The organism is Paraburkholderia unamae, assembly GCF_003096875.1.
GTDB classification, from domain to species: domain Bacteria; phylum Pseudomonadota; class Gammaproteobacteria; order Burkholderiales; family Burkholderiaceae; genus Paraburkholderia; species Paraburkholderia unamae.
The window spans coordinates 571,431-626,713 of record NZ_QEOB01000001.1; the positions used below are offsets into that span (position 1 = coordinate 571,431).

The 55,283-nt window shown below is 65.5% G+C and carries 56 protein-coding genes and 1 tRNA gene (1 of these 57 only partly in view); 32 read left to right on the forward strand and 25 right to left on the reverse strand.

Annotation, left to right across the window (positions count from 1 at the left end; genetic code table 11):
* The 3 genes from C7402_RS02560 to gpmA all read right to left on the reverse strand — a co-directional run.
* Window positions 1-246, reverse strand: the start of a protein-coding gene (locus C7402_RS02560) for a HesA/MoeB/ThiF family protein (protein WP_116609516.1). Its footprint begins 516 nt before the window's first position; the window shows 246 of its 762 coding nt (coding positions 1-246); its start codon is at window positions 244-246; its stop codon lies off the left edge, out of view.
* A gap of 171 nt (window positions 247-417) precedes the next feature.
* Window positions 418-1,992 carry a S41 family peptidase gene (locus C7402_RS02565; protein ID WP_116609517.1) on the reverse strand — a complete coding sequence of 525 codons (1,575 nt, stop codon included), beginning with the start codon at window positions 1,990-1,992 and terminating at the stop codon, window positions 418-420.
* Window positions 1,993-2,354: 362 nt separating this feature from the next.
* Window positions 2,355-3,104 (reverse strand): 2,3-diphosphoglycerate-dependent phosphoglycerate mutase, encoded by a 750-nt coding sequence (gene gpmA / locus C7402_RS02570; protein WP_116609518.1) that lies wholly within the window; start codon window positions 3,102-3,104, stop codon window positions 2,355-2,357.
* A gap of 233 nt (window positions 3,105-3,337) precedes the next feature.
* Here gpmA and C7402_RS02575 point away from each other — a divergent pair, with 233 nt between their 5' ends.
* The 5 genes from C7402_RS02575 (at window position 3,338) to C7402_RS02595 (ending at window position 6,373) form a co-directional block, all read left to right on the forward strand.
* Window positions 3,338-3,763 (forward strand): rhodanese-like domain-containing protein, encoded by a 426-nt coding sequence (locus tag C7402_RS02575; protein WP_112172084.1) that lies wholly within the window; start codon window positions 3,338-3,340, stop codon window positions 3,761-3,763.
* Window positions 3,760-4,020 (forward strand): glutaredoxin 3, encoded by a 261-nt coding sequence (gene grxC, locus C7402_RS02580; RefSeq protein WP_112172083.1) that lies wholly within the window; start codon window positions 3,760-3,762, stop codon window positions 4,018-4,020. The genes C7402_RS02575 and grxC overlap by 4 nt, the downstream gene beginning before the upstream one ends.
* A gap of 226 nt (window positions 4,021-4,246) precedes the next feature.
* Entirely contained in the window at window positions 4,247-4,711 is a 465-nt protein-coding gene (gene secB / locus C7402_RS02585) for a protein-export chaperone SecB (RefSeq protein WP_042270084.1), read from the forward strand.
* A gap of 47 nt (window positions 4,712-4,758) precedes the next feature.
* Complete coding sequence (locus C7402_RS02590; protein WP_112172082.1) at window positions 4,759-5,757, forward strand: NAD(P)H-dependent glycerol-3-phosphate dehydrogenase; 999 nt, start codon at window positions 4,759-4,761, stop codon at window positions 5,755-5,757.
* A gap of 82 nt (window positions 5,758-5,839) precedes the next feature.
* Entirely contained in the window at window positions 5,840-6,373 is a 534-nt protein-coding gene (locus C7402_RS02595) for an O-acetyl-ADP-ribose deacetylase (protein ID WP_116609519.1), read from the forward strand.
* A gap of 24 nt (window positions 6,374-6,397) precedes the next feature.
* On the opposite strand, the gene trmL is transcribed toward C7402_RS02595, so the two are convergent.
* The gene (gene trmL, locus C7402_RS02600) at window positions 6,398-6,868 is read right to left on the reverse strand and encodes a tRNA (uridine(34)/cytosine(34)/5-carboxymethylaminomethyluridine(34)-2'-O)-methyltransferase TrmL (RefSeq protein WP_116609520.1); all 471 of its coding nucleotides are present in this window, start codon (window positions 6,866-6,868) and stop codon (window positions 6,398-6,400) included.
* 51 nt (window positions 6,869-6,919) lie between these two features.
* Complete coding sequence (locus C7402_RS02605; RefSeq protein ID WP_116609672.1) at window positions 6,920-7,645, reverse strand: ComF family protein; 726 nt, start codon at window positions 7,643-7,645, stop codon at window positions 6,920-6,922.
* A gap of 212 nt (window positions 7,646-7,857) precedes the next feature.
* Here C7402_RS02605 and C7402_RS02610 point away from each other — a divergent pair, with 212 nt between their 5' ends.
* The 8 genes from C7402_RS02610 (at window position 7,858) to C7402_RS02645 (ending at window position 15,235) form a co-directional block, all read left to right on the forward strand.
* Window positions 7,858-8,841: a methyltransferase domain-containing protein gene (locus C7402_RS02610; RefSeq protein WP_116609521.1), complete on the forward strand. Its 984-nt coding sequence runs from the start codon at window positions 7,858-7,860 to the stop codon at window positions 8,839-8,841.
* 266 nt (window positions 8,842-9,107) lie between these two features.
* On the forward strand, window positions 9,108-9,584 hold the full coding sequence (locus C7402_RS02615) for a DUF2244 domain-containing protein (RefSeq protein WP_112172078.1): 477 nt from the start codon (window positions 9,108-9,110) through the stop codon (window positions 9,582-9,584).
* A gap of 88 nt (window positions 9,585-9,672) precedes the next feature.
* A complete protein-coding gene (gene coxB / locus C7402_RS02620) occupies window positions 9,673-11,334 on the forward strand; it encodes a cytochrome c oxidase subunit II (protein WP_116609522.1) in 1,662 nt (553 codons plus the stop codon).
* Window positions 11,335-11,454: 120 nt separating this feature from the next.
* Window positions 11,455-13,068: a cytochrome c oxidase subunit I gene (gene ctaD / locus C7402_RS02625; RefSeq protein ID WP_112172076.1), complete on the forward strand. Its 1,614-nt coding sequence runs from the start codon at window positions 11,455-11,457 to the stop codon at window positions 13,066-13,068.
* Between the two features lie 170 nt (window positions 13,069-13,238).
* Window positions 13,239-13,379, forward strand: a complete 141-nt coding sequence (locus C7402_RS02630) for a cytochrome oxidase small assembly protein (protein WP_208948884.1) — start codon at window positions 13,239-13,241, stop codon at window positions 13,377-13,379.
* Window positions 13,380-13,418: 39 nt separating this feature from the next.
* Complete coding sequence (locus C7402_RS02635) at window positions 13,419-13,997, forward strand: cytochrome c oxidase assembly protein (RefSeq protein WP_116609523.1); 579 nt, start codon at window positions 13,419-13,421, stop codon at window positions 13,995-13,997.
* Between the two features lie 52 nt (window positions 13,998-14,049).
* A complete protein-coding gene (locus C7402_RS02640; protein WP_116609524.1) occupies window positions 14,050-14,274 on the forward strand; it encodes a DUF2970 domain-containing protein in 225 nt (74 codons plus the stop codon).
* A gap of 103 nt (window positions 14,275-14,377) precedes the next feature.
* Window positions 14,378-15,235, forward strand: a complete 858-nt coding sequence (locus tag C7402_RS02645; RefSeq protein WP_112172072.1) for a cytochrome c oxidase subunit 3 — start codon at window positions 14,378-14,380, stop codon at window positions 15,233-15,235.
* A gap of 154 nt (window positions 15,236-15,389) precedes the next feature.
* Here the strand turns inward: C7402_RS02645 and C7402_RS02650 are convergent, their stop codons facing one another.
* A complete protein-coding gene (locus C7402_RS02650; RefSeq protein ID WP_028201826.1) occupies window positions 15,390-15,599 on the reverse strand; it encodes a twin transmembrane helix small protein in 210 nt (69 codons plus the stop codon).
* A 105-nt stretch (window positions 15,600-15,704) separates the two neighbouring features.
* Here C7402_RS02650 and C7402_RS02655 point away from each other — a divergent pair, with 105 nt between their 5' ends.
* The 11 genes from C7402_RS02655 to nagE all read left to right on the forward strand — a co-directional run bounded on the left by C7402_RS02655 (window position 15,705) and on the right by nagE (window position 28,947).
* Window positions 15,705-16,472 carry an SURF1 family protein gene (locus tag C7402_RS02655; protein WP_116609525.1) on the forward strand — a complete coding sequence of 256 codons (768 nt, stop codon included), beginning with the start codon at window positions 15,705-15,707 and terminating at the stop codon, window positions 16,470-16,472.
* Between the two features lie 104 nt (window positions 16,473-16,576).
* Entirely contained in the window at window positions 16,577-17,218 is a 642-nt protein-coding gene (locus tag C7402_RS02660) for an SCO family protein (protein ID WP_116609526.1), read from the forward strand.
* A gap of 38 nt (window positions 17,219-17,256) precedes the next feature.
* Window positions 17,257-18,366, forward strand: coding sequence for a COX15/CtaA family protein (locus C7402_RS02665; RefSeq protein ID WP_112172069.1), 1,110 nt, complete (start codon window positions 17,257-17,259; stop codon window positions 18,364-18,366).
* 9 nt (window positions 18,367-18,375) lie between these two features.
* Window positions 18,376-19,281, forward strand: coding sequence for a heme o synthase (gene cyoE, locus C7402_RS02670; RefSeq protein ID WP_112172068.1), 906 nt, complete (start codon window positions 18,376-18,378; stop codon window positions 19,279-19,281).
* Between the two features lie 4 nt (window positions 19,282-19,285).
* Window positions 19,286-19,927, forward strand: a complete 642-nt coding sequence (locus tag C7402_RS02675; protein WP_112172067.1) for an SCO family protein — start codon at window positions 19,286-19,288, stop codon at window positions 19,925-19,927.
* A 201-nt stretch (window positions 19,928-20,128) separates the two neighbouring features.
* The gene (locus C7402_RS02680; protein WP_116609527.1) at window positions 20,129-20,941 is read left to right on the forward strand and encodes a MetQ/NlpA family ABC transporter substrate-binding protein; all 813 of its coding nucleotides are present in this window, start codon (window positions 20,129-20,131) and stop codon (window positions 20,939-20,941) included.
* 534 nt (window positions 20,942-21,475) lie between these two features.
* Window positions 21,476-22,210 (forward strand): GntR family transcriptional regulator, encoded by a 735-nt coding sequence (locus tag C7402_RS02685; protein ID WP_112172065.1) that lies wholly within the window; start codon window positions 21,476-21,478, stop codon window positions 22,208-22,210.
* 96 nt (window positions 22,211-22,306) lie between these two features.
* Window positions 22,307-23,410 carry an N-acetylglucosamine-6-phosphate deacetylase gene (nagA, locus tag C7402_RS02690; RefSeq protein ID WP_112172064.1) on the forward strand — a complete coding sequence of 368 codons (1,104 nt, stop codon included), beginning with the start codon at window positions 22,307-22,309 and terminating at the stop codon, window positions 23,408-23,410.
* Window positions 23,403-24,410 carry an SIS domain-containing protein gene (locus tag C7402_RS02695; RefSeq protein WP_116609528.1) on the forward strand — a complete coding sequence of 336 codons (1,008 nt, stop codon included), beginning with the start codon at window positions 23,403-23,405 and terminating at the stop codon, window positions 24,408-24,410. Before nagA ends, C7402_RS02695 begins: the two co-directional genes overlap by 8 nt.
* 12 nt (window positions 24,411-24,422) lie before the next feature.
* Entirely contained in the window at window positions 24,423-27,014 is a 2,592-nt protein-coding gene (gene ptsP / locus C7402_RS02700; protein ID WP_116609529.1) for a phosphoenolpyruvate--protein phosphotransferase, read from the forward strand.
* Between the two features lie 181 nt (window positions 27,015-27,195).
* On the forward strand, window positions 27,196-28,947 hold the full coding sequence (nagE, locus tag C7402_RS02705; protein WP_116609530.1) for an N-acetylglucosamine-specific PTS transporter subunit IIBC: 1,752 nt from the start codon (window positions 27,196-27,198) through the stop codon (window positions 28,945-28,947).
* A gap of 87 nt (window positions 28,948-29,034) precedes the next feature.
* On the opposite strand, the gene cydB is transcribed toward nagE, so the two are convergent.
* The 4 genes from cydB to rpoH form a co-directional block, all read right to left on the reverse strand.
* Window positions 29,035-30,171, reverse strand: a complete 1,137-nt coding sequence (cydB, locus tag C7402_RS02710) for a cytochrome d ubiquinol oxidase subunit II (RefSeq protein WP_116609531.1) — start codon at window positions 30,169-30,171, stop codon at window positions 29,035-29,037.
* Between the two features lie 21 nt (window positions 30,172-30,192).
* Window positions 30,193-31,785: a cytochrome ubiquinol oxidase subunit I gene (locus tag C7402_RS02715; protein ID WP_112172059.1), complete on the reverse strand. Its 1,593-nt coding sequence runs from the start codon at window positions 31,783-31,785 to the stop codon at window positions 30,193-30,195.
* Entirely contained in the window at window positions 31,772-32,083 is a 312-nt protein-coding gene (gene cydP / locus C7402_RS02720; RefSeq protein ID WP_244314721.1) for a cytochrome oxidase putative small subunit CydP, read from the reverse strand. Before cydP ends, C7402_RS02715 begins: the two co-directional genes overlap by 14 nt.
* Window positions 32,084-32,308: 225 nt before the next feature.
* Entirely contained in the window at window positions 32,309-33,244 is a 936-nt protein-coding gene (gene rpoH, locus C7402_RS02725) for an RNA polymerase sigma factor RpoH (RefSeq protein ID WP_112172058.1), read from the reverse strand.
* 560 nt (window positions 33,245-33,804) lie between these two features.
* Between rpoH and C7402_RS02730 the strand changes: the two genes are divergently transcribed.
* A complete protein-coding gene (locus C7402_RS02730) occupies window positions 33,805-34,188 on the forward strand; it encodes a nuclear transport factor 2 family protein (protein WP_112172057.1) in 384 nt (127 codons plus the stop codon).
* Between the two features lie 127 nt (window positions 34,189-34,315).
* On the opposite strand, the gene leuA is transcribed toward C7402_RS02730, so the two are convergent.
* Together leuA and ybiB are read right to left on the reverse strand one after the other, a co-directional pair.
* Window positions 34,316-35,962: a 2-isopropylmalate synthase gene (gene leuA, locus C7402_RS02735; RefSeq protein WP_116609532.1), complete on the reverse strand. Its 1,647-nt coding sequence runs from the start codon at window positions 35,960-35,962 to the stop codon at window positions 34,316-34,318.
* 596 nt (window positions 35,963-36,558) lie between these two features.
* Window positions 36,559-37,521 carry a DNA-binding protein YbiB gene (ybiB, locus tag C7402_RS02745; protein ID WP_112172054.1) on the reverse strand — a complete coding sequence of 321 codons (963 nt, stop codon included), beginning with the start codon at window positions 37,519-37,521 and terminating at the stop codon, window positions 36,559-36,561.
* Between the two features lie 271 nt (window positions 37,522-37,792).
* Here ybiB and C7402_RS02750 point away from each other — a divergent pair, with 271 nt between their 5' ends.
* Entirely contained in the window at window positions 37,793-38,491 is a 699-nt protein-coding gene (locus C7402_RS02750) for a fumarylacetoacetate hydrolase family protein (RefSeq protein WP_116609533.1), read from the forward strand.
* 44 nt (window positions 38,492-38,535) lie between these two features.
* Window positions 38,536-39,183 (forward strand): maleylacetoacetate isomerase, encoded by a 648-nt coding sequence (gene maiA, locus C7402_RS02755; protein ID WP_116609534.1) that lies wholly within the window; start codon window positions 38,536-38,538, stop codon window positions 39,181-39,183.
* Window positions 39,184-39,272: 89 nt separating this feature from the next.
* On the opposite strand, the gene ftsY is transcribed toward maiA, so the two are convergent.
* Window positions 39,273-40,397 (reverse strand): signal recognition particle-docking protein FtsY, encoded by a 1,125-nt coding sequence (ftsY, locus tag C7402_RS02760; RefSeq protein ID WP_116609535.1) that lies wholly within the window; start codon window positions 40,395-40,397, stop codon window positions 39,273-39,275.
* Between the two features lie 256 nt (window positions 40,398-40,653).
* Here ftsY and rsmD point away from each other — a divergent pair, with 256 nt between their 5' ends.
* The 3 genes from rsmD (at window position 40,654) to C7402_RS02775 (ending at window position 42,254) form a co-directional block, all read left to right on the forward strand.
* On the forward strand, window positions 40,654-41,301 hold the full coding sequence (gene rsmD, locus C7402_RS02765; protein WP_116609536.1) for a 16S rRNA (guanine(966)-N(2))-methyltransferase RsmD: 648 nt from the start codon (window positions 40,654-40,656) through the stop codon (window positions 41,299-41,301).
* A gap of 108 nt (window positions 41,302-41,409) precedes the next feature.
* Window positions 41,410-41,913 carry a pantetheine-phosphate adenylyltransferase gene (gene coaD / locus C7402_RS02770; protein WP_112172049.1) on the forward strand — a complete coding sequence of 168 codons (504 nt, stop codon included), beginning with the start codon at window positions 41,410-41,412 and terminating at the stop codon, window positions 41,911-41,913.
* A gap of 80 nt (window positions 41,914-41,993) precedes the next feature.
* A complete protein-coding gene (locus C7402_RS02775) occupies window positions 41,994-42,254 on the forward strand; it encodes a YfhL family 4Fe-4S dicluster ferredoxin (RefSeq protein ID WP_116609537.1) in 261 nt (86 codons plus the stop codon).
* A 69-nt stretch (window positions 42,255-42,323) separates the two neighbouring features.
* On the opposite strand, the gene hisC is transcribed toward C7402_RS02775, so the two are convergent.
* From hisC to C7402_RS02815, 8 genes are all read right to left on the reverse strand, one after another.
* The gene (gene hisC, locus C7402_RS02780; protein WP_116609538.1) at window positions 42,324-43,391 is read right to left on the reverse strand and encodes a histidinol-phosphate transaminase; all 1,068 of its coding nucleotides are present in this window, start codon (window positions 43,389-43,391) and stop codon (window positions 42,324-42,326) included.
* A 15-nt stretch (window positions 43,392-43,406) separates the two neighbouring features.
* Window positions 43,407-44,009, reverse strand: coding sequence for an aminoacyl-tRNA hydrolase (pth, locus tag C7402_RS02785; protein WP_112172046.1), 603 nt, complete (start codon window positions 44,007-44,009; stop codon window positions 43,407-43,409).
* Window positions 44,010-44,168: 159 nt separating this feature from the next.
* A complete protein-coding gene (locus tag C7402_RS02790) occupies window positions 44,169-44,774 on the reverse strand; it encodes a 50S ribosomal protein L25/general stress protein Ctc (protein ID WP_112172045.1) in 606 nt (201 codons plus the stop codon).
* 169 nt (window positions 44,775-44,943) lie between these two features.
* Window positions 44,944-45,900, reverse strand: a complete 957-nt coding sequence (locus C7402_RS02795; protein WP_112172128.1) for a ribose-phosphate pyrophosphokinase — start codon at window positions 45,898-45,900, stop codon at window positions 44,944-44,946.
* A gap of 89 nt (window positions 45,901-45,989) precedes the next feature.
* Window positions 45,990-46,066: transfer RNA gene (locus tag C7402_RS02800), tRNA-Gln, on the reverse strand.
* A gap of 52 nt (window positions 46,067-46,118) precedes the next feature.
* A complete protein-coding gene (gene ispE / locus C7402_RS02805) occupies window positions 46,119-47,021 on the reverse strand; it encodes a 4-(cytidine 5'-diphospho)-2-C-methyl-D-erythritol kinase (protein ID WP_116609539.1) in 903 nt (300 codons plus the stop codon).
* 76 nt (window positions 47,022-47,097) lie between these two features.
* Window positions 47,098-47,760 carry a lipoprotein insertase outer membrane protein LolB gene (lolB, locus tag C7402_RS02810; RefSeq protein ID WP_116609540.1) on the reverse strand — a complete coding sequence of 221 codons (663 nt, stop codon included), beginning with the start codon at window positions 47,758-47,760 and terminating at the stop codon, window positions 47,098-47,100.
* Window positions 47,760-49,595: a tetratricopeptide repeat protein gene (locus tag C7402_RS02815; RefSeq protein WP_112172042.1), complete on the reverse strand. Its 1,836-nt coding sequence runs from the start codon at window positions 49,593-49,595 to the stop codon at window positions 47,760-47,762. The genes lolB and C7402_RS02815 overlap by 1 nt, the downstream gene beginning before the upstream one ends.
* Window positions 49,596-49,717: 122 nt before the next feature.
* Between C7402_RS02815 and mutM the strand changes: the two genes are divergently transcribed.
* Together mutM and mutY are read left to right on the forward strand one after the other, a co-directional pair.
* Window positions 49,718-50,548: a bifunctional DNA-formamidopyrimidine glycosylase/DNA-(apurinic or apyrimidinic site) lyase gene (gene mutM, locus C7402_RS02820; protein WP_112172041.1), complete on the forward strand. Its 831-nt coding sequence runs from the start codon at window positions 49,718-49,720 to the stop codon at window positions 50,546-50,548.
* A gap of 15 nt (window positions 50,549-50,563) precedes the next feature.
* Window positions 50,564-51,697, forward strand: coding sequence for an A/G-specific adenine glycosylase (gene mutY, locus C7402_RS02825; protein WP_116609541.1), 1,134 nt, complete (start codon window positions 50,564-50,566; stop codon window positions 51,695-51,697).
* Window positions 51,698-51,716: 19 nt separating this feature from the next.
* On the opposite strand, the gene C7402_RS02830 is transcribed toward mutY, so the two are convergent.
* The 4 genes from C7402_RS02830 to ptsN all read right to left on the reverse strand — a co-directional run bounded on the left by C7402_RS02830 (window position 51,717) and on the right by ptsN (window position 55,105).
* Entirely contained in the window at window positions 51,717-52,352 is a 636-nt protein-coding gene (locus tag C7402_RS02830; RefSeq protein ID WP_112172037.1) for an LON peptidase substrate-binding domain-containing protein, read from the reverse strand.
* Between the two features lie 42 nt (window positions 52,353-52,394).
* Complete coding sequence (gene rapZ, locus C7402_RS02835; protein ID WP_112172036.1) at window positions 52,395-53,288, reverse strand: RNase adapter RapZ; 894 nt, start codon at window positions 53,286-53,288, stop codon at window positions 52,395-52,397.
* 151 nt (window positions 53,289-53,439) lie between these two features.
* A complete protein-coding gene (gene hprK / locus C7402_RS02840) occupies window positions 53,440-54,408 on the reverse strand; it encodes an HPr(Ser) kinase/phosphatase (RefSeq protein ID WP_028201859.1) in 969 nt (322 codons plus the stop codon).
* A 175-nt stretch (window positions 54,409-54,583) separates the two neighbouring features.
* Window positions 54,584-55,105 (reverse strand): PTS IIA-like nitrogen regulatory protein PtsN, encoded by a 522-nt coding sequence (gene ptsN, locus C7402_RS02845; protein ID WP_181565583.1) that lies wholly within the window; start codon window positions 55,103-55,105, stop codon window positions 54,584-54,586.
* Between the last annotated feature and the right edge of the window lie 178 nt (window positions 55,106-55,283).

Here is a 55,283-nt window from a genome sequence, read left to right on the forward strand (position 1 = left end):
CGCGCGGCCCACCGACGCCGTCTCGTGCATGATCTGCCGCTGGAGATTGGTGAGATCGACCGTGTCGTTGTCGACGAGCGTGATCGTGCCCACGCCCGAGGCCGCGAGGTACATCGCGGCGGGCGAGCCCAGGCCGCCCGCGCCCACGACGATCGCATGCGCGTCGAGAAAGCGCTGCTGCGCCTCGATGCCGATTTCGTCGACGAGGATATGGCGGGAGTAGCGGAGGAGTTGGTCGTCGTTCATCGCGTTGCACTCGTTGCGAGGCGCCGCGACGGGCCGAAGGCCGGGGACGCGCGCCGGAAATACAGAATTCGTATTGTACCGGCGGCGGGAGGTTCGTCTTCGCGGCCCACGTTGGTCGAGGTTGGTCGACCTTGGTCGATCAAGCGCGGGCCGCGAAGCGGGTACTGCCTGTTACTTCGCCGGAGCCGAGGCGGGCGCGGGAGCCGAAGCGCCCGGCGCCATGATGAGCGCGCCCGGCTTCACGGCGATCGGAGCCGAAGCCGAAGTGGGCGGCTTTTGCTGCGCGAGGCGGCGCTCCATCGGCGACTTCGATTCGGCCACCGGCTTGCCCTGGAGCTTGTTCAGGGCTTGCTGGAGCATGAAGTCGTCGGTGGAACCGAACTCGACCGGCTTGCGCTCGCGATCCTTCTGGCGCTGCTCCGGCGTCTTCTTGTCGTTCTGCTCCTCGAGCTGGCGCAGCATGTCCATGCGCTCCTGCTCGCGCACTTCCTGCTCCTTCTTCTCGTCCGGGTCCTGCGTGTTGGCGAGGTGGTTCTGGTAGTCCACTTCACGCGTGACGAGTGCGTCGTCCGGATCGCCGTCGGCGTACTGGTCGACCGCGATGTCAGGACGGATGCCCTTGTTCTGGATCGAGCGGCCGCTCGGCGTGTAGTAGTACGCCGTGGTCAGGCGCAGCGCCGTGTCGGCCGTCATCGGGCGCACGGTCTGCACCGAGCCCTTGCCGAACGTCGTCTTGCCGACGATGAGCGCGCGCTTCTGGTCTTGCAGCGCGCCCGCCACGATTTCCGAGGCCGACGCCGAGTAGGCGTTGGTCAGCACGATCATCGGCACGGTCTTGAACTCGGCCGCCTCGCCCTTGAGCGGGTCGCCGTCGAACGACGGCAGGCGGTAGTTCTCGTAGGTGTCGCGGTAGACCTGCTTCGAGTCCGGGATCTGGCCGTTCGTCGAAACGACGACCGAATCCGGCGGCAGGAACGCGCCCGCCACGCCCACGGCGCTTTGCAGCAGGCCGCCGCCGTTGTTGCGCAGGTCGAGGATGATGCCCTTGAGGTTCGGTTCCTGGCGCGCGATGTCCTGGAGCTTGGCCGCGAGGTCGGGGACCGTGCGCTCCTGGAAGCTCGTGACGCGGATATACGCGTAGCCCGGTTGCAGGATCTTCGACTTCACGCTCTGCACCTTGATGATGGCGCGCGTGATGGTGAGCGGGAAAGTGCGGTCGTCGGTCTTGCGGAAGATCGTGAGCGTGACCTTGGTGCCGGGGTCGCCGCGCATCTGCTTGACGGCCTGGTCGAGCGTCATGCCGCGCACGGGCTTGTCGTTGATGCGCGTGATGAGGTCGCCCGGACGGATGCCGGCGCGGTACGCGGGCGTGTCTTCGATCGGCGAGATCACCTTGATCAGGCCGTCTTCCGACGAGATTTCGATGCCGAGGCCCGCGAAGCGACCCTTGGTCTGCTCCTGGAGCTCCTGGTAATCGGTCTTGTCGAGATACGACGAGTGCGGGTCGAGGCTCGACACCATGCCCTTGATGGCCGCGGTGAGGAGCTTCTTGTCGTCGACCGGCGTGACGTACTCATGCTTGATTTGACCGAACACTTCGGCGAAGAGCCGTAGCTGGTCAAGCGGCAGCGGCTCGATGACCGTCTGCTGGGTTTGCTGCGCCTCGGCGGAAATCTGCAGAGTGGCAAATACGCCGGTCGCGAGGCCAGCGGCAATCAGGCCGATGTTTTTCAGGTTCTTTCGCATAGAGATTGTTGCGTGCGGTCGAAAAGGCGCGTGGCAGCGTCTAATGGAAAAGCGACGGACAAGTATAACTGCACACCTGCCGTGACTGTGTATATGGCGCGTACGATGGGACTAAGACAGTGCAGCCGCCGCCTGGTTCGCAAGACGTGTGCCGCAAACCCAAGCCTGGCGCGGCGCTGGCGGGGAGCTGGCATTTCTGCCAGATAGCGGCGTGAAAATGCGGGAAGCGCTGGAAGCGCGGATAAAGGGGAATGTGCAACGGTCTGTGCGGGGGCGCCAACGTTGCCGCGGTTGGCGGGTCCGGTGCTCGCCCGCGCCGGATCGGGCGGTCCGGGCGAGCACGGATGGGCGGCGGGGAGCGTTTAGCCCGCCTTCTTGCCCTGGTTCGCTACGGCCGCCTGCGCCTTCGCGATAGCTTCGGCGTCGCCCAGGTAGTAGTGCTTGATGGGCTTGAGGTTCTCGTCCAGCTCATAGACGAGCGGCACGCCGTTCGGAATGTTCAGGCCGACAATGTCGCTGTCCGAAATGCCGTCGAGGTACTTCACGAGCGCGCGGATCGAGTTGCCGTGCGCGGCGATCACCACCTTCTTGCCGGTCTTGATGGCCGGAGCGATCGACTCGTTCCAGATCGGCATCACGCGCGCCACGGTGTCTTTCAGGCACTCGGTGAGCGGCAGTTCCTCGCGCGGCACCTTGGCGTAGCGCGGGTCGTTGTAGGCCGTGCGCGAGTCGGTCGGCTCGAGTGCGGGCGGCGGCGTGTCGTAGCTGCGGCGCCACACGAGCACCTGCTCGTCGCCGAACTTTTCAGCCGTTTCGGCCTTGTTCAGGCCCGAAAGCGCGCCGTAGTGACGCTCGTTCAGGCGCCACGAGTGGACCACGGGCAGGTACATGAGGTCCATCTGGTCCTGCACGTGCCAGAGCGTGCGGATCGCGCGCTTGAGCACCGAGGTGTAGGCGATGTCGAACGTGTAGCCGGACGCCTTGAGCAGCTGGCCAGCCTGCTGCGCTTCGCGGTTGCCCTGCTCGGTGAGGTCGACGTCCACCCAGCCGGTGAAGCGGTTTTCCTTGTTCCACGTCGATTCGCCGTGGCGGATGAGTACGAGTTTGTACATGAGGATGCCGGTCGGTAGTGAAGGAAGCGGTAATCGGGGACGGGAGCAGCGACGCGGCGGCGGCGAAAACGCAACGGCGCGGCGGCGGCACGGTCCGGCGGGCGCACGCCCGGGCTGGGGGGCGGTCACCCTGCGACAAACGCTTATTTTATAATGAGCGGATTGCCCGAATCCGTTTTCGCACGATTTCTCCGTTTTTCCACCCGATTTCCACTTTTGCCGGCGGACCCTCCGTGACGTTCTTCACCAATTACATCAACCTTGTACTCATCGCGATCGTCCTCATCTCAGGAGGGTTGCTCCTGTGGCCGACGCTCAAGCGCGGCGGCCGCGGCGGCGTTTCGACCGCCGAGGCGACGCAGCTGATCAACCGCCGCAACGCGGTGGTGATCGACGTGCGTCCCGCAGGTGAATTCGCGAAGGGCCATCTGCCCGCGGCGCGCCAGATCGAATTCGGCGAGCTGACGGCGAAGATCGGTCAGCTCGTGAAGAACAAGAGCAACCCGGTATTGCTGGTCTGCCAGACGGGCCAGCAGTCGCACAAGGCCGTGCGCCTCGTGAAGGAAGCCGGTTTTGCCGAGGTCCACGTGCTGGACGGCGGCGTGAACGCCTGGCAGCAGGCCGGGATGCCGGTCGTGAAACAAGGAGCTTCGAAGTGAGCAAAGTCGTCATGTACAGCACCCAGGTGTGCCCGTATTGCCAGATGGCCGAACGTCTTTTAAAGTCGCGCGGCGTCGAACACATCGAGAAGGTGCTGATCGACCGGGACCCGGCGCGGCGCGAAGAGATGATGACGCGCACCGGCCGGCGCACCGTGCCGCAGGTTTTCATCGGCGAGACGCATGTGGGCGGTTACGATGACCTCTCCGCGCTCGATCGTGCGGGCGGCTTGATGCCGCTGCTCGAAACCGCCTGACGAAAATCTGGTTTGCAGCCCAGCCGTGGTTCGATCCGGCCGTACGGCCTCGGTCAGCGGGCGGGCTGCGCAGCGTGACGTAGCGCCGCAGGGTTTCGGCCCGCGCGAGCCCGCAAGGCTTGCGCGGGCCTGTTGCCGTTCATTGCCGTAATGCGGCTCATTTTCGAGACCTTGAGATGTCGCGATAATGCGGCCGTGATCCATTCAATCAGGGAAGCCATACACCATGTCTGACGAGAACAACCAGCCGTTCTTCAACATCCAGCGCATCTACCTCAAGGACATGTCGCTCGAGCAGCCGAATTCGCCGGCCATCTTCCTTGAGCAGGACATGCCTTCGGTCGAAGTGGAAGTCGATGTCAAGGCCGAGCGCCTCGCCGAATCGGTGTTCGAGATCATCGTCACCGGCACGGTCACGGCCAAGGTCAAGGACAAGGTTGCGTTCCTGATCGAAGCCAAGCAAGCCGGCATTTTCGACATCCGCAACATCCCGGCCGAACAGGTCGATCCGCTCGTCGGCATCGCATGCCCGACCATCCTGTTCCCGTACCTGCGTTCGAACATCGCCGACGCGATCACGCGCGCGGGCTTCCCGCCGATCCACCTGGCCGAGATCAACTTCCAGGCGCTCTACGAGCAACGCCTCCAGCAGCTCGCCCAGCAAGACGGCGCAAGCAGCGCGACGCACTAACCGCGTACGCTGATCGTTTTCACGAACTACCGGTGCGGAGTATCGGAATGAACATCGCCGTTCTCGGCGCCGGAGCGTGGGGCACCGCGCTGGCAGGGCACCTCGCCCAGGCGCATCAGACCCTGTTGTGGGCGCGCGACGGCGCGCTCGTCGACACCCTGCGCAAGACGCACGAAAACGCCCGCTATCTCGCGGGCGTCGCGCTCCCCAAGGCGCTTCAATACGAAACGGATCTTGCCGCCGCGCTCGACCATGCGTCGGGCGAGGCGGATCTCGTCGTGCTCGCCACGCCCGTTGCGGGCCTGCGCGACATGCTGTGCACGCTGCGCGACATGGGCCGCGTGCCCGCGCACTTCGTCTGGCTCTGCAAGGGCTTCGAGGCGCAAACGCAGTTGATGCCGCATCAGGTCGTGGCCGCCGAGCTGCCGGGCCACGCGAGCAATGGCGTGCTCTCGGGCCCGAGCTTCGCGCGCGAAGTGGGCGAGGGCCTGCCGGTCGCGCTGACGGTGGCGAGCGCCTCCGCCGCCTGCCGCGAGCGCACGCTGGCGGCGTTCCATCACCGCGCCATGCGCATCTATACCGGCGACGATGTGGTGGGCGTGGAAGTGGGCGGCGCGGTCAAGAACGTGCTCGCCATCGCCACCGGCATCTCCGACGGCCTCGGTCTCGGCCTGAACGCGCGCGCCGCGCTCATCACGCGCGGACTCGCGGAGATGACGCGCCTTGGCGTCACGCTCGGCGGCCGTGCCGAAACCTTCACGGGCCTGACCGGCCTCGGCGACCTCATTCTCACCGCAACCGGCGACCTCTCGCGCAACCGCACGGTGGGCAAGCAGCTCGCGAGCGGGCGCACGCTCGACGACATTCTCGGCGCGCTCGGTCATGTGGCCGAAGGCGTGCGCTGCGCGCAGGCCGTGCTGGCGCTCGCGCGTGCGCATGGCATTGAAATGCCGATTACCCAGGCGGTATGCGCCGTGCTGTTCGACGGTGTCGCGCCGCGCGACGCCGTGAGCGCACTGCTGCGGCGCGACGCGAAGGCGGAGTAGGGCGTTTGATGATGCGCGCTCGCCCTGCGCGAGACCAGAGTGAGCGCTAAAGCACTAACTCCAGATCGCATTGGAGGACCGTATGCTTAGTATCGGAAATTGCCGCATCGAGGCGCAGGCCGTCGACATCACCACCTTGAAGGTCGATGCGATCGTCGATGCCGCGAACGAGTCGCTGCTCGGCGGCGGCGGCGTGGATGGTGCGATCCATCGCGCCGCCGGGCCCGATCTGCTGCGCGAGTGCGAGACGCTACACGGCTGCCCGACCGGCGACGCCAAAATCACCGGCGGCTACCGCCTTCCCGCGAAACACGTGATCCACACCGTTGGCCCCGTCTGGTACGGCGGCGGCCGCGACGAAGCGCATCTGCTCGCGTCGTGCTACCGGCGCTCGCTCGACTGCGCGCGCGAGGCGGGTGTGACGAGCATCGCGTTTCCGGCAATCAGTTGCGGCGTCTACCGTTTTCCCGCCGACGACGCCGTGCAGATCGCCGTCGCGACCGTCATCGACGCATTGCCGGACTCGCCTGCGCTCGTCCATGTGATCTTCGCGTGCTTCGACAATGCGATGCTCGCGCGCTACGAGCGTGAGCTGGCAGCGCGTGGCAAGGCGTAGCGACGGACTGACTTCGCATTTGCCTTATTCGCCGCCTTCGAACCCCGTCTGCCGCCAGGCCTCGAACACCACGACCGCCACCGTGTTCGAGAGATTCAGGCTGCGATTGCCGGGCCGCATCGGCAGGCGCACGCGCTGCTGCGCCTCGAAGCGGTCGAGCACCGCGTCGGGCAGGCCGCGCGTTTCCGCGCCGAACACGAACCAGTCGCCGGGCTGGAACACATGCGAGTGGAAGCGGCCCGAGCCGCGTGTCGTGAACGCGAACATGCGCGACGGGTCGGGCGCTTCTTTCGCGAGGAACGCATCCCAGTTGGCGTGCACGTGCATTTGCGCGTACTCGTGATAGTCGAGGCCGGCTCGGCGCATCTTCGCGTCGTCCAGCGGGAAGCCGAGCGGCTCGATCAGATGCAGGCGCGCGCCCGTGTTCGCGCACAGGCGGATCACGTTGCCGGTGTTCGGCGGAATTTCGGGCTCGACGAGAACGACGTTGAACATGACGATGAAACTCTCTCGATGTCTTGCGATGTCTTGAATAGATGAGGCCGATCAGTCCTTCGGCGTGCGCAGCGCGACGAAGTTGGTCACGCGCCGCGCGCCGGCGGCCTTGAGCGTGTGCGCGAGCGCGTCGAGCGTGGCGCCCGAGGTCATCACGTCGTCGACCACGCCCACGTGCTGGCCATGCAACGGCCGCGTGAGTGCGAACGCGCGGCCGACGTTGCGGCGGCGCGCTTCGCGGTCGAGCTTCGATTGCGGGGCCGTATGCAGAATGCGTCGCACGAGCGTGGCGTCCGCGCGCGTGCCGAGGCGTCGCGCGAGCGGCCGTGCGATCTGCCATGCCTGGTTGTAGCCGCGCTCGATCAGGCGCTCGCGCGACAGCGGCACAGGCACGACGATGTCGGGCACGCCGCCTATCCCGGACGCATCGGGTGCATCCTGGGCGACCAGCGCGAGGCGCCGGGCGAACTCCTCGCCGAGCGCGAGGCGCGCACGAAACTTCAGACCCCGTGCGAGCAGATCGAGCGGCGCACGATAGTCGGCGAGCGCAAGCGTGGCGTCGAACGCAGGCGGCGCGTCGATGCAGGCCTCGCAGCGGTAGCGCGCGCGTCCCGCCGCGCGCCGCCGGTGCGTGAGCGGCATGGCGCACACGGTGCAGCGCAGGCGCGCCTCGTTCCAGTACGCGGCGTCGCAGCACACACAGAGCGTGGCTCGCGACAAATTGCCGCATAATGGGCAGAGGTTGGGCAGTACGAAGTGGGCGAGCTGCGACGGCAGCCCCCGCGCCTTTCGACAGACGCGCGCAACGCCCGCAAGACGACTGCGGTCCGGGGTGTGACGCGAACTGGGCGGCGTGACACGCGGTGCATGGCGTGGCTCGCGTGAAAAAAGGCGCGGTGGCATCGAAGGACGTCCGGGCAGCGGGCTCGCGTGACTGAAAGGAAAGGAGTGAGCGAGTATACTTCGCAGACTTCGCCAATACGACCGACATGTCCCCGTCTTCCGCAAGAACTGGCCGTCCGGACTATGACACCCGGCACCTGCGGCGCATCTTCGATCGCCGTGCGGCGACTTTCGACGAGGTCGCCTTCCTGCCGCGTGAAATCGCGCAACGCATGCGCGAGCGCCTCGAATACATCAAGGTGAGTCCCGCCGCCGTGCTCGATATCGGGTGCGGGCCCGGCGACGACCTGCCCGCGCTGCGCGAGCGCTTTCCTGAAGCGCCCGTGTTCGGCGCCGATCTTTCCCTCGCAATGCTGCGCCGTGCGCGGGCGCACGATGCCGCCGACACGAGCTGGCGGCGTTTCCTGCCCGCCTCGGTCGGACGTGCGCTCGGCTCGCGCGGTCCGCGCTTCGCGCAGGCCGACTTCGGCGACCTGCCGTTCGCGCATGGCGCGTTCGAGCTGCTGTGGTCCAATCTCGCGTTGCACTGGCATCCGCGTCCGGACCTCGTGTTCGGCGAGTGGCAACGCGTGCTCAAGGTCAACGGCCTGCTGATGTTCAGCACGCTCGGCCCCGACACGCTCAAGGAACTGCGCGGCGCGTTCGCCGAAGTCGAGGCCGCGCACGGCGTGCCCACGCGCGCGCACATCATCGATTTCGTCGACATGCACGATCTCGGCGACATGCTCGTCGAGAACGGCTTCGAGATTCCGGTGATGGACCAGGAAACGCTCACCATCACCTACAAGACGCCGGAGAAGCTGCTCGCCGACGTGCGGCGCTGGGGCGCGTATCCGTTCGAGCGCGAGGGGGATGCCGAAGGCACGCACGGCGCACGGCGCCTCTATCGCGCGCTCGTGGCCGCGCTCGAAGCACGCCGCCGCACGGACGGGCCGCATGCGGGCACGATTGCGCTGACCTTTGAGATCATCTACGGTCACGCGTGGAAGGCGGTGCCGCACACGACGGCCGAAGGCCATGGGATTGTGCGCATCGAGGACATCGGACGCGGTCCGGCAAGGAATCGGTAACGTGGTAAGGGGGCTTTCGTTATGCCTGAAATTAGCGCCTGAAAAGCCCTCGAAAAATTGTTGAAAAATCGCGGCGAAGCCCGTCTGGCATGGGTTTGCGAGAGATTGGGCGTTGCTTGTGGGGGCTGGGGATCACGCCTATAATGCGTCAGTTTGCTGCACGGAAGGGACCCCAAAATCCATTGTGGCAAGTCCAGATCTCCCCGTAGTTGTGCGAGGCGCGACGCGGCGATAGTCTGGGGAGGTTGTTGTGGGGGAAGCGAGCGATGCAGGCTTCTGATCTGCTGGCGAGTCCGGAGCCGGTCCTTCAGGACTGGACCATGAAGCGCAACTGTTCGGTTTCGCCCAGGCAATTTGTGTTCTTCTATGTTTCGCTGGCGCTGGTCTCCATCGCGATCGCCGTTCTGCTGTTGATCCACGGCGCCTGGCTGGTTTTGCCGTTTACGGGCATCGATCTGTTGGTAGTGGGCGGCGCGTTTGTCATCTACGCGCGCCATGCTGTCGATTACGAACGTATCAGGCTTTATCCGAACCGGCTGGTGATCGAGCAGATGAGCGCTGACGCGCTCACACAGTTCGAATTCAATCCCCGCTGGGTCCGGGTCGAGCCGGGCGCGACCCCACGCGACCCGGTGCGTCTCGTGTCCCGCGGCCAGGCGGTCGCTGTCGGGTTGCATCTGCCGCAATATCGGCGTGCGCAGTTCGCGCGGGAACTGCGTAGCTGGCTTGCGCGCGCGGGTTGATGCGCGGCGCGTGAGTCCGGCCGGCGTGGCGTGAGCGTCCCAGGGGGCGCCCTGGTTGCAAAACCTTCCTGCGGGGCCGAGGGTTTGAATGGAAATTATGGGTAAGGAAGCTATGAAAACAATCAAGCGAGCCCTGCAAGGGGTGCTGGCGTGCAGCGGATTCCTCGTCGCCGGCGCGGCACTCGCAGTCGGAGACAGCCCCGGCGGTCCTGCGGTGAACGAGATCAATTTCCAGCCGCCCGTCACGCGCATCGCCGAAGAGCTCTACAGCCTCCACATGATGATGCTGCTCTTGTGCACCGTGATCTTCATCGGTGTGTTCGGCGTCATGTTCTATTCGATCTACGCGCACCGTAAATCGAAGGGCCACAAGGCCGCCCACTTTCACGAGAGCACGACCGTCGAAATCATCTGGACGGTGGTGCCGTTCATCATCGTCGTGCTGATGGCGCTGCCCGCGACCAAGGCCGTCGTCGCGATGAAGGACACGTCCAACGCCGACCTCACCGTGAAGGTGACGGGCTACCAGTGGAAATGGGGCTACGACTACGTGAAGGGGCCCGGTGAAGGCATCGGTTTCTTCTCCACGCTCAGCACGCCGCGCTCCGAGGTGAACAACCGCGTGCCGATTACCGACACCTACTTGCAGGAAGTCGACAACCCGCTCGTCGTGCCGGTCAACAAGAAGATCCGCATCATCACCACGGCCAACGACGTCGTGCACTCGTGGTACGTGCCCGCGTTCGGCGTGAAGCAGGACGCGATTCCGGGCTTCGTGCGCGACACGTGGTTCAAGGCCGACAAGGTCGGCACCTATCGCGGCTTCTGCACCGAGCTGTGCGGTAAGGAGCACGCGTTCATGCCGGTCGTGGTCGAAGTGCTCTCCGACGAAGACTACGCAAAGTGGGTCCAGACGCAAAAGGCCAAGATGGCCGCGGCCAACGACGACCCGAACAAGACCTACACGCTGGCCGAACTCAAGGAGCGCGGCGAGAAGGTCTACGCGTCGAACTGCGCGGTGTGCCACCAGCCCACCGGCAAGGGCGCGGGCGCGTTCCCGGCGCTCGACGGCAGCAAGGTCGCCAACGGCCCGATCGCCGAGCACGTGAGCATCGTCCTGAAGGGCAAGAACGCCATGCCTTCGTGGGCGCCCACGCTCAACGACGTCGAGATCGCTTCTGTCATCACGTTCGAGCGCAACTCGTGGGGGAACCACACCGGCGACATTCTGCAACCGCGCCAGGTGGCCGACGCGCGCAACGGCAAGATGCCCGAAGGCGGCGACCACACCGCAGCGGCCGGCGGCGCTGCGGCGGGTGGTGCGGCGAGCGGCGCGGAACAGGCAGCCGCGGCGAGCGGTGCCACCGAAGCGAGCGGCGCAGCGGCGGCCAGCGGCGCCGACCAGGCATCGGGCGCAGCCGCGCCGAGCGCCGCTGCGTTGCCGGCAAGCGTCTACTTCGAAGTGGGCAAGAGCACGCTGCCCGCCGACGCGAAGGACGCCATCCAGGCCGCCGCCGATTACGCGAAGGCGCACCCCGACGCGAAGTTCACGCTCTCGGGTTTCACCGACGCGAGCGGCAAGGCCGACGTGAACGCCGATCTCGCCAGGCGCCGCGCGCAAGCCGTGCGCGACGCGCTGAAGGCGGCGGGCATTGCCGAAGACCACATCATTCTGAAGAAGCCGGAAACGATTACTGGCAGCGCGAACGCGAAGGAAGCGCGCCGCGTTGAGATCAGCGCGGCGGCCTGAACGAGCAAGCGGGCCGCCCCGCAAGCAGCACAGACGCAGGACAAGCGCTGCGCGAGCACATAACAAGCAAGCAAACGCTGCAGCAAGAGACGCAAAGCAATTCGCTTCAGGAGAATAGTCATGTCTAGCATCGGACACGATGTAGCTGGAGGGCACGGCCACGTGCACGGCGACCACGGGCACGCCACGCCTCACGGCTGGCGCCGCTGGCTGCTGGCGACGAACCACAAGGACATCGGGACGCTGTATCTCATCTTCTCGTTCGTGATGTTCCTTTCGGGCGGCGTCATGGCGCTCGCCATTCGTGCGGAGCTGTTCGAACCGGGCATGCAGATCATGCGCCCCGAGTTCTTCAACCAGCTCACCACGATGCACGGTCTCATCATGGTGTTCGGCGCGATCATGCCGGCGTTCGTGGGCTTCGCGAACTGGATGGTGCCCTTGCAGATCGGCGCCTCGGACATGGCCTTCGCGCGCATGAACAACTTCAGCTTCTGGCTGCTGCCCGCCGCCGCGTGCCTGCTGGTGGGCTCGTTCTTCGCGCCGGGCGGCGCCACCGCCGCGGGCTGGACGCTCTACGCGCCGCTCTCCACACAGATGGGCCCCGGCATGGACTTCGCGATCTTCGCGGTGCACATCATGGGCGCCTCGTCGATCATGGGCGGCATCAACATCGTCGTGACGATCCTGAACATGCGTGCGCCGGGCATGACGCTCATGAAGATGCCGATGTTCGCGTGGACCTGGCTCATCACCGCCTACCTGCTGATCGCCGTGATGCCGGTGCTCGCGGGCGCGATCACGATGCTGCTGTTCGACCGCCACTTCGGCACGAGCTTCTTCAACCCGGCCGGCGGCGGCGACCCGGTCATGTACCAGCACATCTTCTGGTTCTTCGGGCACCCCGAGGTCTACATCATGATCTTGCCGGCGTTCGGGATCGTTTCGCAGGTGATTCCGGCGTTCTCGCGCAAGCCGCTGTTCGGCTATAGCTCGATGGTGTACGCCACGGCGTCGATCGCGATTCTCTCGTTCATGGTCTGGGCGCACCACATGTTCGCCACGGGCATGCCGGTCACGGGCCAGTTGTTCTTCATGTACGCGACCATGCTGATCGCGGTGCCCACGGGCGTGAAGGTGTTCAACTGGGTCGCCACGATGTGGCGCGGCTCGCTCACGTTTGAGACGCCGATGCTGTGGGCCGTGGGCTTCCTGATCGTATTCACGTTCGGCGGTCTCTCGGGCCTCATGCTCGCCATGGCGCCGCTCGACATCCAGTACCACGGCACTTACTTCGTGGTGGCGCACTTCCACTACGTGCTGGTGGCGGGATCATTATTCGCGTTGTTCTCAGGGTGGTACTACTGGTCTCCAAAATGGACCGGCTGGATGTACAACGAGACGCGCGGCAAGATCCACTTCTGGTGCTCGCTCATCTTCTTCAACCTCGCGTTCCTGCCGATGCACTTCGTCGGCCTCGCCGGGATGCCGCGCCGCTATGCCGACTATCCGGCCCAGTTCACCGACTGGAACCAGGTCATCACGATCGGCGCCTTCGGCTTCGGCCTCTCGCAGGTGTACTTCCTGTTCGCGGTGGCGCTGCCCGCGTATCGCGGCGGCGGCGAACTCGAAAAAGCCGGCGACAAGCCGTGGGACGGTGCAACGGGCCTCGAGTGGACCGTGCCGAGCCCGGCGCCGTTCCATACGTTCGAAAATCCGCCGACGGTCGAATAAGCCGTTGGCCCGAAGCGTCCGGCCGCGCGCGCAGTGTCCATGCAACGCACACGCAGCGCAGCGCGCCGGATGCAAACGAACCCCGCGGTTTTCATCGACGCACGCACGAGGAACATTTCACGATGCGCATCACGATCGAAGGAGAGGCCGCGGCCAGCCGCGCTGCAAGCATGACCCGCGATCCACAACAACGACGCACGCCTGCGGAAATTCGCGCGGGCAACCGGCGAATCGGCCTCATTCTGCTCGCCGTGGTCGCCGCGTTTTTTCTGGCCGGCGTCATCAAGCAGGTGTATTTCGCCGGCCACTGACGCGCAGGCGTTTGCCGGAAGACCGTTCGAGGAAGTCCGATGTCCACGCATGCCCGTAGCGATCGCGCGTTCAACCGGTCGATGCTCATCAAGCTCGTCGTCGTGGCGGTATTGATGTTCGGCTTCGGCTTCGCGCTGATCCCGATGTATCGCGCGATCTGCCAGGTCACCGGCATCAACAACCTGGTGCAGCGCGACGCCACCGAGCGCGAGGCGCGCAACACGCAGGTGGACATGACGCGCACGATCTCGGTTGAGCTCGACGCGAACGCGCGCGGACTGCTGGGCTTCAAGCCGGAGCAGTCGAGCATCGACGTGCATCCTGGCGAAGTCATGACGGTGATGTACGACATTTCGAATAACGAAGGACGCACGATCGACGCGCAGGCCATTCCGAGCTACGCGCCGAAGCAGGCAACGGAGTATTTCCGCAAGATCGAGTGCTTCTGCTTCACGCAGCAGACCTTGAAGGCGAACGAGACGAAGCGCATTCCGGTGGTGTTCGTGATCGACCCGAAGCTGCCGAAGGACGTGAAGACGATCACGCTGTCGTACACGTTCTTCGAGCTCAACAAGCCGGGCGTGCCGCCGCCGCCGAAGCAGTCGGCCGGGGCGTGATGTTCGTGCGGCAAGTGCGGGAAGCAGCGAAGGGACACGGAGGCGACGGGGCATGAGTCACGAAGGCGGCGGCACGGGACCGGCGAAGCAGAAGAAGGGCGGCTTCCTTCAGGTGGTGAAGGCCGTGGCGTGGTCGTTCCTTGGTGTGCGCAAGCGCGCCGACCTCGAATCCGACGCCGCGCAGCTGCACCCGGTGCAGTTGATCATCGCGGGCATCATCGGCGCGGTGCTGTTCATCGTCGTGCTGCTGTTGATCGTGCACGCGGTGGTGGGATGAGGGCGCGCGCGCCGCGGCGTGTGCGAAGCAGTGAATAACGAGGACGAACTCGAGCAAAAGCAGCCGGCGGTGTCCGGTGCAACTGGAAATTGGAGAAACAGGCATGAGCGGCCAAAACGATAGCCCGTACTACTTCGTACCGCACCCATCGCGGCATCCGATCAGCGCGGCCATTGGCCTTCTGGTCATGCTCGCCTCGCTGGCGTCGTGGATCAACGGCGATTCGTGGGCGCCGATCGGCGTCGCCATCGGTCTGCTGTGGCTGCTCTTCACGCTCTGGCACTGGTTCGGCGACGCCATCGCCGAGTCCGAGGGCGGCATGTACGGCAAGCGTGTCGACGTGTCGTACCGGTGGAGCATGAGCTGGTTCATCTTCTCCGAGGTGATGTTCTTTGGAGCGTTTTTCGGCGCGCTGTTCTACGCGCGCGCGATCGCCCTGCATCAACTCGGCAGCCTCGACTACAAGCTGATCTGGCCGGACTTCTCCGCTGTGTGGCCGAACACCGGTCCTGCGGCGCTGGTTTCGCACTTCCGTTCCATGACGCCGTGGCCCGTGCCGACCATCAACACGGCGCTGCTGCTCTCCTCGGGCGCGACGCTCACGGTCTCGCACCATGCGCTGCGCGACAATCATCGCTCGAAGGCCATCGCCTGGCTCGCGGCCACGATCGTGCTGGGCGTGTGCTTTCTCTTCCTGCAAGCGTTCGAGTACATCCACGCGTACGGCGAACTGAACCTCACGCTCGCTTCGGGTATCTACGGTTCGACGTTCTTCCTGCTCACGGGCTTTCACGGCTTCCACGTGTTCCTGGGCGGCACGATGCTCACGGTGGTGCTGGTCCGGATGATTCGCGGGCACTTCACCGCCGAACATCACTTCGCCTTCGAAGGCGCCGCCTGGTACTGGCACTTCGTCGACGTGGTGTGGCTCGGTCTTTACATCGTCGTGTACTGGTTGTGACGCGCGCCGCGCCGCGCGCATGCAGCGGCGCAAGAGCGGAAAATGAAACAAGGCGCCGCCCGACGTAGTCGGCGCGGCGCCTTGTGTTTTGCGCGGTGCGGGGTTCGCCTGGGCTTCGTTCCGGCTTCGGTTTGGCTTCGCTTCGGCGCGGCGTTCAGCGACCGTAAGGAATCCCGGTGGACTGGATCCAGCCCATCCAGTGCGCGAACAGGATGAAGAGAAAGAGCGAGATGGAAAGGCCCACGCGCGTGGCGAGCGACCAGACCATTCGCTTGGTGCGGCCCCGGTCGTGCATCATGAAATAGAGCGCGGAGATCATGCTCGCGATGATCAGCGCGAACGCAACGGGGACCAGTATGTGCATGAAGTTCACGGAATTTGGCATGCCTGAAAACGCCTGTCTCATTATGGCACTGGCTCGCGCAGCGCGGGGTTCGATCACCGGTATGTTCCGCATCGGACGTGCCCAATGAAAATCCGGCTCGTTCCCGCTCTGCTCATCCTGATCGTGATGGCCGTGACGATCCGGCTCGGCTTCTGGCAACGCGACCGCGCGCATCAAAAGGAAGCGTTGCAGGCGCAGATCACGCAGTACGCGACGTCGACCCCGCAAGCGGTGGGCGCGGCCCCGCTCGCGTTGAAGGACATCGAATTTCATCGCGTGAGCGCGAAGGGCACGTTCTTGCCCGAGCGTGTGGTGTATCTCGACAATCGTCCCTATAACGACCAGCCGGGCTTTTATGTCGTGATGCCGCTTAAACTCGAAGGCGGCGGTTACGTGCTCGTGAATCGCGGCTGGCTGCCGCGCAACATCGCGGACCGCACGGCGATCGCGCCCTACGAAACGCCGCCGGGGCCGGTCGAAGTCGTGGGCATCGCGCGTGCGACCGCGACGCAGGCATTCGAACTCGGTGCGGGCGGCTCTGCACCGCATCAGAAGATACGGCAGAATCTCGGCGTCGCTTCCTACGCAGCGGAAACCGGATTGCCGCTGCAACCATTCGTGATCCAGCAAACCGGCTTCGTGCCGGGCTTCAAGGACGGGCTCGTGCGCGACTGGCCGGTGCCGGACACCGATGTCGAGCGTAACTACGGCTATATGCTCCAGTGGTGGGGCATGGCGCTCGCGGCGCTCGGTTTCGGGGTTTACGCGGCCCGCAAGGCTGCGGCAAAAGAGCGCACCGAAGGTGCGACCAGACGCCAGGCCGGCAGCAACGGCAGCGCGAAGGATGCCTGATGATCTGTCCGACGAATCAATGTCATCCAGACATCGTCCGGACATCGGCGCGGCGCATGCAGCACATGGACAACTGAAAGCGACAGAAGCGAGGTTCCCCGAGAGTGTCGACGCAATCCCCCCGTTCCGCCCAGGTCGCGCAGCCGGCCGCCCCGCAAGCCCAGGCCGCGCGGCGGCGTGGCCGCTGGACGCTGCTCCTCATCGTGCTGATCTGCGGCGCGCCCATCGCGATCTCCTATTTCACGTACTACGTGATCAAGCCGAAGGGCGGCACGACGAGCTATGGCGCGCTCATCGAACCGCAGCGGCCCATTCCCGGCGCGCTGCTGGTGACGGGCGACGACGGTCATGAAGTGCCGCTGGGCTCGCTCAAGGGCCGCTGGCTGATGATCTCGGTGAATGGCGGCGCCTGCGACGAAGCCTGTGCGAAGAAGCTCTATTTCATGCGCCAGGTGCGCGCGACGCAGGGGCCTGAGCGCGAACGCATCGTCACCGTATGGCTGCGCACCGACGACGCAAGCGTGCCCGAGAAAGTGAAGGGCGCGTATGCCGACACACGCATGCTGCGCGTCGATCCCGCGGCGGTTGCCGCGTGGCTGCCCGCCACCGATACGACGAAAGACACCGACCACATTTACCTCGTCGATCCGAACGGCAACCTGATGATGCGGTTCCCCGCGAACCCCGATCCGTCGAAAATCAAACAAGACGTGACTAAGCTCCTCAAGTGGTCGCGCATCGGTTAAGGTGCGCAGCGCGAATCTGACAGAAAAGAGTAATCGAGATGTTTATCCTGGAGCTGGGCCTGATCGGCCTGTGCGTCGCGTTGCTGCCGCTGTCGTGGGTCTGGGTGAAGGCCGACGACGACAAGTTTCGCAAGCTCGTGTGGCTCACGACCTTCATGACGCTCGACCTCGTGATGTTCGGCGGCTTCACGCGCTTGACCGACTCGGGCCTCGGCTGCCCCGACTGGCCGGGCTGCTACGGCACGTCGTCGCCGTTCATCGCGCACGTGCAGATCGCCGCCGCGCATCTGGCCATGCCGAGCGGACCCGTGAGCATGACGAAAGCATGGATCGAGATGATCCATCGCTATTTCGCCATGGCCATCGGTGTCCTGATCATTGCGCAGATGGCGATTGCCTGGCGCGCGCGCATCAAGCGCCTGCCGCTGCACGTTTCGCCGTGGTGGCCCACCGCGCTGCTCGGCCTGATCGTCGTGCAGGGCGTGTTCGGCGCGTGGACGGTCACGATGAAACTGCAACCCGTCATCGTGACCACGCACTTGCTGCTGGGCCTCACGCTGCTCGGTTCGCTCGCGTGGCTCGGCGCACGCATGACGCCGCTGCCCGCGTTCGAGCCCGACGCCGCGCGTTGGCGCGTGGCCGCGCTCGCGGCGCTCGTGCTGCTCGTCGTGCAGATCGCGCTGGGCGGCTGGGTCAGCACGAACTATGCGGTGCTCGCCTGCACCGACTTTCCGACCTGCAACGGCGCATGGATTCCGCCGATGGATTTCCATCACGGCTTTCACCTCTGGCGCGCGCTCGGCATGGACGCCAACGGCGACGTGATCACGCAGGACGCCCTCGTTGCGATTCACTGGACACACCGCACGTTCGCGTTCATCGTGATCGCTTATCTGGTATGGTTCGCCCTCAAGTTGCGACGCTATGCCTCGCTCCGGCGTCCGGCAAACTGGGTCATCATCGTGATCGCGCTCCAGTTTCTGACAGGACTATCTAACATCGTGTTGCAATGGCCGCTGCCTGTGGCGGTGGCGCACAACGGTGGCGCGGCGATCCTGCTGCTTTTGCTCGTCGTGCTAAACTTTCGAATTGCTTGTAGCCGCCCCGGCCGCGCCGTTCTCCCTGCGCGCGACACCGCTGCGGTGTGATCCCGCCCTATGGAAAGTACAACCCTCCCTCAATCGCCCGGCAGCCGGATTTCGCAATATCTTGCGCTGACCAAGCCGCGCGTGACTCAACTGGCCGTGTTTTGCGCGGTCATCGGCATGTTCCTCGCCGTGCCGGGCATGGTGCCCTGGCAGCAACTGATCGGCGGCACCGTCGGCATCTGGCTCACGGCCGGCGCGGCTTTCGCGATCAACTGTCTGGTCGAGCAAAAAGTCGATGCGCGCATGCGTCGCACTGCCTGGCGTCCTTCGGCGCGTGGCGAGATCACGAGCACGCAAATCCTGATCTTCTCCATGGTGATCGGCGGCATTGGGATGTGGGTGCTGTACACCTTCACCAATCCGCTCACCATGTGGCTCACGGTCGCGACCTTCATCGGCTACGCGATCATCTACACGCTGCTGCTCAAGCCGGCCACGCCACAGAACATCGTGATCGGCGGCGCCTCGGGCGCCATGCCGCCCGCGCTCGGCTGGGCGGCCGTCACGGGTCACGTGCCCGGCGACGCCTGGATTCTCGTGCTGATCATCTTCGTGTGGACGCCGCCGCACTTCTGGGCGCTCGCGCTCTATCGCCGCAAGGACTACGAAAACGCCGGCCTGCCGATGCTGCCCAACACGCACGGCGAGAAGTACACGCGTCTGCATATCCTGCTCTACACCGTGATCCTGTTCGCGGTCACGCTGATGCCCTATATCTCGGGCATGAGCGGCGTGCTGTATCTGGCCTCGGCCGTGTTGCTCGGTGCGGTGTTCCTCGCCTACGCGTGGAAGATCTATGTCGAGTACTCCGACGCACTCGCCCGCAGGACTTTCCGCTATTCGATCATCTACCTCTCGTTGCTGTTCGTAGCGTTGCTCGTCGATCACTACGTGCATGCGCTCATCGCGGCGTAACGCTATGGCCCATCGCACGCTAGCGCGCCTCGTGCGCGCCACGGTTGTCGCGCTTGCCGCTGCCGGTGCGCTGGGCGGCACTCTGGTTCTGGAAGGCTGCGGCCAGCAGCCGCCTTCGTTCTCGAATCTCGATATCACCGGCAACACGCAGTTCGGCAAGGACTTCTCGCTGCCCGACTCGAACGGCAAGACGCGCACGCTCGCCGACTTCAAGGACAAGGTGGTCGTGCTGTTCTTCGGCTACACGCACTGCCCGGACGTTTGCCCGACCACCATGGCCGAGCTTTCGCAGGCGCTCGAACAACTGGGACCCGATGCCGCGAAACGCGTGCAGGTGGTGTTCGTGAGCGTCGATCCCGATCGTGACAGCGCGCAGATCCTGGGCCAGTACGTGGCCGCGTTCAATCCGACCTTCATCGCGCTGCGCCCCGCCAACGAGGAGCAGCTCAAGCAGGTGACCAAGGACTTCCGCGTGTACTACGCGAAGGTGCCCGGCACGACGCCCGACAGCTACACGATGGACCACACCGCCGCGAGCTACGTGTTCGACACGACCGGCAAGCTGCGCCTCTTCGCGCGCGACGGGCAGGGCGTCACGCCCTGGCTGCACGATCTGAAGATCCTCCTCGGCTCCAATCCGGACTGAAGTCCGTCTGAGGCCCGACTGAAGCCCGCCCTGGCGCTCATGCGTCACGGTGCGCGCTTCAGCGTCGCGCCGGCATACCGGTATGCGAATTCTTTATTTCGCGCGGCCTGGCCCATATGAGACCATTTATATTGTCCGACCGGCGGCACACGATGCCGCCGTACCGGAGAGACAACAAAACCACGCAGGAACATCACCTCCATGCAGCGCAGAAATCTGATTAAAGCACTCCTCGCCGGCGTTGCCGCGACCACCCTCGCGGCCAGCTTCGGCGCCCGCGCCGACGACCAGGTCATCAAGGTCGGCACCGTTTCGGGTCCGGACGCGCAAGTCTGGGCCGTCGTCCAGAAGGTCGCCAAGCGCGAAGGCCTGAACGTCAAGGTCATCGAATTCAACGACTACGTGCAGCCGAACGCCGCGCTCGACGCCGGCGACCTCAACGCCAACAGCTTCCAGCACCAGCCGTACCTCGACAGCCAGGTCAAGCAGCGCGGCTACAAGCTCGTGAGCGTGGGCACCACCTACATCTCGCCGATCGGCGTGTACTCGAAGAAGCTCAAGTCGGTGAACGACCTGCCGCAAGGCGCGAAGGTCGCGGTGCCGAACGATCCGTCGAACGAGAACCGCGCGTTCCTGCTGCTGCAATCGAAGGGCGTGATCAAGCTGCGCGCGGGCGCCGGCACGAACGGCAGCAACGCGACGCCGCTCGACGTGGCCGAGAACCCGAAGAAGATCAAGTTCGTCGAGCTGGACGCCGCGCAACTGCCGCGCTCGCTCGCCGACGTCGACGCCGGCGTGATCAACACGAACTACGCGCTCGCCGCCGGTCTCCAGCCGACCAAGGATGCGATCGCGCTGGAAGACATCCACAGCCCGTACGCGAACGTGATCGCCGTGCGCACCCAGGACAAGGACAAGCCGTGGGTGAAGAAGCTGGTTGCCGCATACCAGTCGGAAGACGTGCGCCAGTTCATGAAGAGCGAATTCAAGGGCGCGATGGTCCCGTCGTTCTAAGCGATATTCGAGTTGCGGTCCGCGTCCGATCGACGCGGCAACCCGCTGGCAGCACCCGAACGCCGTGGCGAAAGCCACGGCGTTTTTTGTTGGGTGCACGCCGGGTCGGAATCGATCAGAAATGGGCGGCGCAACGCGTCATTTTGATGGTGATCAATTGAGACGCTAGGGGATCGCCTGGACGCGCGCTATCTTTCCCACGGAAGTCAGACCGTTGGTCCTATGGCGGTACTGCGTTGGGCTATCGGCGGTCCCCTGTGTAATGCCAATCTGGTCCTGATGAGGAGTCCACTGAGGGACTTCCAGGGTAAATCCTGGTACCGGACGGGCTGCGCGCTGAGCCTTATGTGTTCATGTAAGCATTTGATTTTTATCGATAATTTTTGTCTTGGCTCGGTGTGCTGCTGCGTGTTGACTGGTCTTATTGTGGTTATATAATGGGCTCGCTTTCGCACCGGACCTGTCTGCGCCGCCATGCGGCCCGTCCAACCGTCCGGCCATCCCACGATCTGTCCAACCGCTGGCGCCAAGTCCATGGAAACCCGTTGGTCTGCCCTGATGCCCGATGCGCGCAATGTGACGCCGCTCTATTTGCAGCTGGCGCGCAACCTTGCCACGGCCATCCACTGCGGCGTGTGGTCGGCTGGCGAGGCGCTGCCATCGGAGCGCACGCTGTCGGACGCCATCGGCGTGTCGCGCATCACCGCGCGCAAGGCGATCGAGTTGCTTGTCGAGCAGGGCCTGATCCGGCGCGCGCGCGGCGCGGGCAGCTTCATCACGCCGCGTGTGGAAGATCCGCTGTCACGCCTCACCGGTTTCACGAAAAAGATGGAACAGCGCGGCTTCACGGCCGATTCGGTGTGGCTCGAGCGCGAAGTGCGCCCGGCGCACCGCGAAGAGATCGTGCAGCTCGGGCTTTCACCGGTCTCGTCGGTGGCGAGCCTGCGCCGGCTGCGCCGCGCGGACGGCATCGTGATGGCCGTCGAGCATTCGGCGCTGCCGGCCTCGATCGTGCCGGACCCGCAGGCCATCGAAGGCTCGCTCTACGCGTACCTGGAGCAGCGCCGCGTGCCCGTGGTGCGCGCCTTGCAGCACTTTCGCGCGGTCAATGCGACGGGCGAGATCGCCGCGCTGATGGACGTGGAGCCGCGCGCGGCGCTGCTCGTCATCACGCGCGTGGGCTTTTCCGCCGATCAGCGCGCCATCGAGCTGACCGATACCTATTGCCGCGACGGCTATTACGACTTCGTTGCGGAGCTGCGCCAGTGAGCGCCGCCCGCGGGAACGGAACGCCGCCGTTATCTCTCTCATGCACGTCACCGAAACGTCCTACCGCGCATTGAAGCGCCTTATCGGAAGAATCTCATGCTGAGCGGAAACATACTCACCCCTGACGGCTGGATCAACGGCTCCCTGTCGTTCGAGAACGGACGCATCACCGCGATCACGGGCGTGGCCGCCGATCCCGCGAAGAACGACGCGCCCTACATCCTGCCGGGCTTCATCGACCTGCACGTGCACGGCGGCGGCGGCGCCGATGTGATGGAGGCGGGCGACGCGATCGAAACCATTGCGCGCACCCACGCGCGTTACGGCACGACGAGCCTGCTCGCCACCACCATGACCGCGCCGCGCGACGAACTGATGAACGTGGTCGCCGGGCTCGGCGACGTCACGCGCAACCGCACGCCGGGGGGCGCGCGCGTGCTGGGCGTGCACCTCGAAGGGCCGTACATCAACCCCGGCAAGCTCGGCGCGCAACCCGACGCGGCGGTTTCGGCCGTGCTCGACGAAGTGCTCAAGTACCTGTCGATCGCGCCCATTCGCGTGGTGACCGTGGCGCCCGAGATTGCGGGCCATATCGAGATCATCGGCGAGATGGCGGCGCGCGGCGTGCGCGTGCAGCTCGGCCATTCGCTCGCGACCTACGACGACGCCGTGGCAGCGCTCAAGCACGGCGCTTGCGGCTTCACGCACCTTTTCAACGCGATGTCGCCGCTGCATCATCGCAACCCGGGCGTGGTGGGCGCCGCGCTTGCGCATGCCGAGTACGCCGAGATCATTCCCGACCTGCTGCACGTGCATCCGGGCGCGATCCGCGCCGCGCTGCGCGCCATTCCGCGACTTTATGTGGTGACCGACAGCACCTCGGCCACCGGCATGCCCGACGGCGAATACCGCCTCGGCAGCCAGCACGTGACGAAGTGCCTGGGCGGCGTGCGCCTCGCCGACGGCACGCTCGCGGGCAGCACCCTCACCATGGACCAGGCGTTGCGCAACCTCGTCTCGATCGGCCTGCCGATCGCCGATGTGTCCGCACGCCTGTCGCGCTATGCCGCCGATTACCTCGGCATCGAAGACCGTGGCCGCCTCAAGCGCGGCGCATGGGCCGATGTCAACGTGTTCGACCGCGAGCTGGCGCTCACCGCGACCTACGTCGAAGGAGAATCGATTGTCGAATATGCTTAAGGAAGCGCTGGCCTCGGCCGGCGTCGTCGCCGCGCAACTGGCGGACACCTCGCGCGTCGAGGCGCTCGCCCGCGCGCTGGAAGCCGAGCCGCGCCACGTCGCGCTCACCGTCGCGCGCGGCAGTTCGGACCACGCGGCGAGCTATTTCGCTGCGCTCACCATGAGCCGTATCGGCGTGCCGGTGGCCACGCTGCCGATGTCGATCGCCACGCTCCAGCAGGCGCCCTTACGCGTGCGCGGCCAGTTTGCCCTAGCTTTCTCCCAATCGGGTAGGAGTCCTGATCTCGTTGCGACGATCAAGGCGCTGCGCGAAGCGGGCGCGTTGACGGCGGCGATGGTCAACGTGGCGGGCTCGCCGCTCGCCGAGGCCGCTGGCACGGAGCTGCCGCTCCTCGCGGGGCCGGAGTTGAGCGTGGCGGCCACCAAGAGCTATATCGCGATGCTCGCGATGGCCGCGCAACTCGTGGGCTTCTGGCAGCGCGACACCGCGTTTCTCGCCGCCGTGCGCGCGCTGCCCGACGCGCTCGATCGCGCGGGCACGCTCGACTGGTCGAAGGCCGTCGATGAGTTGCGCGACGTCAAGCAAATGATCGTGATCGGACGCGGCCCGGGCCTGGCCATTGCGCAGGAAGCGGCGCTCAAGCTCAAGGAAACGTCGGGTATCCAGGCCGAGGCGTTTTCGAGCGCCGAAGTGCGGCATGGCCCGATGGAGCTGATCGATCGCGATTACCCGCTGCTGGTGTTCGCGCCGCGCGGGCCGGAGCAGGCGGGCCTGATCGAGTTCGCGCGCGACATGGAAAAGCGCGGTGCGCGCGTGCTGCTCGCTGCGCCCGCCGATGTGCCCGGCGCGGCACTGCCGCTGGAGACGGCCGCCGACGCGGCGCTCGACCCCATCGCGGCCATTCTGTCGTTCTACGTGATGGCGGCGGGACTTGCCGCCGCGCGCGGCCGCAACCCCGACGAGCCGCGCTACCTGAACAAAGTCACCGAAACCCACTAGATTGGAAAGCGAATGGAACGCATCGAGGAGTCTCGCCTGATGGATCCGCATACTCGCGTAGAGGGGCAGATCGTACTGGTCTCGCCGCTCACCGGGCCGGTCGTGCCGCTTGTGTCGGTGCCTGATCCGGTGTTCTCGGAAGGCCTGTTCGGCGACGGCATTGGCGTCGATCCGCTCGTCGGCAGTGTGGTCGCACCGTGCGACGGGATCGTTGTCCATCTCGCGCGCACCAGCCACGCGGTCACGCTGCAAACGGCCGAAGGCGCGCAGGTGCTCGTGCATGTCGGCATCGACACCGTCGAGCTGAACGGCAAGGGTTTCACGCCGAAGGTCGCGCAGGGCGCGCAGGTGTGCCGGGGCGACACGCTGATCGATTTCGATCTCGATGTGGTGGCGTGCAATGCGCCGAGCCTCGTCTCGGTCGTTGCGATCGCCAATTCGGACGCCTTCGAAGTGATCGATCGCGCAGGCGCCGGCCACGTCGAAGCGGGCAAGAGCGCACTGCTCGTGCTGCGCCCGCGTGACGGCGCACAGATCGCCCCGGCCCACGAACTGGTTGCGAACGAAGTGCGCCGCAGCATCACGCTCACGCATGCGGGCGGCCTCCATGCGCGTCCGGCGGCGCGAGCGCGCGAAGCCGTGCGCGGCATCGACGCGCGCGTGGAAGTCCGCTTTGGCGAGCGCAAGGCGGCTATCGAAAGCGTCGTGGGCCTGCTGGCCCTTGGCGCGGGCGAGGGCGCGACCATCGAACTCGTCGGAATCGGCAACGAGGCGCTGCGCGCCGTGGACGCCGTGGCGAACGAACTCCTGCGTGAAGCGCCCGGCGAGGGCGGCGAAGCGCCGGCGCGGCAGCACTCGCCCGCGCCCGTGACACAGCAAGCCGCGGCCGCGGCGTCGTCCGCCGAGCCGGGTGTGCTCGCGGGCGTATGCGCGGCGCCGGGCGTCGCGGTCGGCAAGCTGGTGCGCTGGGACGAAGCCGAACTCACGCCGCCCGAACTCGCGAGCGGCAGCTCGGCCGCGGAAAGCCGCCTGCTGGACAAGGCCATCGCCGAGGTGGACGCCGAGCTGAACCAGAGCGTGCGCACCGCTTCGCAGCGCGGCGCGATCGGCGAGGCGGGCATCTTCACGATGCACCGCGTGCTGCTCGAAGACCCGACGCTCGTGGACGCCGCGCGCGACGCGATCAGCCTCGGCAAGAGCGCGGGCTACGCATGGCGCGAAGCGATTCGCGCGCAGATCGCCGTGCTCGGCAAGGTGGACGATCCGCTGCTCGCGGAGCGCGCCGCCGATCTGCGCGACCTCGAAAAGCGCGTGCTGCGCGCGCTCGGACTCTCGAACACGGCCGCGCGCACGCTACCCGAAGAAGCCGTGCTTGCCGCCGAGGAATTCACGCCTTCCGATCTCGCCACGCTCGACCGCAAGCGCGTGACGGCGCTCGTGATGTCGCGCGGCGGCGCGACCTCGCACGCGGCGATCATCGCGCGCCAGGCCGGCATTCCGGCGATCGTCGCGCTTGGCGACGCGCTCCTTGCGGTGGCAGAGGGCACGGAAGTGGTCGTCGATGCCGGCGCAGGCCGCTTCGCCTATACGCCGAGCGCGCTCGATGTCGAGCGTGCGCGCAGCGAGAAGCAGCGCCTTGCGGGCGTGCGTGAAGCGAACCGCCGCACCTCGCACGAAGCGGCGAGCACGCGCGACGGTCACGCGGTCGAAGTCGCGGCGAACATCGCCACGCTGGAAGACGCCGCGACGGCGGTGGAAAACGGCGCGGACGCCGTGGGTCTGCTGCGCACGGAGCTGCTGTTCATCCATCGCCAGGCTGCGCCGACGGTGGAGGAACATCGTCAGAGCTACCAGGCCATTACCGACGCGCTGGCGGGCCGCACCGCCATCATCCGCACGCTCGATGTGGGCGCGGACAAGGAAGTCGACTATCTGACGCTGCCGCCCGAACCGAACCCGGCGCTGGGCCTGCGCGGCATTCGCCTCGCGCAGGTGCGCCCCGACCTGCTCGACGACCAGTTGCGCGGCCTTCTCGCCGTGAAGCCGGCGGGCAAGGTACGCATCCTGCTGCCGATGGTGACCGACGTGGGCGAACTCGTGCGCTTGCGCGAGCGCATCGACGTGTTCGCACGCGAAGCGGGCCGCACCGAGCCGATCGAAGTAGGCGTGATGATCGAGGTGCCCTCGGCCGCATTGCTCGCCGACCAGCTCGCGCGCCACGCCGATTTCCTCTCGATCGGCACGAACGACCTCACGCAGTACACGCTCGCGATGGACCGCTGCCAGCCCGATCTCGCGGCGCAGGCCGATGGCTTGCACCCGGCCGTGCTGCGCCTCGTGGCGGCGACGGTCGAAGGCGCACGCAAACACGGCAAGTGGGTGGGCGTGTGCGGCGCGCTGGCGGGCGATCCGCTCGCGGCACCGCTGCTCGTCGGCCTTGGCGTGAGCGAGCTTTCCGTCGATCCGGTTTCCGTGCCGTCGATCAAGGCGCGCGTGCGCAAGCTCGACTACAGCGAATGTCGCCAGCGTGCGCAGGACGCGCTCGCGCTCGAATCGGCGCAAGCCGTGCGCGCCGCGAGCCGCGAAAGTTGGCCGCTCGATTGATCGTTCGGTTGATCATTCGGTCGATCGTTCGGTCGATTGTTTGATCGAGGGTTCGATCGAGTTTCTCTATTCACCACGCTTTAAGTAATCCTTAAAAAATACGCCGGCGTGCGCAGCGATCGCGCGCCGGCTTCTCTCACCCACGTACGTCACGCAAGAGACAGGGACTGGAGGCAGTTCAATGGATGGCAATCCGTTTCTCAAGATACAAAGCCTCGGCCGCGCGCTGATGCTTCCGATCGCAGTGCTGCCGGTCGCCGGCATCCTGCTTCGTTTCGGCCAGGCCGACATGTTCAACATCAAGATCATCGCCGACGCGGGCGGCGCGATCTTCGATAACCTGCCGTTGCTTTTCGCGATCGGCATCGCGGTGGGCTTCGCGAAGGAAAACAACGGCGTCGCGGCGCTCGCGGGCGCGCTGGGCTATCTGGTCCAGACCGCCGTGATGAAGGACATCAACGACAAGCTCAACATGGGCGTGTTGTCGGGCGTGGTCGCCGGCGTCGTTGCGGGCATGCTGTACAACCGCTTCAAGGACATCAAGCTGCCCGAGTTCCTTGCGTTCTTCGGCGGCAAACGATTCGTGCCCATTGTCACCGGGCTCGCGTGCCTCGTGCTGGGCATCGTGTTCGGCTATGTGTGGGGACCGGTGCAGGGCGTGATCGACACGGCCGGTCACTGGCTCACCACGGCGGGCGCGATCGGCACGTTCGTGTACGGCTTGCTCAACCGCTTGCTGCTCGTCACGGGGCTGCATCACATCCTCAACTCGCTCGTGTGGTTCGTGTTCGGCTCGTTCACGCCGGCGGCCGGCGGCGCGGCGGTGACGGGCGACCTGCACCGCTTCTTCGCGGGCGACCCCACGGCGGGCAGCTTCATGGCGGGCTTTTTCCCGGTGATGATGTTCGGTCTGCCGGCCGCGTGTCTCGCAATGCTGCACGAGGCGCCGAAGGAAAAGCGCGCGATGGTGGCGGGCCTGCTGATGTCGATGGCGCTCACCTCGTTCCTCACGGGCGTGACCGAGCCGATCGAATTCACGTTCATGTTCCTTGCACCCGTGCTCTACGCGATCCACGCGGTGCTCACGGGGTTGTCGCTCGCAATCTGCTCGCTGCTCGGCATCAAGCTCGGCTTCACGTTCTCGGCGGGCGCGATCGACTATGTGCTGAACTATGGGCTCTCCACGCACGGCTGGTATGCGATTCCGCTGGGCGTGGCCTATGCGGTCGTGTACTACGCGCTGTTCCGCTTTTTCATCCGCCGCTTCAACCTGCCCACGCCGGGCCGTGAAGCATCGGCGGGCGACACGGCCATTGCTTCGTCGATGTCGGGTGTCGCCGCTGCGGCCACGTCGCTCACGCGCGCGGCTCGCTATATCGACGCACTTGGCGGCGCGGCCAACCTGAAGGTGGTCGATGCCTGCACGACGCGTTTGCGTCTCTCGGTGGCCGATCCCGCGCATGTCTCGGAACCGGCATTGAAGGCGATCGGCGCGCGCGGCGTGCTCAAGCGCGGCGGTGAAAGCGTGCAGGTCATCATCGGACCGGAAGCGGACATCATCGCCGATGAAATCCGCAGCGAAATCGCGCGGGGTGGTGCGGGCGCGGCGAAGGCACCGGCGGCGCAGCCCGCGGCTCAGGCAACGCAAGCGACTGCGAGTGCGCCTGCAATCACGAGTGCGCCTTCGGCGCAGGGCCCGCTCGATCCGAATCCGTCGCGCTGGCTGGCGGTGTTCGGCGGCGCGGCGAACATCGTCTCGCTCGACGCGGTGGCGGCCACGCGCCTGCGCGTGATCGTGCGCGACCCGGCGGCGGTTGAGCGTGCGAAGCTGGGCGCGCTCGACGTGGCCTGGGTATCGACGGATACGCTGCACATCGTGGTGGGCGAAGCGGCGGCGCGTTACGCGCGCGAACTGGCGCTCCAGACTGCCTGATCGATTCGCGCACGCGAATGAAAAAACGCCGTGGTGTAGCGCCACGGCGTTTTTGCTTTTGGGGCCGCTAAAAACGCGTCGTACGCCTCAATAAAGCGTGTGCTCATTCTCCTTGATCGTGCTGGCGGTGATTTTGCCGCGCATCACGCGATAGACCCAGGCGGTGTAGCCGAGCACGATCGGCAGGAAGATGATGACGGCCACGAGCATGATTTCGAGTGTGGTCTGGCTCGAAGTCGCGTCCCAGACCGTGAGGCTCGAACGCGGGTCGAGCGACGAGGGCATGATGAACGGGAACATTGAGAAGCCCGCCGTGAGGATCACGCCGACGATCTGGAGCGATGTGCACACGAACGTGAGCCGCTCGAAGCGCGAGAGCGCGAGCCCAAATGCGAGCGCGCCGCCAAGCAGGCCCGCGATCGGCGCGAGCGCCGTCAACGGATAGAGCCCGTAGTTCGAAAGCCAGAGGCCCGGTCCCGCTTCGACGGTCTTCAGCAGCGGATTGGCCACGCCGTCGAATGGCGCGGGCGAAGTGATCGTATAGCCGCTGATGAGCGTCGCCACGAGCGCGCCCGCCACGACGAACAGGACAACGGTCAGGCCCGAGAAGATCCGGATCGCCTTCGCGGCGCGCATGGCGACGACGCCGTCGGACTTCATCTTCACGAACGCCGCGCCGTGCGCGGTGAGCATGCAAAGGCTCACGAGTCCGCAGATCAGTGCGAAGGGATTGAGGAGTCCGAAGAAGCTGCCGTGATACGTCACGCGCAGATCCGTGTCGTAGACGAATGGCACGCCTTGCAGCAGGTTGCCGAACGCCACGCCGAACACGAGCGCCGGCACGAAGCCGCCGATGAAGAGGCCGCAGTCCCAGCCCTGGCGCCATCTCACGTCCACGCGCTTGCCCCGGTAGTCGAAGCCCACGGGCCGGAAGAACAGTGAGAAGAGCACGAGCAGCATCGCGAAGTAGAAGCCGGAGAACGAGGCCGCGTAGGCGAGCGGCCAGGCGGCGAACATGGCTCCGCCCGCCGTGATGAACCAGACCTGGTTGCCTTCCCACGTCGCGCCAACCGTGTTGATGACGATTCGGCGTTCCTCATCGGTCTTGCCGATGAAGGGCAGCAGCACCGCCGCGCCCATGTCGAAGCCGTCGGTGAGCGCGAAGCCGATCAGCAGCACGCCGATCAGCGCCCACCAGATCAGCTTGAGAGTTGCATAGTCCATGGCGTGAGTCCTCTATGGCGCTCAAGCGACGCTGCCGCCGCGTGTCACCGCCGCGGCCGGAGCCTGCTCGTGGAAGTAGCGTCCCGTGTGCAGCGACGAAGGGCCGAGGCGCGCGTACTTGAACATCAGCGTGATCTCGATGATGAAGAGCAGCGTGTAGAAGATCACGAAGCCCGCGATGCTCAGGATCACGTCGCCGGGCGCAAGGCTCGACGCCGAAAGGCGCGTGGGCAGCACTTCGGCGATGGTCCACGGCTGGCGGCCCAGTTCCGCGACGACCCAGCCGAACTCGGCGGCGAGCCAGGGCAGCGGAATCGCCACCAGGGCCCAGCGCAGGAACCAGCGGCGGTTGTCCTTGAGCAGCGAGCGCTGCGCGCAGAACCCGAAGGCGAGCACGAAGGTCACGAGAAAGAGAAGGCCGAGGCCCACCATCACGCGAAACGACCAGAACACGGGCGCAACCGGCGGGATCGCCGTTCGCGACGCGGCCCTGACCTGCGCGGAAGTCGCGTCGACCACGTTCGGCGTGAACCGCTTCAAGAGCAGCCCGTAGCCGAGGTCGGCCTTGTGCGCTTCGAACACGTCGCGCGTCTGGGTGTCGTCGGTGCCTTCTTTCATCTTTTGCAGCGCGGCGTAGGCCAGCATGCCGTTGCGGATGCGCACTTCGGCGCGGCCCATCAGGTCCTTCAGGCCGATGACGGGCGTGTCGATCGAGCGCGTGGCGATGATGCCCATGAGCCAGGGAATGCGGATCGCGTAGTCGGTGCGTTCCTCTTTCTGGTTGGGCAGGCCGAACAGCGTGAAGGGCGCGGGCGCGGGCGCGGTGTCCCATTCGGCCTCGATGGCGGCGAGCTTGACCTGCTGCACCTCGCCGTCGGTGTAGCCCGATTCGTCGCCGAGGATCAGCACGCATAGCGTGGAGGCGAGGCCAAAGCCCGCGGCGATGGCGAACGAGCGCAGCGCGAACTCCACGTCGCGGCGGCGCAGCAGGTACCACGACGAGATGCCGAGCACGAACATCGAGGCCGTCACGTAGCCGGCCGAAACCGTGTGCACGAACTTCACCTGTGCGACGGGATTGAAGATCACCTCGAACAGGCTGGTGAGCTCCATGCGCATGGTCTCGTAGTTGAACGCCGCGCCCACGGGGTTCTGCATCCAGCCGTTGGCGATGAGAATCCACAGCGCCGAGAGGTTCGAGCCGAGCGCGACGAGAAACGTGGTGAACAGGTGCGCGCCTTTCGACAGGCGATTCCAGCCGAAGAAGAACAGGCCGACGAAGGTCGATTCGAGGAAGAAGGCCGCGAGCCCCTCCACGGCGAGCGGCACGCCGAAGATATCGCCCACGTAGTGCGAGTAGTAGGACCAGTTGGTGCCGAACTGGAACTCCATGGTGAGGCCGGTGGTGACGCCCATCGCGAAGTTGATGGCGAAGAGCTTGCCCCAGAACAGCGTCATGTCCTTGTAGATCACCTTGCCGGTCATCACGTAGACGGACTCCATGATGACGAGCAGCCACGACAGGCCAAGCGTGAGCGGCACGAACAGGAAGTGGTAAAGCGCGGTGATGGCGAACTGAAGCCGCGAAAGATCCACTGTTTCAATCGTGGGCATGGCGCTCTCCTTGCGGATTTCCTCGTTGCGTTCCTTGTTGCGATGGCGACGCCGGCGGCGCGGCCGTGGGCGGCATGGGCACGGAGAGAATGGCCTGCGCCACGGCGGCAGGCGCCATGCGCATATCTTCGGCCTGCGGGTGATTGAAGAACGCGTATTTGAGCGCGAGCAGCAGCACGAGCTTGATGGCGAGGACGAGGACGATGTCGCGCGCGAACGTGGGGCCGCGGGTCCACTGGACGATCCGCGCGCGCAGCGGGAGCGCCGCGCGGGGGCGTTGACCGGATGCAGAGATCATGACGACGGTTGCCCTTGAGCGCGTTGTCAGGCCAGACCGCCGCGCGGCCTGGGGCTCATCACCTCGAAATCATCTTAGGGTGGAATCAGCGCGGCCGGTGCGAAGGTGTGCAGCGGGCTGACGGGCGCGAGGGCGCGCAGGGGCGTAAGCAGTGTGCAGGAGCGTGCAAAAGAAAAAGCCCCGTTCGCGGGAACGGGGCTTTCGGTACGGCTTCCGGGCTGACGCTTACGCGTAGTCGGCAAGCGCGGTGCGCATCTTCTTCATGGCGCTCGCCTCGATCTGGCGAATGCGCTCGGCCGACACGCCGAACTCGTCGGCCAGCTCGTGCAGGGTCGAACCGCCCGAGCCGTCGTCGGCGACGTTCAGCCAGCGCGCCTCGATGATGCGGCGGCTGCGTGCGTCGAGCGCTTCCAGCGCGCTCGCGATGCCGTCGGACTGAAGGCGGTCGCGCGAACGGGCGGCCAGCACGGCGCTCGGCTCGCTATGCGAGTCGGCGAGCCAGGCGATCGGGGCGTACGACTCCTCGCCGTCTTCCGTCTGGCCTTCGAGCGCGATGTCGGCGCCCGAGAGACGCGTTTCCATCTCCACGACTTCTTCGCGCTTCACGTTCAGTTCCTGCGCGAGGCCGTCGATCTCCTCCGGCGTGAACGATTGCAGGCCCTGCTTGTGGCTGCGCAGGTTGAAGAACAACTTGCGCTGCGCCTTGGTCGTGGCGACCTTCACCATGCGCCAGTTGCGCAGGATGTACTCGTGAATTTCAGCCTTGATCCAGTGCATCGCGTACGACACGAGGCGCACGTTCTGCTCGGGGTCGAAGCGCTTCACAGCCTTCATCAGGCCGATGTTGCCTTCCTGGATCAGATCGGCATGCGGCAAGCCGTAGCCGAGGTAATTGCGCGCGATCGACACCACGAGGCGCAGGTGCGACAGCACCAGACGGCGCGCGCCCTCGAGGTTGTTTTGCTCGCGAAACTCAGTCGCGAACTGGCGCTCTTCTTGCGGCGTCAACATCGGGATCCGGTTCACGGCCTGGATGTAGGCGTCGATGTTGCCCAACTGACCGGGCAGCAGGGAAGCGTTCGCGAGCGCCAGTGAACCCCCGGCCTTGGCCGACGACGGGCTCAGCGTATTCGGAAGGGTCATGGTCATTGCGTTGCTCACGTAGCGAACTCCTTAGGAATCTTGCAAAAGTCAGACTGCGACTCCACGGTGGATGTTAGCACTCTGAATCACCGAGTGCTAATACTTGGAGTCTGTAGGGGCTTCAAGGTTCCTTGATTCCTATCGAAATGGTTGTATCGATAGATTACACCAAAATCGCGGCGGGCAAGTGGGACGGGGCTTGCGGCCCGGCGCGGGTCCGCGCATGGGGCGGGCCGAAGGAACACTCTAGATCGGGACAGCAGTCCGGCGCGAGCGCGCGGAGAAATAAGGGTTGGAATCAACGACCTTGGTGGGCGGCGTTGCGCCCGGACTTTGCCACGGAATCTGACTAATAGACATCGGACAAAGCCGAAAGTGCTGCGCTGCGACAATGGAGCGCGGCCGGCAAGGGTGGGCCGGTTCGGCGGGTGGCGTACGCCTCACATATGGGGATGTCACTTTTGATCGCAAGTATCCACGCGTCAAATCCTGGTATAAATTTCAGCCAGGCGCATGCAGAAAATCTTCGGCGTGGGTCTGCGTGGAGCGCGCGGACCGGCGCGCAAGGGGCTCGAGCGATGGCGGCAAAAGTAATCGATGCGATTCGCGGTCTGGAGCGCGAGCGCTTTCGCGCGATGGTGGACGGCGACGGCACGTCGCTGGACCAGTTGCTCGCCGATAACGCGACGTTCATCCATACGAACGGCAAACGCGAGACCAAGCAACAGTTCATCGACGCGATCACGGCGGGCCGCCGACGCTACCGGCAAATCGAGATCCAGTCGCAGGACGTGCTGCCCGTGGGCAACGAAGCCTGTGTGATCTCCGGGCGCGTGCTGATCGAGATGGAAGCGAACAACGGCGCACTGCTCTTTCCGATTGCCTACACGGCGATCCAGACGCAAGAGGGTGGTCACTGGCGTCTGCTCGCGTGGCAAGCGACACGTTGCGCGATCGAGTGATGACCGGTCAGTCCACTCGCTGAAGCGCCGGTTAGGCGTTTCAGGCGCACGCCGGCGGCCCGTTTTGCCGCCAGCGCTCAACGGCGCTGCATCTGTCCTGCTGAACTGCAAACTTTCTCCGGCTGCCTCAGGCCGCCGCGCGTCGATCTACCTGTGGCCAGGCCGCGCGATTCACCGCGCTCACGATAGCGGCGATGCTTGCATGGGCTGCGTCGTCGGCCACGCCCACGCCGTGGCGCACTGACTGGCCGCCCACGCGCGTCCCGACGAACACGACGGTGCCGCCCTGTGCTGTGCGCGCGGTCTCGAACGACGTGATTTCGATGCTTTCACCGGCCACCTGGGCAATCGCCGCGGCAACGGCCCCGGCGTGGGCTTCGTCCACGCTCGCCGCCGCCGGCACGGCCACGTCGCGGCCTTCCCAGCGCACGCGGCCCGCGCCGATATGCGCCGCCGGTCCTTGTGTTTCGAAGTACTCACGCGCGAAAAGCGCGCAAATCGAATCGCCCGTGATTTCCTCGCCCGACGTATCGGCCACCGTCTGCACGGCGTGGCTGAACTCGATCTGCACGCGGCGCGGCGGCGTGAAGCCCATGCCGCGCTCGAGCAGATATGTCGCGCCGCCCTTGCCCGACTGGCTGTTCACGCGGATCACGGCGTCATAGCTGCGGCCGAGATCGGCGGGATCGATCGGAAGATAGGGCACTTCCCAGATCGCGTCGGGCTGCTGCTGCGCGAGGCCCTTGCGGATCGCGTCCTGGTGCGAGCCCGAGAACGCCGTGAACACGAGGTCGCCCGCGTACGGATGACGCGGATGCACGGGCAACTGGTTGCAGCGCTCGACCACGCGGCGCACGGCGTCGATGTCGGAGAAGTCGAGGCCCGGATCGATGCCCTGGGTGTAGAGGTTCATCGCGAGCGTGACGAGGTCCACGTTGCCGGTGCGCTCGCCATTGCCGAACAGGCAGCCTTCGATACGGTCCGCGCCCGCGAGCAGCGCCATTTCGGCGGCGGCGACCGCCGTGCCGCGGTCATTGTGCGGGTGCACCGAGAGGACGATGCTGTCGCGGTAGGCGAGATTGCGGTCCATCCACTCGATCTGGTCGGCGTAGACGTTCGGCATTGCCGCTTCGACGGTCGCCGGGAGATTCACGATCATCTTGTGATCGCGCGTCGGGCGCCACGTCTGGGCCACCGCATCGCAGACTTCGCGCGCGAAGGTCAGCTCGGTCATGCTGAAGGTTTCGGGGGAATACTGGTAAATCCAGTGCGTTTGCGGATTTTTATCGGCATGTTCACGGATGATGCGCGTGCCTTCGACCGCGAGCGCCTTGACCTCATCCTTCGACTGCCCGAACACGATCTTGCGGAACGACGGGCAGATCGCGTTGTAGAGGTGGACGATCGCGCGCGGCACGCCCTGGAGCGCCTCGAAGGTGCGCGCAATCAACTCTTCGCGCGACTGCACGAGCACTTCGATCGTCACGTCTTCCGGAATGCGCTTTTCGTCGATCAGCTTGCGCACGAAATCGAAGTCGGTCTGCGAAGCGGACGGAAAGCCGACTTCGATTTCCTTGAAGCCGATCGCCACGAGCATCTCGAAGAACTCGGTCTTCTGCTCGATGCTCATGGGTTCGATGAGCGACTGGTTGCCGTCGCGCAGGTCGGTGCTCATCCAGATCGGCGCGCGTCCGACGGTACGCGTTGGCCATTTGCGGCCGTTCAAGCGGATGGCGGGAAAGGGGCGGTACTTCTCGGCGGGATTACGCAACATGACGAGCCTCGTTCTTCATGATGTCGTTTGCGATGGCGGTCGGCAGCGGGCGGCTGGCGGGCTGACGACGGAGCACGATGCGCGAAACTTCACGCGTACGGGCGGCAACCTCGGACGCGAAGAAGACGGCCACGGTGACGGCGGTAGCCGGCGCGGCGAAACTGGACGTGAACGATGCCCATGCAACGTGCATTTTGACCTCGCGACTCGTCCGAACGGTAAGCGGACGAATGCAGACGACAGGTTGTAGAGATACAGCGGATTTGGGGTACTGCGAGAACTGCTTTGGGAGGACCGCGGTGACCGGAGAGGGGGTCGTTGCGGCGCTACACCAGCTTTAGGCTAGGCGTAGCGATAGGGCCGATAGTCGGCCGAAGGTAATTCGGAGGGTGTTCGGGTAGGAACGCATTCGTCCAATGTAAATCAGGGCGAATGCGTGTGTCAACAACGAATTTGCAGATTGGCCGCGTGAAGATGCCCGAGGATGGCTGACGAAGCGCGCCGATGCGTTGGCGGACAAATGTGGGAGCGAACGCGCGGGTCGCCCGCGCCGCAAGGCTTTCAGCGGATCGGACGAGGTCTTTGGGGTTCGCTCTTTAGCGCTTGGCGATGCGCTTGATCGTCTCGATCTGGCGCGTGATCGCCTCCGGCACCGGCGCTTCGCCGCGCAACACGGCCTCGATCCAGGCGGCCGTAGTGGGCGCGTCGCGGCCCTCGGGGAGATCGACTTCGGGTGCGCCGGGCGACGAGCGCTCCGGTTCGACCAGCGTTTCGCAGATGCCGTCGTGCAGCCAGTCGACCTGCACCTGACGCCGCGTGTCCGCGACGGCTTCGCCTTCGGTGCCGCGCGCGAGCAGCGCGCCGCCAATGGCCGCGTCCGGGTGCGCCGCGAAGAGCGCGCTCAGGCTTTCGCGATACGGCGGATGCGTGTAGTTCACGAGACGCAGGCCCGGCTGCGCGAACGGTTGCAGCAGCTTCACGAGCGTATGCGTGGAGTTGCGCACACCCATGCGACGGCGCAGCGAGAGCAGGCGCGCCACCTTCGGCGCGAGCGTTTCGATCGAGGCGAACGCCACGCGGCGCGTAGCCAGTTGCGACTCGACCCCGGCATGATCCCCGGCTTCGGGCTGGTTGAGCGCCGCGAAGATCTCGGCGCTCGTCACGCGGCCCGGATCGGTGGTGACGCCGTGCACGAGCGTCGGCACGCCTTCGCGTGCGAGCAGCAGGGCGAGCAGCGGCACGAGATTGGGCTGCTTGCGCGCACCGTTGTAGCTCGGGATCGACACGGCGCGGTAATCGCCTTGCGGCGCCGCGAGCGGCGCGAACGAGGCGTGCGCGGCGCCGAGCATGGCGGCGAGTTCGTCCGCGGTTTCACCTTTGAGGCGGTAAGCGAGCAGCACCGCGCCCAGTTCGAGTTCGGGCACGCGGCCGTCGAGCATCGCGGCGTAGAGCGCGTGCGTGTCTTCCGACGAGAGCGAGCGCGCGCCGTGAGGGCCGCGGCCGATCTCCTTGATGAAGCGGGCGCACGGGAAGATGTCAGTGGAATCGGCGGTGGTCATGGGCTGGCGCGGTTCGTTCGACGGCGTGCGGCAAAGGCCGCCATCGTATTGAAATGGGGGATGCGGGAAGTATCGCACGAGCGCGCCGCCCCTCGCCGGGCATGCCGGCGCCCACGTCCGGCCGGCGAGGCCGCGCGCGCGAAGTGCAAGCCGCGCACGCCCGCCGCCGCGCGTTACACTCGCGATTGACCAACCGGACGGCGCAAGCCGTGCCCCATCCCGCTACGCCTGCGTGCCTCGCGCACGCGTCCACACAAAGACGGAGAACTCCATGACCTACGTATTCGAACCGGCGCCGCTCGCCTCGGTGCCGGTTGCCGGCAGTGACGCGCGCTTTCCGGTGCGCCGCATCTACTGCGTTGGCCGCAACTACGAAGCCCATGCGCGCGAGATGGGCCACGATCCGAACCGCGAGCCGCCGTTCTTCTTCGCCAAGCCTGCCGACGCCGTGCTCTACGTTGCCCCCGGCTCGACCGGCGAGTTCCCGTATCCGGCGCAGTCGCAGAACGTGCACTTCGAGATGGAACTCGTCGCGGCGATCGGCAAGAGCGGCAAGGACATTCCCGTCGTGAGCGCGCTCGACCATGTGTATGGCTACGCGCTCGGTCTCGACATGACCCGCCGCGACCTGCAAGGCGAAGCGAAGAAGCTCGGCCGTCCGTGGGACACGGCCAAGGGCTTCGACCATTCAGCGCCCATCGGCCCGATTCATCCGGTTTCGCAGATCGGCCAGTTGGCGCAAGGCGAAATCTGGCTCGCCGTCAACGGCGAGGACAAGCAGCGCTCGGATATTTCGCAGATGATTTGGCCCGTTGCCGACACGATCGCATTCCTTTCCACGCTTTTCGAGCTGAAAGCGGGCGACCTCATCTTCACGGGCACGCCCGAGGGCGTGGGCGCGGTGGTGAAGGGCGACCTGATGACGGGCGGCGTGGCCGGGATCGGCGAGTTCGCCGTGCGGGTCGTCTGAGCGGCGCGAACCCAGTCAGGAAACAAGAGGAGCAAGAGAGGAGCATGAAGCTTTACAGCTATTTCCGCAGTTCGGCGTCGTATCGCGTGCGTATTGCGCTGAACGTCAAGAATCTGTCGTACGACTACGTGCCGGTTCACCTCGTGCGCGAAGGCGGCGAGCAGCTCAAGCCCGCCTACCGTCAGGTCAATCCCGACGCGATCGTGCCGACGCTCGTCGACGACGACCAGCACGCCATCCAGCAGTCGCTCGCGATCATCGAGTATCTAGAGGAGACGCATCCCGAGCCGCCGCTGCTGCCGAAGTCGCCGCTCGATCGCGCACACGTGCGTTCGCTCGCGTTGCAGGTGGCGTGCGAGATTCATCCGGTGAACAACCTGCGGGTGCTCAAGTACCTCAAGCACACCGTTGGCGCGGACGACGCGACGAAAGACGCGTGGTACCGCCACTGGATCGAGTCGGGCTTTGCGACGCTGGAAGCGCGCCTCGCCGGCGATCCGCGCACCGGCAAGCTCTGCTACGGCGACACGCCGACCATCGCCGACCTTTGCCTCGTGCCGCAGATCTACAACGCGAACCGCTTCAAGATCGACACGACGCGTTACCCGACCATCCAGCGCATCAACGACTACGCGCTCACGCTCGATGCGTTCGCGCGCGCCGAGCCGGGCGCGCAGCCGGATTCGGAATAAGCGCCTGATTCGCGAGCGCGAATGAAAAAAGGGCGTCGTTCGCGAGAACGACGCCCTTCGTGCATCTATTGTGCGTTTAAAAGCCGGGTTTAGCCGCCAAGCAGCGCGTCGGCGAATTCTTCGGCTACGAACGGCTGCAAGTCTTCGACCTTCTCGCCCACGCCGATGAAGTACACCGGCACCGGGCGCTGGCGCGCGATCGCGGCAAGAATGCCGCCCTTGGCCGTGCCGTCGAGCTTCGTGACGATGAGACCGGTGAGTCCCAGCGCGTCGTCGAAGGCCTTGACCTGGGCAAGCGCGTTCTGGCCCGTGTTGGCGTCGATCACGAGCAGCACTTCGTGCGGTGCGCCGTCGAACGCCTTGCCAATCACGCGCTTGACCTTCTTCAGCTCGTCCATGAGGTGCAACTGCGTGGGCAGGCGGCCGGCGGTGTCGGCCATCACCACGTTGATGCGGCGCGCGCGCGCGGCGCTCACGGCGTCGAAGATCACGGCGGCCGGGTCGCCGCTTTCCTGCTGCACGACGGTCACGTTGTTGCGCTGGCCCCAGATGGCGAGCTGCTCGCGCGCGGCGGCGCGGAACGTGTCGCCGGCGGCGAGCAGCACGCTCTGGTCGAAGCTTTGCAGGTGCTTGGCGAGCTTGCCGATGCTCGTGGTCTTGCCCGCGCCGTTCACGCCCGCGATCATCATCACGAGCGGTTGCGCGCGGCCGAGCATGAGCGACTTCTCGAGCGGCTTGAGCAGGCCGATGAGCAGGTCGCGCAGGGCGTCCTTCACCTGCTGGGCGTCGGTCAGGCGGTCGGCGCGCACCTTCTGGCGCAACTGCTCGAGCAGGAATTCGGTGGCGTCGACGCCCGCATCCGACATCAACAGCGCGGTTTCGAGTTCCTCATACAGATCGTCGTCGATCTTCGCGTTGACGAAGATGCTCTGGATGTTCGAACTCGTCTTCGAGAGCCCCGACTTCAGACGCGTGAGCCACGACTGCTTGGCAGCGGGTTCGGGCGCGGGCGGCGGGACGATCTCGATCGCTTCGGGCTCGTCTTCGGCCTCGCTGGCGACGGTGATGGCGGTGATGGCTTGCGGCGGCGGCGCAAGCGGTTCGCTCGCGGGCGCAGCGGCTGCCTCGTCCTGCGCCTCGGGCGCCGGCGCGGCTTCGGCCTGCTCGCTCTCGGCGTCCTTCGAGCCGCGGAATCGTTTGAAGAAACTGAACATGATATGGCGTGGGTCAGGCGCGTTTCGGGTCGGACCGGAGGGCGGTCGGCGACGGCTTGGAAAGGGGTAACGCGCGGAAAACACGGCATTTTATCAGGCGCGTTACGTCCCGTCGTTGCGGCGCCCGCGCGGCACGCGCGCGCCCGTGTGGTAACGTGCGCGCATTGCAGGGCGCGATGCGCACCGCGCACATCATCCCTAGTCAAAGTGCCGCAGGCAGACTGCCCGCGGCCAAACGCAGCCGCAGACCAAACGCATGACTCGTTCCTCTTCCTCGCGTGGGCCTGGCGCCCGTTCCCATCAGGCCGATTCGCGCGCGCGCGGCGGCAGCGGCGGCGGTGCGCACACGATCCGCATCATCGGCGGCGACTGGAAGCGCACGCCGCTGCCGGTGCTCGATCTCGACGGCCTGCGCCCGACGCCCGACCGCGTGCGCGAGACGGTTTTCAACTGGCTCGGCCAGCGCCTCGACGGCCTGCGTTGCCTCGACCTGTTCGCCGGGAGCGGCGGCCTGGGCTTCGAGGCGGCCTCGCGCGGTGCCGCGCGCGTCGTGATGGTGGAGCGCAGTGCGCGCGCCGCCGCGCAACTGCGTGCGAACCAGACGCGCCTTGGCGCGCGCATGATCGAGATTGCCGAAGCCGACGCGCTGCGCCTCGCGGCCAACCTCGCGCCGGGCTCGTTCGACGTCGTGTTCCTCGACCCGCCGTTTGGCGACACCGCGCTCCTCGAGCGCTCGCTCGAACTGGCCGCCCCGCTCGTCGCGCCGGGCGGCTGGCTTTACGTCGAGGCCGGCGTGGCGATCGATCCGGCCGCGCAGCCCGCGCTGGCGGGCTGGGCCGTGGTGCGCGAGGGCAAGGCGGGTGCGGTTCACTATCATTTGCTGCAACGCGAAAATGAGGAATAATGCGCGTTCGATAAGAAGCGGCGGACGGTCTCACCGTCACGCACGCAAGTGCGCATGCATCGCCACGGCACTGCATTGCGCCCCATTTCTGTTGAGAGGAGAAGTCTCATGGTAGTCGCCGTGTACCCCGGTACCTTCGACCCGCTCACGCGCGGACACGAAGATCTCGTGCGGCGCGCGTCGAGCATTTTCGACACGCTGGTGGTCGGCGTTGCGGACAGCCGCAACAAGAAGCCTTTCTTCTCGCTCGATGAGCGGCTAGAGATTGCCCACGAAGTGCTCGGCCACTATCCGAACGTCCAGGTCATGAGCTTCAAGGGGCTCCTGAAGGACTTCGTGCGCAGCAACAACGCGCGCGTGATCGTGCGCGGCCTGCGCGCGGTGTCGGACTTCGAGTACGAGTTCCAGATGGCGGGCATGAACCGCTACCTGCTGCCCGACGTCGAGACGATGTTCATGACGCCATCGGACCAATACCAGTTCATCTCGGGCACGATCGTGCGCGAAATTGCCCAGTTGGGCGGCGATGTCAGCAAGTTCGTGTTCCCGTCTGTGGAAAAGCGCTTGCAGGACAAGGTGGCGTCGCTCGGTGGTACGGGATCGAAGGCGTGAACGCGCGGCCAAAGCAGCGTAAACTATAGGGCTAAGCAACGTGTACGCCGGCCCCCGCGCTGGCAGGAAGTGAGAAAAGCATGGCCCTGATGATTACCGACGAGTGCATCAATTGCGACGTCTGCGAGCCCGAGTGCCCGAACGACGCCATTTCGATGGGCCCGGAAATCTACGTGATCGACCCGGGCAAGTGCACCGAGTGTGTCGGCCATTTCGATGAGCCGCAGTGCATTCAGGTGTGCCCGGTGGAGTGCATTCCCAAGAATCCGGAGCATGTGGAATCGCCCGAGCAATTGATGCAGAAGTACCACGCGCTGGTGGCGGCGAAAGACAAAGCCTGACGCATCTTCATCCCCGGAAACAAAAAAACGCGCCAACAGGCGCGTTTTTTATTTCATCTTGCTGTCTTCTTACGCGACGATGCGCTTCAACGCCTCGATGAGCGTATCGCATTCGGCATCGGTGCCGATCGAGATCCGCAAATGCTGATTCACGCGCGGCGCGTTGAAATGGCGGACGAAGATTTCCTTTTCGCGCAACTTGGCCGCAATTGCCGCCGCATCGTGCGCGGGATGCTTCGCGAACACGAAGTTCGCCGCCGAGGGCACCACGTCGAAGCCAAGCGCGGCAAGCGCGGCCGTGAGGCGCTCGCGGCTTGCCATCACGCGTGCGCTCGTGGTCTTCAGCCAATCGGCGTCCTCATAGGCGGCCGTCGCGGCGGCCTGGGCGAGTCGGTCGAGCGGGTAGGAGTTGAAGCTGTCCTTCACGCGGTTGAGCGCTTCGATGAGATCGACGTGGCCGAACGCGAAGCCCACGCGCATGCCCGCGAGCGAGCGCGACTTCGAGGTGGTGTGCACGACGAGCAGGTTCGGATAGCGGTCGATCAGCGCGATCGCCGATTCGGCGCCGAAGTCCACGTAGGCCTCGTCGATCACCACCACCGATTCCGTGTTCGCCGCGACGAGCCGCTCGATTTCCGCGAGCGGCAGCGCGTGGCCCGTCGGCGCGTTCGGATTCGGGAAGATCACGCCGCCATTGGGCTGAAGATAATCGTCGATGCGAATCGCGAACGGCTCGGTAAGCGGCACCGTGCGGTACTCGACTTCGTAGAGCCGCGCGTAGGTCGGATAAAAGCTGTAGGTGATGTCGGGAAAGAGAATCGGCTTGTCGTGCTTGAGCAGCGCCTGGAACGCATGGGCGAGCACCTCGTCCGAGCCGTTGCCGACAAACACCTGCTCGGCGCGAATGCCATGATGCGCAGCCACGGCTGTGCGCAGGCGCTTCGCGACCGGGTCCGGGTAGCGGCGCAGCGACTCGCCCGTCTCGCCGAGCTCGTGGCGGATCGCCTCGAGCACGCGCGGGGAGGGTGCATACGGGTTCTCGTTGGTGTTGAGCTTGACCGGTTTCGCGAGCGCGGGCTGTTCGCCCGGCACGTAAGGCACAAGCTGCTTGACGATATCACTCCAGTAACGACTCAAGACGCTCTCCTGGTTTCAGCTGTTTCGATGCAACTGCATGACCGCGCGTTCCGCTTCGCCCTTCACGAACGTCGGCATGACTGCGAGCGCGCGCTCGATCGAGGCGTCGATCACGTCCTGCTCCTCGCGGCGCGGCGGCTTGAGCACGAAGTTCGCGACGTCGGGTTTCGCGCCCGCGCGCGCGCCTTCGGGGATCAGGTCGCGCGGATGGCCAATGCCGATGCGCAGGCGCCAGTATTGCTGCGTCGACAGATGCGCGGAAATGTCCTTCAGTCCGTTGTGGCCGCCGCTGCCGCCGCCGAGCTTGAGCTTGACGGTGCCGGGCGGCAGGTCGAGCTCATCGTGCGCGACGAGGATCTCGTCCGGCAGGATCTTGAAGAAGTTCGCGAGCGCGACGACCGACTGGCCCGAGCGGTTCATATAGGTCTGCGGTTCGAGCAGATGCACTTCCTCGCCGTAGAGGCGCGCCTTCGCATAGTGGCCGTGAAAGCGCCGCTCGTCGCGCAGCGTCGTGCCGGCTTCGCGCGCGAGCTGGTCCACGAACCAGAAGCCCGCGTTGTGGCGCGTCGCCGTGTATTCGGCGCCCGGATTGCCGAGCCCGACGATCAACCTGATCATTGTGGTGTTCCGCCTGCGTAAATCGTTGAGTCGACCCGCAAGTGTACGGAAGAGTAGAAAAGAGTGCGAAAAAAAACCCGCCGGGGCGAACCGCGGCGGGTCACGTCGTCCGTTTCAGGGAAACGGATCGAGAGGATCGGCTCGTTGAGGCCGCTGCGATTACTCCGCAGCCGCTTCTTCGCCTTCAGCAGCCGCCTGGGCGCCAGCCGGCACGGGTGCCGATGCGACGACCGGGTTTTCAGCTTCCACGTGCGAGACGAGCGTCACGCCGGCGGGCAGCGTGATGTCCTTGGCGTGGAGCGACTGGCCGGCTTCGATCTTGGCGAGGTCGACTTCGAGGAATTCAGGCAGTTGGGCCGGCAGGCACTGGACTTCGATTTCAGCCAGAACGTGCGAGATGATCGCACCACCCGTCTTCACAGCCGGGTTGGTTTCCTGGTTCATGAAGTGCAGGGGCACCTTCGTGTGGATCTTCTTGTTCGGATCCACGCGCTGGAAGTCCACGTGCAGCACGAGCTGACGGAACGGGTGATATTGCACGTCGCGCAGCAGAACTTGTTGCGACTTGCCGGCCACTTCGAGGTCGAGGATCGACGAGTGGAAGGCTTCCTTCTTCAGGGCGTGCCACAGCGCATTGTGGTCGAGTTCGACCAGTTGCGGCTCCGAACCGACACCGTAAACGATGCCAGGGGTCTTGCCAGCGATGCGCAGGCGGCGGCTCGCACCCGTACCTTGCAGGTTACGCTCGAAAGCGATGACTTTCATTTGATTCTCCATTGCACTACCCGCGACCAGGCAGTAAAACGGGGCCTTTTCAGCAGAACGCCTGCCTTCGGGCCCCCAGCGATGCAGCGCGAACCTTCGTCCGCTCGCGCCGATTACGTGCAAAAGCGCGGCATTCTCGCGAACACCGCGCTTTGCGCGTCAATTCTTTTTAGCTTTCCGCGAACAGCGACATCACCGAGTCGCCGCGACGGATACGCGAGAACGTTTCGGCCAGCAGACCGGCGCTCGTGAGCGAGCGGATCTTCGGGCACGAACGCGCTTCGGTACCGAGCGGAATCGTGTCGGTGACAACCAGCTCGTCGAGCGCCGAGGCGGCGATACGCTCGCCTGCGCCACCCGAGAGAACCGGGTGCGTGGCGTAAGCGAACACCTGCTTGGCGCCGCGTTCCTTCAGCACTTGCGCTGCCTTGCAGAGCGTGCCGGCGGTGTCGACCATGTCGTCCATGATCACGCAGGTGCGGCCTTCGACTTCACCGATGATGTTCATCACTTCGGCGACGTTCGCCTTCGGACGACGCTTGTCGATGATCGCGAGATCGCAACCAAGCTGCTTGGCGAGCGCACGGGCGCGCACCACGCCGCCGACGTCAGGCGAAACGACCAGCAGGTTCTCGTAGTTCTGCTTGCGCAGATCGCCGAGCAGCACGGGCGTAGCGTAGATGTTGTCGACGGGAATATCGAAGAAGCCCTGAATCTGGTCGGCGTGCAGATCCATCGTGATGATCCGCTCGACACCGGCGATTTCCAGCATGTTCGCCACGACCTTCGCCGAGATGGCGACGCGCGCCGAACGGGGGCGGCGGTCTTGACGGGCATAGCCGAAGTAGGGGATGGCTGCGGTGATCCGGCCTGCGGATGCGCGCTTGAGCGCATCGACCATGATCATCAGTTCCATCAGGTTGTCGTTGGTCGGAGCGCACGTCGACTGAAGGACGAAGACGTCCTTGCCACGCACGTTTTCCTGGATTTCGACCTGGATTTCACCGTCGGAGAAGCGGCTAACCATAGCCTTGCCGAGGGGAATACCGAGGATCTTGACGACTTCCTGGGCAAGCGCGGGATTGGCGTTGCCAGTAAAAACCATCAGGCCGTCATGGCTGCTCATCATGCACCTGCTGCGGACTTGGGGGGGACGAGAGGAACTACTTAGGCGAATGGCTCCGGGTAACCCACAGAGCGAACTGCCTGAAATTTTGGCAGGGGAGGAAGGACTCGAACCCTCGCATGCCGGAATCAAAATCCGGTGCCTTAACCAACTTGGCGACTCCCCTACACTCAACTTTGAGCTTGCCTGACCGGGTAGGGCCGATCAGCCATGCAAAACTATGCCGCGAAAGCGAAGAGTGGATGCGTATTCAGACTCGAGGCTACCGCGCTTCTCCAGTCCGGTTGTTCCGCAAGCAGTCTGGCTCGTGCCGATTCTGCTTCGGACCGACTGGCGAATGCTGCAAAAACGCTGGCACCCGATCCGGTCATCCGCGCTGGTGTGATGCTGTTCGAGACACGCTCAAACCATCCAAGCACCTGCGCTACTTCCGCGTATTTTCCTGCGACAACCGCTTGCATATCGTTATGACCGAAGCTGTCTGGCCATCCGTTCTGCGTTGCTTGCTGTGCAAGAAAGACTGCTATTGTGCAGGTCTTTGTGTCCCTTGTCAACGACTTTTCTGAAAAAATTTCAGCAGTAGGAACATGAACCCGCGGCGTCACCACCAAAAAATGACGCGGGGGCAATTGTACAGCCTCCAATGCCTCTCCAACACCCTCCGCGAACGCATTTTTTCCGAACACGAAGAAGGGTACGTCAGCACCCAGTTTGAGTGCGAGCGCCTGGAGTTCTTCGCGCGGCACGTTGAGCTTCCACAGACGGTTGAGCGCGAGCAGCGTGGTGGCCGCGTCGGAACTGCCGCCGCCAAGACCCGCGCCCATCGGCAGACGCTTTTCGATGTCGATCTCGACGCCTTCGGTCGTGCCGGTGTGCGCCTTGAGCAACGTCGCGGCGCGCACGGTGAGATCGTGTTCGGCGGGCACGCCTTCCACTTCGACGGTGCGTGTGATGCGGCCGTCACGGCGGCGCGTGAAATGCAGCGTGTCGCCCCAGTCGAGCAACTGGAACACGGTCTGCAAATCGTGGTAGCCATTGGGGCGGCGGCCCGTGATGTGCAGGAAGAGATTGAGTTTCGCGGGCGCGAGGCAGTCGCGCAGCGAGTCCTGGGTTTCGATCATGATGCCTGGAATGATGCCTGGAACTGACCGGCGCGCGCCGGCCAGATCACGCTGATGTTGGAGCGTGCCGGTCCGCTTACTGGTCGAGCACGAGCTTGATCTGAAGCGGCGGTTCTTCGCGCGTGAGATTAACGCGCTTCACGCCCGTGGCCGGTGCGTTGGCGTACGCAACGTAATCGATGGTCCAGCCGTCTTGCTGGATCTGGGCAAGGCGCTGCGGATCTTGCGGGTCGGGCGTGGTGCGCGCGTGCGACGTGGGCGCGACCGACGGTTGCAGCCAGTAGCGCAACCCCTCGACGGGCAGCGCGAAGCCGAGCGCCTGCTGCATGAGCGTGCTCACGTTGTCGGCCGTGAGCGGGGGGCGGTTGGGCAGTTCGAGCGTGGCCTGAGCCGGTGCGGAGGTCACGAGCGCGAGCGTTTGGCCGAGCGGGTTGAGCAGTTGCAGCGTGACCGTCGAGTCGGTCTCGCGCCAGTCGAAGTTGCCGTACGCGTTGCGCTGCTGGCCATTCTGGTCGACATATTGCACGGCGAAGCGCCCATGCCAGGCGCGGTTCGTCTGCGTGCTGAGCGAGGTCGTGGCGTTCGAGGTGGACGGCTGGCGCGGCGCTTGCTGCGTGGCGCAGCCCGCCAGCACGAGGAGCGCGGCTGCCGCCGCGCCGAGCGACGCGCGGCGCGCAAACCGGGCGACGCGCGCAGCAGGGAGGGCCTTGGGAGAAACGGTATTGAAAAAATCTGCCATCAGAGATCGTTCACCTGGAAGCGCTTGAGCGTCTTCAGGAGCGTGTCGTTGTCGGGTTCAAGCTTGCGGGCCTCGCGCCAGGCCTGCCGCGCGCCGTCCTGGTCGCCGTTCTTCCAGAGCACTTCGCCGAGATGCGCGCCGATTTCGGCGTTCGGCTGCATGGTGTAGGCCTTGCGCAAAACCTTGATTGCGTCGGCGTTGTCACCCAGGCGGTACTTCACCCAGCCCACGCTGTCCATGATGAACGCGTCGTCCGGTGCGAGCGCTGAAGCTTTCTCGACGAGCTTGTCAGCTTCCTGGAGGCGCTGGTTGCGGTCGGCGAGCGAATAGCCGAGCGCGTTGTAGGCCTGCGGATTGTCGGGCTGCGTCTTGATGAGCTTGCGCAACTGCGCTTCCATGACGTCGTAATGGCCGGTCTTTTCCGCGGCCATGGCGTAGTCATAGGTGAGGTCGGGGTCGTCCGGGAAGTCGGCGGTCGCCTTTGCAAGGCGCGCTTCGGCCTCCGGGTAGCGCTTCGCGTCGAACAGGATCGCGGCATCGGTGCGCGCGATCAGCGCCTGGTCGCGCGGATCGTCGGCCTGGATGCTCGCGAGTTGGCGGCGCGCTTCGTCGGTCTTGCCTTCCTTGTCGAGGATCTGCGCGCGCGTGATCTGCGCCGGCACGTACTGCTGGCTGTTGGGCTGGATCTTGTCGAGCCACTTTTGCGCACCCGCGTCGTCCTTCTGCTCGACCGACAGTTGCGCGAGGTAAATGTAGGCCTGGCCGGGATCGGCGGCCGGATTCTTCTCGGCGACCTGCGCGTATTGCGTCAGGTACTTCTGAGCGGCATCGAACTTCTTTTGCTGCACGTTGATGAGCGCGAGCGCCATGAGCGGCATCAAGTCGTTCGCGTTGTCCTTGTGCAGGGTCTCGAACTGCTTTTGCGCGTCGTCGAGGCGGTCGGCGGCAAGATAGGTTTGCGCGAGCGCAAGCCGGCCTTCGCGCGACTTCGGATTCTGCTGGACGTACTTCTCGATCGAAGCGATGCCTTCCGCGCGCTCCTCCGGCCCCATCTGCGCGAGCATGAGCGCCGCGGGCAGGTAGTCGGGCTTGAGCGTGAGCGCCTGCTCGAACGACTTGCGCGCGCCGGGCACGTCGTCGGCGAGCAGTTGCTGGCGGCCGATCGCGAGCTGCGCCTCGGGACGGTTCAGGTCGTCCTTGAGCAGCGTCTTGAGGACATTCAGGCCGCCCACGCGGTTCGGGCCGCGCGAAAGCAGCAGTTGCAGCGAGAGGATCGCCTGGCCGCGGCTGTCGGCCGGGACTTTCGTCATCTCGCGCGCGAGCAGCGGCTGCGCGTCGTCGGGCTTGCCGGCGAGCACGAGCAGCGAGGCGTCGAGCTGCGCCGCGCGCTCGGAGTCGGGCGCGTACTGCTGCCAGAGCTGTACGGCCGTGAGCGCGTCGGTCGGGCTTTGCGCGGCGAGCGCGATTTCCGTCGCACGCTGCGCCATGCGCGGGTCATGCGTGTCGCGCGCGAGCGCAAGATACGTCTGGAAGGCGGGCGCGGGCTGGTCGCGTTGCAGCGCGATTTCCGCGGCGAGCACCTGGAAGACGATCTGGCTCGACAGCGGGACGATCGGCAAATCCTTCTTCTCGTCGGGCGAGGCGGGACCGAAAGCGTCCGGCATGGTGACGGAAGTGTCGTCCGTGTCGGGGGCCGGATCCTGCGCGTACGCGCTCGACGTGGTCAGCGCCCAGGCCGCGAGAACCACGGCGCCGATCAGGCGGCGCGCGAAGGTGGCGGGCAGGCGGGGCGTCGTGGGACGCTGCGCGAACAGCTTAACGAAAGACAGTTCCATGGAATTCCGTCGAATGTTTCGGTCGATTGTAACGCGCTGGCTACAATACGCGCACAACGCGCACACACCTTTACGCAAGTTGCAGACCAACCCGAATTACCGACCGTGTCAGGCCGCCAGACATGCCAGAGTTGCCAGAAGTTGAGGTTACCCGAAGAGGGATCGAACCGTGGGTCGCAGGCCGCCGCGTTGAGCGCGTGGAGGTGCGCAACCCCTCATTGCGCTGGCCCGTGCCGGCAACGCTCGCGCGCACGCTGCGCGGCCGCACGATCCGTTCCGTCGGGCGGCGCGGCAAATATCTGCTGTTCGAGGTGGACGAGGGCTGGTTCATCGTGCATCTCGGCATGACCGGCACGCTGCGCGTGCTGCGCAACCTGCCGAAGCCGCCCGCCGCCGAAAAGCACGATCATGTGGACTGGTTCTTCGACGACTTCACGCTGCGCTTTCGCGACCCGCGCCGCTTTGGCGCCGTGCTCTGGCATCCGCGCGAGGCGGGCGACGTGCTCGGCCATCCGCTGCTCGCGGGGCTCGGCATCGAGCCGTTCACGCCTGCGTTCGATGGCGCGCTGCTCTTTCGCGAGACGCGCGGGCGCAAGGTGGCGGTCAAGCAGGCGTTGCTCGCGGGCGATATCGTGGTGGGCGTTGGCAATATCTACGCGTCCGAAAGCCTCTTTCGCGCGGGCATCCGGCCCACGACTCCGGCGGGCCGCGTTTCGCTCGCGCGCTACGCACTGCTCGCGGACGCCGTGCGCGCCGTGCTCGCCTCGGCCATCGAGAAGGGCGGCAGCACGCTGCGCGACTTCGTGGGCAGCAACGGCGAAAGTGGCTATTTTCAGCTCGAATACTTTGTTTATGACCGCGCGGGCCAACCCTGCCGCGTGTGCGGCACGCCGATCAAGCAGATCGTGCAGGGCCAGCGCTCCACTTATTTCTGTCCGCGCTGCCAGCGCTGACCCGCAAGCTTCCCTATGTACCGAACTTCGTCCCAATCCACGCCGCTTCCCGCCGGCGCCTATCCGCAGGAACTGCTCGGCGGCTTCGCGCCGCGCCTGATCGCATGGCAGCGCGAGCACGGCCGCCACGACCTGCCGTGGCAGAACACGCGTGATCCGTACCGCATCTGGCTGTCGGAAATCATGTTGCAGCAGACTCAGGTCGCGACCGTGATTCCGTACTACGCCCGCTTTCTCGAACGCTTCCCGACGGTCGGGGCGCTCGCCGCCGCGCCTGACGACGACGTGATGGCGCTGTGGGCCGGCCTCGGCTACTACTCGCGCGCGCGCAATCTGCATCGCTGCGCGCAGGTGGTGGCCGACGCGCACGGCGGCCGGTTTCCCTCGACAGTCGAAGCGCTCGCGGAGTTGCCGGGCATCGGCCGCTCGACCGCGGCCGCGATCGCGTCGTTCGCATTCGGCGCGCGCGAGACGATTCTCGACGGCAACGTGAAGCGCGTGCTCGCGCGCGTGTTCGGCGTGGAAGGCTTTCCCGGCGAAAAGCGCGTGGAGAACGCGATGTGGGCGCTTGCCGAGTCGCTCGTGCCTGGCCCCGACGCAAGCGATGCGGACGTGAGCGCGTACACGCAGGGCTTGATGGACCTCGGCGCGACGCTGTGCGGCCGGGGCAAGCCCGACTGCGCGCGTTGCCCGTTTGCCGCCGACTGCGTGGCGAACACCACGGGTCGTCAGCGCGAACTGCCAGCCGCGCGTCCGAAGAAGGCCGTGCCCACGCGGCGCACATGGATGCTCCTGCTGCTCGACGGCGACGCCGTGATGCTGGAGAAGCGCCCGCCGTCGGGCATCTGGGGCGGACTGTGGAGCTTGCCTGAGGCCGCCGATGAACCCGCGCTCGCCGAGCGCGCGCGCGACTTCGGCGTGACGCCGGAGTGTGCGGCGTCGAGTTCCGCGCTCGCGCCGCTCACGCATACGTTCACGCACTTCAAGCTCGATATCGAGCCGCGCGTGATCGAACTGCGACGCGACGCTGCGCCGCTCGAAGTGAACGATGGACAGACCGCATGGGTGTCGCTCGGCAATATCGACGCGTATGGCGTGCCCGCGCCGGTGCGCAAGCTGCTCGATGCGATGCGTGGGCCGCTGATCTAAACCGGAGCGCGCAGTCGCATCAAAGCAACTGATGCTGCTGCATGTAGTGATGCACGACGTCGATGCGCGCACCGGCGTCGTTCAACTCCATCAGCTTTTGACGCGCGCGCAGCGCAATGGGCAGCACTTCGGCGAGACGGTTCGATACCCATGAGGGATCGTCGAAGCGGAACGGCTCCGCGAACGGCAGGCTTGCGGGGTCGCGCTCGCGAATTGTCGCGATGATCCGCTCCAGCACCTCGGCGCACGCGCCGAACTTCGCGAGTTGCCCGCTGCCTTCAAGCGGAATGTCTTCGGGAATCAATTCGGCCATGCCCACGAGCAGGCCGTCGGCTTCCACGCGATGCGAGAGCAGTTGAAAGCGCTGCGTGCCGTGCGTCTGGATGTGCAGCATGCCGATGGTCTCGGCGTCGCACTGGTCGATGACGGCGAGGCAGCCAACCGGCTCGGGCACCGCGGGCTCGTAGTGCTGTGCGACTTCGGCGCCGCTCTTGAGCAGGCACACGCCGAACGGCGTGTGCTCGCGCAGGCACTCGCTCGCCATGTCCAGGTATCGCGCTTCGAAAATCTTGAGCGGCAGCAGGCCGCCAGGGAACAGTACCGTATGCAGCGGGAACAGCGGCAAATCGGCAAGCACGGCAGTAGACGAGGACATGGCGCAACGCTTTCCGTTAAGGACCGCGCGATGCGCGGCCGGTTAGGCGATCAGCCGCGACGATTCTCCGACATCGAGAGGCGCGTCGCGGTGACGCACGATAACGTTCGACCCGCTGGCAAAGCGCGTGGCGAGCGTCTGGGCGATGTACACGGAGCGGTGCTGGCCGCCGGTGCAGCCGATGGCGACGGTCAGATAGCTGCGGTTGTCCGCGCGAAAATGCGGCAGCCATTTCGCGACGAACCCATAGACATCGTCGATCATTTCGTGGACGGCCGGCTGTGCATTGAGGAAGTCAATCACGGGCTGATCGAGCCCGGTGAGCGGCCGCAGGCGGGCGTCGTAGTGCGGATTCGGCAGCGTGCGTACGTCGAACACGAGGTCCGCGTCGAGCGGCACGCCGCGCTTGAAGCCAAACGATTCGAACGTGAGCATGAGCGAGCCGCGCTCGCCCTCCACGAACACCTTCACCCACTGGCGCAGCGCGTTCGAGCTCAGGTTGCTCGTATCGACCTGGTGACCGAATTCGGCCAGGTTCGAGACCAGCTCGCGTTCGTGCTCGATGGCCTCTTCCAGCGACTTGAGCATGCCCACGTTGGCGTCATGCGCGGCCGAGCCCGAGAGCGGATGGCGTCGTCGCGTTTCCGAGAAGCGCTGGATGAGCGCCTGCGTGCTCGCGTTGAGAAACAGCACGCGCACGTCATGGCGTTTCGCGAGGTCGCGAATCATCTCCGGCATGTCGTCGAACGAAGAACTCGAGCGCGCGTCGATCGCGACCGCCAGGCGCTCGTAGCCATCGTCGCTGAGATATTGCGCGAGTTGCGGCAGAAAGCGCGGCGGCAGATTGTCGACGCAGAAGTAGCCGACGTCTTCGAGCGCATTGAGCGCCACTGACTTGCCGGAGCCTGAGATGCCGGTGATCAGGATGATACGCATGGGAAAGTCGATGAACCCGATTGGGTCATCATAGCATCCGATCCGCGCGCCTGTACCGGCTCTCCGGGCCGCGCGGCTTGCGTCGCAGGCGCGCAGGGCGCGCCCATCGTGCGTGTTGGCGTGCCCAGCGTGCGGCGCGCGCGCGGCGGCGTCAGATCAGCTTGCCGGGAAACTGGCTGTCGGGGTCCTGCATGGCGAGGCGCTGGCGGTCCATGAAGTCGCGCAGCGTGTCGATGCCGCGCAGTTGCAGGATCGTGTTACGCACGGCGGCCTCGACCAGCACGGCGAGGTTGCGGCCCGCGGCCACCTGGATCGTGACTTTGCTGATGGGCAGGCCGAGCACGTCCACGGTCTGGCTCTCCAGCGGCAGGCGCTGGAACTCGCCGTCCGGGCGGCGCACCAGTTGCACGATGAGCTTGAGCTTCATCTTCCGGCGCACGGCCGTTTCACCGAAGATCGTCTTGATGTCGAGCAGACCCAGGCCCCGCACTTCGAGCAGATTCTGCAAGAGCGGCGGGCAGCGGCCTTCGACGAAATCGGGCCCGAGGCGCACGAAGTCCACCGCGTCGTCGGCCACGAGGCCGTGGCCGCGGCTGATCAGCTCCAGCCCCAGTTCGCTCTTGCCGAGGCCCGAGTCGCCCGTGAGCAAGACGCCCATGCCGAGAATGTCGAGGAACACGCCGTGCAGCGTCGCGCGCGGCGCGAGGATGCGCGACATGTAGAGGCGCAGGCTGTCGATGACGGTGGCCGCCGACATCGGCGTGGTGAAGAGCGGCGTGGACGAACGCGTGCAACGCAGCACCAGTTCGGGCGGCGCGGTCATGCCGTCTGCGACCACGAGGAAGGGCGGTTCGAGCGCGATCAGCTCGGCCATGTGGCGCGAGCGGTCTTCGTCGGTCTGTCGCTGGTAGTAGTGGATCTCGGCGTCGCCGAGCACCTGGATGCGGTTCGGGTGGATGAGGTTCAAGTGGCCGACGAGGTCCGCGCTCGCCGTGGCCGTGGCCACCGTTTCCGTCGAAAAGCCGCGTTCCCAGCCTTCGTGCCCCGTCAACCAGCTGAGTTTCAGCGTGGTGGCGTTGTCGTCGAAGATGCTTTGGGCGTTGATGCTGGAAGTGTCCATGAGTCGCTGACTCCGCGAGAGGGCTCGCTTAACTGCCGGCTTAACTGCTGGCTAAATAACCTTCGTAACCTGCATGATCTGCGCGAAATTTGCCTGCCCGATGGTGCGAACGCGCGCCTGCGCCCGTGCCGGCGCGACCGCGCGCAAGCGGCCGGGCACGACGCCGCGCATTACATCAAGGTTGCCACTGGGTGAGCAGGCGATGCAACGTTTCGCGGTCCTCTTCCGTGTGCAGCCGCTCGCGCGTTTCGCGATCCGACAACAGTTGTGCGATTTCGGAGAGGATTTCAAGGTGCTGCTGCGTGGCCTGTTCGGGCACGAGCAGGAAGATGAGCAGCGAGACGGGCTGGCCGTCCGGCGCTTCGAAGGCGATCGGCTCGGCGAGGCGCACGAAGGCGGCCAGCGGCTGCTTCAGGCCCTTGATGCGGCCGTGAGGAATGGCGACGCCTTCGCCGAGGCCCGTGGAGCCGAGGCGCTCGCGAGCGAAAAGATTGTCCGTAACCGTGCTGCGGGCGATGCCGTTCTGGTTTTCGAAGATCAGGCCAGCCTGCTCGAACACGCGTTTCTTGCTGGTAACGGACAGGCCGACGACGACGTTCTCGATGGGAAGTATTTTGGCTAAACGATTCATGTTGGCAGGCGAAAACGTGGCCTGAATGCTCCTCACCCCAGCCACTCCCCGCTTCGCGGGGCGCATTGGATCAGGCGACGAAGCCCGGTGCCGGGACCGTGGGGCCCGATGGTGCGTGGGATCCCAAAAACGACTGGACCATTATAGAACAAGCGTCCGTGCCGATGGTGCGATGCGCCATGCATAAGCGCAACCCGTGTTCCCCGGTTGCACCGCCGCCGCGCTGAGCCGCAGTCGACACCAT

Bases quoted from the DNA above. Each gene is read 5' to 3' on its own strand.
- C7402_RS02630 (WP_208948884.1), top strand. From the start codon at position 13,239: ATGACCCGCGATCCACAACAACGACGCACGCCTGCGGAAATTCGCGCG.
- coaD (WP_112172049.1), top strand. From the start codon at position 41,410: ATGGTAGTCGCCGTGTACCCCGGTACCTTCGACCCGCTCACGCGCGGA.
- nagE (WP_116609530.1), top strand. From the start codon at position 27,196: ATGGATGGCAATCCGTTTCTCAAGATACAAAGCCTCGGCCGCGCGCTG.
- cydP (WP_244314721.1), bottom strand. From the start codon at position 32,083: ATGATCTCTGCATCCGGTCAACGCCCCCGCGCGGCGCTCCCGCTGCGC.
- gpmA (WP_116609518.1), bottom strand. From the start codon at position 3,104: ATGTACAAACTCGTACTCATCCGCCACGGCGAATCGACGTGGAACAAG.
- C7402_RS02730 (WP_112172057.1), top strand. From the start codon at position 33,805: ATGGCGGCAAAAGTAATCGATGCGATTCGCGGTCTGGAGCGCGAGCGC.
- C7402_RS02655 (WP_116609525.1), top strand. From the start codon at position 15,705: ATGAAAATCCGGCTCGTTCCCGCTCTGCTCATCCTGATCGTGATGGCC.
- C7402_RS02645 (WP_112172072.1), top strand. From the start codon at position 14,378: ATGAGCGGCCAAAACGATAGCCCGTACTACTTCGTACCGCACCCATCG.
- C7402_RS02650 (WP_028201826.1), bottom strand. From the start codon at position 15,599: ATGCACATACTGGTCCCCGTTGCGTTCGCGCTGATCATCGCGAGCATG.
- C7402_RS02595 (WP_116609519.1), top strand. From the start codon at position 5,840: ATGCTTAGTATCGGAAATTGCCGCATCGAGGCGCAGGCCGTCGACATC.
- C7402_RS02680 (WP_116609527.1), top strand. From the start codon at position 20,129: ATGCAGCGCAGAAATCTGATTAAAGCACTCCTCGCCGGCGTTGCCGCG.
- leuA (WP_116609532.1), bottom strand. From the start codon at position 35,962: ATGTTGCGTAATCCCGCCGAGAAGTACCGCCCCTTTCCCGCCATCCGC.
- coxB (WP_116609522.1), top strand. From the start codon at position 9,673: ATGGAAATTATGGGTAAGGAAGCTATGAAAACAATCAAGCGAGCCCTG.
- C7402_RS02590 (WP_112172082.1), top strand. From the start codon at position 4,759: ATGAACATCGCCGTTCTCGGCGCCGGAGCGTGGGGCACCGCGCTGGCA.
- trmL (WP_116609520.1), bottom strand. From the start codon at position 6,868: ATGTTCAACGTCGTTCTCGTCGAGCCCGAAATTCCGCCGAACACCGGC.
- C7402_RS02565 (WP_116609517.1), bottom strand. From the start codon at position 1,992: ATGCGAAAGAACCTGAAAAACATCGGCCTGATTGCCGCTGGCCTCGCG.
- rapZ (WP_112172036.1), bottom strand. From the start codon at position 53,288: ATGCGTATCATCCTGATCACCGGCATCTCAGGCTCCGGCAAGTCAGTG.
- hprK (WP_028201859.1), bottom strand. From the start codon at position 54,408: ATGGACACTTCCAGCATCAACGCCCAAAGCATCTTCGACGACAACGCC.
- secB (WP_042270084.1), top strand. From the start codon at position 4,247: ATGTCTGACGAGAACAACCAGCCGTTCTTCAACATCCAGCGCATCTAC.
- C7402_RS02830 (WP_112172037.1), bottom strand. From the start codon at position 52,352: ATGTCCTCGTCTACTGCCGTGCTTGCCGATTTGCCGCTGTTCCCGCTG.
- ispE (WP_116609539.1), bottom strand. From the start codon at position 47,021: ATGATCGAAACCCAGGACTCGCTGCGCGACTGCCTCGCGCCCGCGAAA.
- ptsP (WP_116609529.1), top strand. From the start codon at position 24,423: ATGGAACGCATCGAGGAGTCTCGCCTGATGGATCCGCATACTCGCGTA.
- C7402_RS02695 (WP_116609528.1), top strand. From the start codon at position 23,403: ATGCTTAAGGAAGCGCTGGCCTCGGCCGGCGTCGTCGCCGCGCAACTG.
- C7402_RS02750 (WP_116609533.1), top strand. From the start codon at position 37,793: ATGACCTACGTATTCGAACCGGCGCCGCTCGCCTCGGTGCCGGTTGCC.
- lolB (WP_116609540.1), bottom strand. From the start codon at position 47,760: ATGGCAGATTTTTTCAATACCGTTTCTCCCAAGGCCCTCCCTGCTGCG.
- ybiB (WP_112172054.1), bottom strand. From the start codon at position 37,521: ATGACCACCGCCGATTCCACTGACATCTTCCCGTGCGCCCGCTTCATC.
- C7402_RS02665 (WP_112172069.1), top strand. From the start codon at position 17,257: ATGTTTATCCTGGAGCTGGGCCTGATCGGCCTGTGCGTCGCGTTGCTG.
- ptsN (WP_181565583.1), bottom strand. From the start codon at position 55,105: ATGCGCCCCGCGAAGCGGGGAGTGGCTGGGGTGAGGAGCATTCAGGCC.
- C7402_RS02715 (WP_112172059.1), bottom strand. From the start codon at position 31,785: ATGCCCACGATTGAAACAGTGGATCTTTCGCGGCTTCAGTTCGCCATC.
- C7402_RS02775 (WP_116609537.1), top strand. From the start codon at position 41,994: ATGGCCCTGATGATTACCGACGAGTGCATCAATTGCGACGTCTGCGAG.
- cyoE (WP_112172068.1), top strand. From the start codon at position 18,376: ATGGAAAGTACAACCCTCCCTCAATCGCCCGGCAGCCGGATTTCGCAA.
- pth (WP_112172046.1), bottom strand. From the start codon at position 44,009: ATGATCAGGTTGATCGTCGGGCTCGGCAATCCGGGCGCCGAATACACG.
- C7402_RS02815 (WP_112172042.1), bottom strand. From the start codon at position 49,595: ATGGAACTGTCTTTCGTTAAGCTGTTCGCGCAGCGTCCCACGACGCCC.
- ftsY (WP_116609535.1), bottom strand. From the start codon at position 40,397: ATGTTCAGTTTCTTCAAACGATTCCGCGGCTCGAAGGACGCCGAGAGC.
- rsmD (WP_116609536.1), top strand. From the start codon at position 40,654: ATGACTCGTTCCTCTTCCTCGCGTGGGCCTGGCGCCCGTTCCCATCAG.
- C7402_RS02795 (WP_112172128.1), bottom strand. From the start codon at position 45,900: ATGAGCAGCCATGACGGCCTGATGGTTTTTACTGGCAACGCCAATCCC.
- mutM (WP_112172041.1), top strand. From the start codon at position 49,718: ATGCCAGAGTTGCCAGAAGTTGAGGTTACCCGAAGAGGGATCGAACCG.
- mutY (WP_116609541.1), top strand. From the start codon at position 50,564: ATGTACCGAACTTCGTCCCAATCCACGCCGCTTCCCGCCGGCGCCTAT.
- C7402_RS02635 (WP_116609523.1), top strand. From the start codon at position 13,419: ATGTCCACGCATGCCCGTAGCGATCGCGCGTTCAACCGGTCGATGCTC.
- C7402_RS02685 (WP_112172065.1), top strand. From the start codon at position 21,476: ATGGAAACCCGTTGGTCTGCCCTGATGCCCGATGCGCGCAATGTGACG.
- C7402_RS02675 (WP_112172067.1), top strand. From the start codon at position 19,286: ATGGCCCATCGCACGCTAGCGCGCCTCGTGCGCGCCACGGTTGTCGCG.
- ctaD (WP_112172076.1), top strand. From the start codon at position 11,455: ATGTCTAGCATCGGACACGATGTAGCTGGAGGGCACGGCCACGTGCAC.
- C7402_RS02790 (WP_112172045.1), bottom strand. From the start codon at position 44,774: ATGAAAGTCATCGCTTTCGAGCGTAACCTGCAAGGTACGGGTGCGAGC.
- maiA (WP_116609534.1), top strand. From the start codon at position 38,536: ATGAAGCTTTACAGCTATTTCCGCAGTTCGGCGTCGTATCGCGTGCGT.
- C7402_RS02640 (WP_116609524.1), top strand. From the start codon at position 14,050: ATGAGTCACGAAGGCGGCGGCACGGGACCGGCGAAGCAGAAGAAGGGC.
- C7402_RS02615 (WP_112172078.1), top strand. From the start codon at position 9,108: ATGCAGGCTTCTGATCTGCTGGCGAGTCCGGAGCCGGTCCTTCAGGAC.
- cydB (WP_116609531.1), bottom strand. From the start codon at position 30,171: ATGGACTATGCAACTCTCAAGCTGATCTGGTGGGCGCTGATCGGCGTG.
- nagA (WP_112172064.1), top strand. From the start codon at position 22,307: ATGCTGAGCGGAAACATACTCACCCCTGACGGCTGGATCAACGGCTCC.
- C7402_RS02610 (WP_116609521.1), top strand. From the start codon at position 7,858: ATGTCCCCGTCTTCCGCAAGAACTGGCCGTCCGGACTATGACACCCGG.